General features: G+C 65.3%; 57 protein-coding genes, 1 tRNA gene and 3 pseudogenes (2 of these 61 running past the window's edge). 26 read left to right on the forward strand and 35 right to left on the reverse strand.

Annotated elements, in window-relative coordinates:
- The 4 genes from AB0L63_RS09630 to lysX form a co-directional block, all read right to left on the reverse strand.
- Window positions 1-113, reverse strand: the 5' portion of a protein-coding gene (locus AB0L63_RS09630) for a hypothetical protein (RefSeq protein WP_364497190.1). It extends 193 nt beyond the left edge of the window; the window shows 113 of its 306 coding nt (coding positions 1-113); its start codon is at window positions 111-113; its stop codon lies beyond the left edge, outside the window.
- Window positions 114-283: 170 nt separating this feature from the next.
- A complete protein-coding gene (locus tag AB0L63_RS09635; protein ID WP_364497193.1) occupies window positions 284-901 on the reverse strand; it encodes a histidine phosphatase family protein in 618 nt (205 codons plus the stop codon).
- Window positions 902-980: 79 nt separating this feature from the next.
- Window positions 981-1,217: a hypothetical protein gene (locus AB0L63_RS09640; RefSeq protein WP_364497196.1), complete on the reverse strand. Its 237-nt coding sequence runs from the start codon at window positions 1,215-1,217 to the stop codon at window positions 981-983.
- A gap of 99 nt (window positions 1,218-1,316) precedes the next feature.
- The gene (gene lysX / locus AB0L63_RS09645) at window positions 1,317-4,613 is read right to left on the reverse strand and encodes a bifunctional lysylphosphatidylglycerol synthetase/lysine--tRNA ligase LysX (protein WP_364498145.1); all 3,297 of its coding nucleotides are present in this window, start codon (window positions 4,611-4,613) and stop codon (window positions 1,317-1,319) included.
- A gap of 316 nt (window positions 4,614-4,929) precedes the next feature.
- Between lysX and AB0L63_RS09650 the strand changes: the two genes are divergently transcribed.
- Window positions 4,930-5,151, forward strand: a complete 222-nt coding sequence (locus AB0L63_RS09650) for an RNA-binding S4 domain-containing protein (RefSeq protein ID WP_364497199.1) — start codon at window positions 4,930-4,932, stop codon at window positions 5,149-5,151.
- 4 nt (window positions 5,152-5,155) lie between these two features.
- Here AB0L63_RS09650 and rraA read toward each other — a convergent pair whose 3' ends face one another.
- From rraA to AB0L63_RS09685, 7 genes are all read right to left on the reverse strand, one after another.
- Window positions 5,156-5,644: a ribonuclease E activity regulator RraA gene (gene rraA, locus AB0L63_RS09655; protein WP_364497202.1), complete on the reverse strand. Its 489-nt coding sequence runs from the start codon at window positions 5,642-5,644 to the stop codon at window positions 5,156-5,158.
- A 78-nt stretch (window positions 5,645-5,722) separates the two neighbouring features.
- Window positions 5,723-6,088 carry a DUF5313 family protein gene (locus AB0L63_RS09660; RefSeq protein ID WP_364497204.1) on the reverse strand — a complete coding sequence of 122 codons (366 nt, stop codon included), beginning with the start codon at window positions 6,086-6,088 and terminating at the stop codon, window positions 5,723-5,725.
- A gap of 259 nt (window positions 6,089-6,347) precedes the next feature.
- Entirely contained in the window at window positions 6,348-7,277 is a 930-nt protein-coding gene (locus AB0L63_RS09665; RefSeq protein ID WP_364498148.1) for a CopD family protein, read from the reverse strand.
- A gap of 22 nt (window positions 7,278-7,299) precedes the next feature.
- The gene (locus AB0L63_RS09670; protein ID WP_364497207.1) at window positions 7,300-7,854 is read right to left on the reverse strand and encodes a copper resistance CopC family protein; all 555 of its coding nucleotides are present in this window, start codon (window positions 7,852-7,854) and stop codon (window positions 7,300-7,302) included.
- Entirely contained in the window at window positions 7,851-8,510 is a 660-nt protein-coding gene (locus AB0L63_RS09675) for a YcnI family protein (RefSeq protein ID WP_364497210.1), read from the reverse strand. The genes AB0L63_RS09670 and AB0L63_RS09675 overlap by 4 nt, the downstream gene beginning before the upstream one ends.
- A 42-nt stretch (window positions 8,511-8,552) precedes the next feature.
- Window positions 8,553-9,095 carry a hypothetical protein gene (locus AB0L63_RS09680; protein WP_364497213.1) on the reverse strand — a complete coding sequence of 181 codons (543 nt, stop codon included), beginning with the start codon at window positions 9,093-9,095 and terminating at the stop codon, window positions 8,553-8,555.
- An 8-nt stretch (window positions 9,096-9,103) separates the two neighbouring features.
- Entirely contained in the window at window positions 9,104-9,754 is a 651-nt protein-coding gene (locus AB0L63_RS09685; RefSeq protein WP_364497215.1) for a DUF6474 family protein, read from the reverse strand.
- Between the two features lie 466 nt (window positions 9,755-10,220).
- Here AB0L63_RS09685 and AB0L63_RS09690 point away from each other — a divergent pair, with 466 nt between their 5' ends.
- From AB0L63_RS09690 to AB0L63_RS09705, 4 genes are all read left to right on the forward strand, one after another.
- Complete coding sequence (locus AB0L63_RS09690) at window positions 10,221-11,894, forward strand: TM0106 family RecB-like putative nuclease (RefSeq protein WP_364498151.1); 1,674 nt, start codon at window positions 10,221-10,223, stop codon at window positions 11,892-11,894.
- A 21-nt stretch (window positions 11,895-11,915) separates the two neighbouring features.
- Entirely contained in the window at window positions 11,916-13,871 is a 1,956-nt protein-coding gene (htpG, locus tag AB0L63_RS09695) for a molecular chaperone HtpG (RefSeq protein ID WP_364497219.1), read from the forward strand.
- A 108-nt stretch (window positions 13,872-13,979) separates the two neighbouring features.
- The gene (locus AB0L63_RS09700) at window positions 13,980-14,462 is read left to right on the forward strand and encodes a GNAT family N-acetyltransferase (protein ID WP_364497222.1); all 483 of its coding nucleotides are present in this window, start codon (window positions 13,980-13,982) and stop codon (window positions 14,460-14,462) included.
- A 92-nt stretch (window positions 14,463-14,554) separates the two neighbouring features.
- A complete protein-coding gene (locus tag AB0L63_RS09705; RefSeq protein WP_364497225.1) occupies window positions 14,555-15,373 on the forward strand; it encodes a class I SAM-dependent methyltransferase in 819 nt (272 codons plus the stop codon).
- A 176-nt stretch (window positions 15,374-15,549) separates the two neighbouring features.
- On the opposite strand, the gene AB0L63_RS09710 is transcribed toward AB0L63_RS09705, so the two are convergent.
- Window positions 15,550-16,317, reverse strand: coding sequence for an SDR family NAD(P)-dependent oxidoreductase (locus tag AB0L63_RS09710; protein ID WP_364497228.1), 768 nt, complete (start codon window positions 16,315-16,317; stop codon window positions 15,550-15,552).
- Between the two features lie 176 nt (window positions 16,318-16,493).
- Here AB0L63_RS09710 and AB0L63_RS09715 point away from each other — a divergent pair, with 176 nt between their 5' ends.
- The gene (locus AB0L63_RS09715; protein WP_364497231.1) at window positions 16,494-17,372 is read left to right on the forward strand and encodes an SDR family NAD(P)-dependent oxidoreductase; all 879 of its coding nucleotides are present in this window, start codon (window positions 16,494-16,496) and stop codon (window positions 17,370-17,372) included.
- A gap of 34 nt (window positions 17,373-17,406) precedes the next feature.
- Window positions 17,407-18,081, forward strand: coding sequence for a TetR/AcrR family transcriptional regulator (locus AB0L63_RS09720; RefSeq protein WP_364497234.1), 675 nt, complete (start codon window positions 17,407-17,409; stop codon window positions 18,079-18,081).
- 349 nt (window positions 18,082-18,430) lie between these two features.
- On the opposite strand, the gene AB0L63_RS09725 is transcribed toward AB0L63_RS09720, so the two are convergent.
- From AB0L63_RS09725 to AB0L63_RS09740, 4 genes are all read right to left on the reverse strand, one after another.
- The gene (locus tag AB0L63_RS09725; protein ID WP_364497237.1) at window positions 18,431-19,153 is read right to left on the reverse strand and encodes a TMEM165/GDT1 family protein; all 723 of its coding nucleotides are present in this window, start codon (window positions 19,151-19,153) and stop codon (window positions 18,431-18,433) included.
- Between the two features lie 589 nt (window positions 19,154-19,742).
- Window positions 19,743-20,270 (reverse strand): peptidase, encoded by a 528-nt coding sequence (locus tag AB0L63_RS09730; protein ID WP_364497240.1) that lies wholly within the window; start codon window positions 20,268-20,270, stop codon window positions 19,743-19,745.
- Window positions 20,271-20,635: 365 nt separating this feature from the next.
- Window positions 20,636-21,259 carry a superoxide dismutase gene (locus AB0L63_RS09735; protein WP_364497242.1) on the reverse strand — a complete coding sequence of 208 codons (624 nt, stop codon included), beginning with the start codon at window positions 21,257-21,259 and terminating at the stop codon, window positions 20,636-20,638.
- A 200-nt stretch (window positions 21,260-21,459) separates the two neighbouring features.
- Complete coding sequence (locus AB0L63_RS09740; protein ID WP_364497244.1) at window positions 21,460-22,071, reverse strand: hypothetical protein; 612 nt, start codon at window positions 22,069-22,071, stop codon at window positions 21,460-21,462.
- 528 nt (window positions 22,072-22,599) lie between these two features.
- Between AB0L63_RS09740 and AB0L63_RS09745 the strand changes: the two genes are divergently transcribed.
- From AB0L63_RS09745 to AB0L63_RS09760, 4 genes are all read left to right on the forward strand, one after another.
- A complete protein-coding gene (locus AB0L63_RS09745; RefSeq protein ID WP_364497246.1) occupies window positions 22,600-22,971 on the forward strand; it encodes a rhodanese-like domain-containing protein in 372 nt (123 codons plus the stop codon).
- A gap of 94 nt (window positions 22,972-23,065) precedes the next feature.
- Window positions 23,066-24,094 (forward strand): DUF4328 domain-containing protein, encoded by a 1,029-nt coding sequence (locus tag AB0L63_RS09750; protein ID WP_364497249.1) that lies wholly within the window; start codon window positions 23,066-23,068, stop codon window positions 24,092-24,094.
- Window positions 24,091-24,858, forward strand: coding sequence for a glycerophosphodiester phosphodiesterase (locus tag AB0L63_RS09755; protein ID WP_364497252.1), 768 nt, complete (start codon window positions 24,091-24,093; stop codon window positions 24,856-24,858). The genes AB0L63_RS09750 and AB0L63_RS09755 overlap by 4 nt, the downstream gene beginning before the upstream one ends.
- Before the next feature lie 283 nt (window positions 24,859-25,141).
- Window positions 25,142-26,065: a DUF5926 family protein gene (locus AB0L63_RS09760; RefSeq protein WP_364497254.1), complete on the forward strand. Its 924-nt coding sequence runs from the start codon at window positions 25,142-25,144 to the stop codon at window positions 26,063-26,065.
- 284 nt (window positions 26,066-26,349) lie between these two features.
- Here AB0L63_RS09760 and AB0L63_RS09765 read toward each other — a convergent pair whose 3' ends face one another.
- From AB0L63_RS09765 to AB0L63_RS09780, 4 genes and pseudogenes are all read right to left on the reverse strand, one after another.
- Window positions 26,350-26,898 carry a ferritin gene (locus AB0L63_RS09765; protein ID WP_364498154.1) on the reverse strand — a complete coding sequence of 183 codons (549 nt, stop codon included), beginning with the start codon at window positions 26,896-26,898 and terminating at the stop codon, window positions 26,350-26,352.
- 71 nt (window positions 26,899-26,969) lie between these two features.
- Window positions 26,970-27,514 (reverse strand): annotated as a pseudogene (locus AB0L63_RS09770) (ferritin).
- A gap of 10 nt (window positions 27,515-27,524) precedes the next feature.
- On the reverse strand, window positions 27,525-28,907 hold the full coding sequence (locus AB0L63_RS09775) for an LCP family protein (RefSeq protein ID WP_364497257.1): 1,383 nt from the start codon (window positions 28,905-28,907) through the stop codon (window positions 27,525-27,527).
- A 108-nt stretch (window positions 28,908-29,015) separates the two neighbouring features.
- Entirely contained in the window at window positions 29,016-29,807 is a 792-nt protein-coding gene (locus tag AB0L63_RS09780; RefSeq protein WP_364497260.1) for a CPBP family intramembrane glutamic endopeptidase, read from the reverse strand.
- Window positions 29,808-30,171: 364 nt separating this feature from the next.
- Between AB0L63_RS09780 and AB0L63_RS09785 the strand changes: the two genes are divergently transcribed.
- Genes AB0L63_RS09785 through AB0L63_RS09795 form a run of 3 tightly spaced genes read left to right on the forward strand, consistent with a single transcriptional unit; the run spans window position 30,172 to window position 32,196 of the window.
- Window positions 30,172-30,612, forward strand: coding sequence for a hypothetical protein (locus AB0L63_RS09785; protein ID WP_364497263.1), 441 nt, complete (start codon window positions 30,172-30,174; stop codon window positions 30,610-30,612).
- A gap of 10 nt (window positions 30,613-30,622) precedes the next feature.
- Window positions 30,623-31,537: a prephenate dehydratase gene (pheA, locus tag AB0L63_RS09790; RefSeq protein WP_364497266.1), complete on the forward strand. Its 915-nt coding sequence runs from the start codon at window positions 30,623-30,625 to the stop codon at window positions 31,535-31,537.
- A complete protein-coding gene (locus AB0L63_RS09795) occupies window positions 31,534-32,196 on the forward strand; it encodes a histidine phosphatase family protein (protein ID WP_364497268.1) in 663 nt (220 codons plus the stop codon). The genes pheA and AB0L63_RS09795 overlap by 4 nt, the downstream gene beginning before the upstream one ends.
- A 34-nt stretch (window positions 32,197-32,230) precedes the next feature.
- Here the strand turns inward: AB0L63_RS09795 and AB0L63_RS09800 are convergent, their stop codons facing one another.
- The 6 genes and pseudogenes from AB0L63_RS09800 to AB0L63_RS09825 all read right to left on the reverse strand — a co-directional run.
- Window positions 32,231-33,061, reverse strand: coding sequence for an ESX secretion-associated protein EspG (locus AB0L63_RS09800; protein WP_364497270.1), 831 nt, complete (start codon window positions 33,059-33,061; stop codon window positions 32,231-32,233).
- Window positions 33,058-34,218: a PPE domain-containing protein gene (locus AB0L63_RS09805; RefSeq protein WP_364497273.1), complete on the reverse strand. Its 1,161-nt coding sequence runs from the start codon at window positions 34,216-34,218 to the stop codon at window positions 33,058-33,060. The genes AB0L63_RS09800 and AB0L63_RS09805 overlap by 4 nt, the downstream gene beginning before the upstream one ends.
- Before the next feature lie 51 nt (window positions 34,219-34,269).
- On the reverse strand, window positions 34,270-34,581 hold the full coding sequence (locus AB0L63_RS09810) for a PE family protein (protein ID WP_364497276.1): 312 nt from the start codon (window positions 34,579-34,581) through the stop codon (window positions 34,270-34,272).
- Between the two features lie 168 nt (window positions 34,582-34,749).
- Entirely contained in the window at window positions 34,750-35,100 is a 351-nt protein-coding gene (locus AB0L63_RS09815) for a metallopeptidase family protein (RefSeq protein WP_364497279.1), read from the reverse strand.
- On the reverse strand, window positions 35,100-36,239 hold the full coding sequence (locus AB0L63_RS09820; RefSeq protein ID WP_364497281.1) for a septum formation family protein: 1,140 nt from the start codon (window positions 36,237-36,239) through the stop codon (window positions 35,100-35,102). Before AB0L63_RS09820 ends, AB0L63_RS09815 begins: the two co-directional genes overlap by 1 nt.
- Before the next feature lie 89 nt (window positions 36,240-36,328).
- Window positions 36,329-36,568: pseudogene (locus AB0L63_RS09825) on the reverse strand (aldehyde dehydrogenase); the annotation flags it as partial.
- Between the two features lie 330 nt (window positions 36,569-36,898).
- Between AB0L63_RS09825 and serS the strand changes: the two are divergent.
- The 3 genes from serS (at window position 36,899) to AB0L63_RS09840 (ending at window position 41,276) form a co-directional block, all read left to right on the forward strand.
- On the forward strand, window positions 36,899-38,161 hold the full coding sequence (serS, locus tag AB0L63_RS09830; protein ID WP_364497284.1) for a serine--tRNA ligase: 1,263 nt from the start codon (window positions 36,899-36,901) through the stop codon (window positions 38,159-38,161).
- A 188-nt stretch (window positions 38,162-38,349) separates the two neighbouring features.
- Window positions 38,350-40,137, forward strand: coding sequence for a bifunctional diguanylate cyclase/phosphodiesterase (locus AB0L63_RS09835; RefSeq protein WP_364497287.1), 1,788 nt, complete (start codon window positions 38,350-38,352; stop codon window positions 40,135-40,137).
- 125 nt (window positions 40,138-40,262) lie between these two features.
- Window positions 40,263-41,276, forward strand: coding sequence for a DMT family transporter (locus AB0L63_RS09840; protein WP_364497289.1), 1,014 nt, complete (start codon window positions 40,263-40,265; stop codon window positions 41,274-41,276).
- Between the two features lie 193 nt (window positions 41,277-41,469).
- On the opposite strand, the gene AB0L63_RS09845 is transcribed toward AB0L63_RS09840, so the two are convergent.
- From AB0L63_RS09845 to AB0L63_RS09855, 3 genes are all read right to left on the reverse strand, one after another.
- Complete coding sequence (locus AB0L63_RS09845) at window positions 41,470-41,832, reverse strand: hypothetical protein (RefSeq protein WP_364497291.1); 363 nt, start codon at window positions 41,830-41,832, stop codon at window positions 41,470-41,472.
- A gap of 170 nt (window positions 41,833-42,002) precedes the next feature.
- The gene (locus AB0L63_RS09850; protein ID WP_364497294.1) at window positions 42,003-43,571 is read right to left on the reverse strand and encodes a Rieske 2Fe-2S domain-containing protein; all 1,569 of its coding nucleotides are present in this window, start codon (window positions 43,569-43,571) and stop codon (window positions 42,003-42,005) included.
- A gap of 42 nt (window positions 43,572-43,613) precedes the next feature.
- Window positions 43,614-44,531, reverse strand: coding sequence for a hypothetical protein (locus AB0L63_RS09855; protein ID WP_364497297.1), 918 nt, complete (start codon window positions 44,529-44,531; stop codon window positions 43,614-43,616).
- A 100-nt stretch (window positions 44,532-44,631) separates the two neighbouring features.
- On the opposite strand from AB0L63_RS09855, the gene AB0L63_RS09860 reads away from it, so the two are divergent.
- Window positions 44,632-45,384 carry a lysophospholipid acyltransferase family protein gene (locus AB0L63_RS09860; RefSeq protein WP_364498156.1) on the forward strand — a complete coding sequence of 251 codons (753 nt, stop codon included), beginning with the start codon at window positions 44,632-44,634 and terminating at the stop codon, window positions 45,382-45,384.
- Between the two features lie 8 nt (window positions 45,385-45,392).
- A complete protein-coding gene (locus AB0L63_RS09865; protein WP_364497299.1) occupies window positions 45,393-46,139 on the forward strand; it encodes a lysophospholipid acyltransferase family protein in 747 nt (248 codons plus the stop codon).
- On the opposite strand, the gene AB0L63_RS09870 is transcribed toward AB0L63_RS09865, so the two are convergent.
- Window positions 46,133-46,909 carry a helix-turn-helix domain-containing protein gene (locus tag AB0L63_RS09870; RefSeq protein ID WP_364498159.1) on the reverse strand — a complete coding sequence of 259 codons (777 nt, stop codon included), beginning with the start codon at window positions 46,907-46,909 and terminating at the stop codon, window positions 46,133-46,135. The two genes, AB0L63_RS09865 and AB0L63_RS09870, sit on opposite strands and share 7 nt — an antisense overlap.
- Before the next feature lie 102 nt (window positions 46,910-47,011).
- Between AB0L63_RS09870 and AB0L63_RS09875 the strand changes: the two genes are divergently transcribed.
- The 3 genes from AB0L63_RS09875 (at window position 47,012) to AB0L63_RS09885 (ending at window position 49,593) form a co-directional block, all read left to right on the forward strand.
- Window positions 47,012-47,887, forward strand: coding sequence for an NAD(P)H-binding protein (locus tag AB0L63_RS09875; RefSeq protein WP_364497301.1), 876 nt, complete (start codon window positions 47,012-47,014; stop codon window positions 47,885-47,887).
- A gap of 99 nt (window positions 47,888-47,986) precedes the next feature.
- A tRNA-Gly gene (locus tag AB0L63_RS09880) sits at window positions 47,987-48,062 on the forward strand.
- Window positions 48,063-48,759: 697 nt separating this feature from the next.
- Window positions 48,760-49,593, forward strand: coding sequence for a tyrosine-type recombinase/integrase (locus AB0L63_RS09885; protein ID WP_364498162.1), 834 nt, complete (start codon window positions 48,760-48,762; stop codon window positions 49,591-49,593).
- Here AB0L63_RS09885 and AB0L63_RS09890 read toward each other — a convergent pair.
- Window positions 49,545-49,698, reverse strand: a pseudogene (locus tag AB0L63_RS09890) (IS256 family transposase); the annotation flags it as partial. The gene AB0L63_RS09885 and the pseudogene AB0L63_RS09890 sit on opposite strands and share 49 nt — an antisense overlap.
- A gap of 73 nt (window positions 49,699-49,771) precedes the next feature.
- Window positions 49,772-50,587 (reverse strand): class I SAM-dependent methyltransferase, encoded by an 816-nt coding sequence (locus AB0L63_RS09895; protein WP_364497304.1) that lies wholly within the window; start codon window positions 50,585-50,587, stop codon window positions 49,772-49,774.
- Between the two features lie 209 nt (window positions 50,588-50,796).
- On the opposite strand from AB0L63_RS09895, the gene AB0L63_RS09900 reads away from it, so the two are divergent.
- Entirely contained in the window at window positions 50,797-51,381 is a 585-nt protein-coding gene (locus AB0L63_RS09900) for a GNAT family protein (protein ID WP_364497307.1), read from the forward strand.
- Between the two features lie 220 nt (window positions 51,382-51,601).
- Window positions 51,602-52,780, forward strand: coding sequence for a cytochrome P450 (locus AB0L63_RS09905; RefSeq protein ID WP_364497310.1), 1,179 nt, complete (start codon window positions 51,602-51,604; stop codon window positions 52,778-52,780).
- A 159-nt stretch (window positions 52,781-52,939) separates the two neighbouring features.
- Here AB0L63_RS09905 and AB0L63_RS09910 read toward each other — a convergent pair whose 3' ends face one another.
- A complete protein-coding gene (locus AB0L63_RS09910) occupies window positions 52,940-53,893 on the reverse strand; it encodes an AAA family ATPase (RefSeq protein WP_364497312.1) in 954 nt (317 codons plus the stop codon).
- 147 nt (window positions 53,894-54,040) lie between these two features.
- On the opposite strand from AB0L63_RS09910, the gene AB0L63_RS09915 reads away from it, so the two are divergent.
- Both AB0L63_RS09915 and AB0L63_RS09920 read left to right on the forward strand, forming a co-directional pair.
- Window positions 54,041-54,277, forward strand: coding sequence for a hypothetical protein (locus AB0L63_RS09915; RefSeq protein WP_364497315.1), 237 nt, complete (start codon window positions 54,041-54,043; stop codon window positions 54,275-54,277).
- On the forward strand, window positions 54,274-54,678 hold the full coding sequence (locus tag AB0L63_RS09920) for a type II toxin-antitoxin system VapC family toxin (protein ID WP_364497318.1): 405 nt from the start codon (window positions 54,274-54,276) through the stop codon (window positions 54,676-54,678). Before AB0L63_RS09915 ends, AB0L63_RS09920 begins: the two co-directional genes overlap by 4 nt.
- Window positions 54,679-54,791: 113 nt before the next feature.
- On the opposite strand, the gene AB0L63_RS09925 is transcribed toward AB0L63_RS09920, so the two are convergent.
- On the reverse strand, window positions 54,792-55,259 hold the full coding sequence (locus AB0L63_RS09925; RefSeq protein ID WP_364497320.1) for a hypothetical protein: 468 nt from the start codon (window positions 55,257-55,259) through the stop codon (window positions 54,792-54,794).
- A gap of 372 nt (window positions 55,260-55,631) precedes the next feature.
- Window positions 55,632-55,890, reverse strand: the 3' portion of a protein-coding gene (locus tag AB0L63_RS09930; RefSeq protein ID WP_364497323.1) for a hypothetical protein. It continues 215 nt past the right edge of the window; the window shows 259 of its 474 coding nt (coding positions 216-474); its start codon lies beyond the right edge, outside the window; it ends in the stop codon at window positions 55,632-55,634.

The following is a 55,890-nucleotide window of genomic DNA, read 5'->3' on the forward strand; positions in this document are numbered from 1 at the left end:
GAGGAATCGGGTTCGGCCGCGGAGGCCGTGACGGCGAGTGCGCCGAGTGGCACGACGATCAATGCGCCGGCGACCGCGATTCGGGCTACGTTGCGCGTTGTCTTGGCGAGCAAAACGGGGTTCCTTTCTCTCGGATCGTGAGTCGCTGGTGCCGCGGCTCGCCGCTAGCGACGCACTTGCAGGTCGCTCGAAATGACCTGCTCCCATCGAAGGCTCCGTCACTGGGATTGTGGTGCGATCAGTCTGGCAGTCGACTGTGAATGGTCGAGTTTGCGAACAACGGTCAAGGTTGCTGTGAAATATTGCGCGGCAACAGATCCCACACATGGCCGTTTTCGTTGATGGTTGCCGCGGTCCGGCGGCCGCTGCGGGAGAACAGGATCCGGGTGATCGAGCAGTAGTCGATCGGGAAGGTCAGCGGCCGGACCAGGCCGAGCACGTCCTGCAGGAGCACATTGATCACCCCGCCGTGCGCAAAGATGACCACCGTATCCGCGGGATCGGTGTGTGCGGCGATCAAGGTGATGGCATCACGCACCCGGGTGCTGAAGGCGGGCGCGTCGATCTGTTCGGGCAGATGGCCGGACTTGATCCGCTCGTAGACGGCCGCGAATTCGACCTTGGCATCCTCGATCGGAATGTAGGAAGGCAGGTCGCGATCGTATTCGGCGAGATCGTCGATCACATCCACCGGCAGCCCCAACTTCGCCGCGGTCGGCTCGGCCGTCTCGCGGGCCCGTCGCTGCGGACTGCTCACGATCCGACTGATCCGATGATGCCCCAACGCCGCAGGCACTCGTTCGGCCTGCTCGACACCAACCGGCGCCAACTCGGGATCGGCTGGTCCGTCGGAGGTCGGCACCCGAACCGGCTGAGCATGACGAACGAGTATCAACTGCACTCCGCCCACTCTGCCGTACGATGGGCGTTCAGTCGCAGCAGGGGCGTCGTGAGGTGCGAGCCGGGCCGTTTCCGCGAGCTTACTGCTGCTTCTTGCGCCGGGTCAGCAGGTAGATGCCGCCGACGATCAGAGCGACGATGACCAGGCAGCAGATGCCACCGATGAGAAGCCCGCTGCTGCTCTTCTTTTTCTTGGCCGCGAACTCCACTGCCGAGGCAACGGTGTCGGAGTTGGTCCAGGTATCCGCGCTCGCCCATACCTGTGGATCCAGCAGAGCGGTGTTGGTCAGTAGATCAAGGTACATATGCATCCCCATGATTGATCGTATCGGCCTCCTCCGGGGCCGAATTACCAAGATTAGCGGGCGAATACGGTTTCGCGCCGGCAATCTTTCATGATCCCTGGCGGGAGATTCTCAGCGCGGCTTCACCAGGGGGAACGGCAGCGTCTCGCGGATGCTGCGGCCGGTGATCAACATGACGATGCGATCGACACCCATCCCCAATCCGCCGGTCGGCGGCATCGCATGCTCGAGCGCCTGTAGGAAGTCCTCGTCGAGCTCCATGGCCTCCGAATCGCCGTTGGCCGCCAACATCGATTGTTCGGTGAGCCTGCGGCGCTGTTCGATCGGGTCGGTGAGTTCGCTGTAGGCCGTACCCAATTCGACGCCCCAGGCGACCAGGTCCCAGCGCTCGGTTACCCCGGGAATGCTGCGGTGCGCGCGGGTCAGCGGGGAGACCGAAGTCGGGAAGTCGATGTAGAAAGTCGGCTTCTCCGTATGGGATTCGACCAGGTGCTCATACATTTCCTGCACGACCTGTCCGACATCCCAGCCGTGCTGATAAGGAACCTGCGCCTCATCGCAGAGTTCGCGCAGCTCTGCGAGTGTGGTCTGCGGGGTGATCGTGGTGCCGAGCGCCTCCGATACCGCGCCGTGCACGGTCTTCACCGCCCACTCCCCGGAGATGTCCACCTCCTCGAAGGAGCCGTCCGGGTTGGGGCGCAGCGCCACCATCGATCCATTGGCGGCCTGTGCGGCATTCTGGATGAGCTGGCGGGCCAGCCGCATCATGCGCTCGTAATCGGCATGTGCCTCATAGGCTTCCAGGCTGGTGAACTCCGGATTATGGCTGAAGTCCACCCCCTCGTTGCGGAAGTTGCGGCCGATTTCGAAGACCTTCTCCATGCCGCCGACGCACAGCCGCTTGAGATACAGCTCGGGCGCGATCCGCAGATACAGGTCCAGATCGTAGGCATTGATATGGGTGTGGAACGGTGTCGCGTTGGCCCCGCCGTGCACCTTCTGCAGGATCGGGGTCTCCACCTCGAGATATCCCCAGGCGTTCAACGAATCCCGCAGCGAGCGCACCACCGCGGTGCGCTTGCTCAGCACCTCGCGGACCTCTGGATTGATCGCCATATCGACGTAGCGCTGGCGGACCCTGGCCTCGGGATCGGACAGGCCCTTCCACTTGTCCGGCAGCGGATGCAGGCATTTGCCGATCATCCGCCAGTCCGCGGCCAGCAGTGAAAGTTCGCCGCGGCGGCTGTGTCCGATCCGGCCGCTGACCTCGATGAGGTCACCGAGGTCGAAGAAATCACCGAATTCGGCGCTGCGTTCGGCACCGACCCGATCGCGGTCGATGACCAGCTGGATATCGTCGGTCCAGTCCCGGACCACTGCGAAGATCACACCGCCGTAATCGCGGATGCGCAACAGTCGGCCGCAGACCCGCACCGTGGTGCCGCGCGGTGAACGGCGTGCCGCCGCAACGGTATGCGTCGGGGGATAGGCGACCGGATAGGCATCGATACCGGCGGCCGCGAGCCGATCGAGCTTGTCCATGCGCACCCGCACCTGCTCCGGGCGGCGCGGAAGCTGTTCCACCCCAACGTTATCCGGCAGATCCGGCGGACTACCGTCGGCGTGCAGTCCGGTAACGCCCGTGGGTACCGCACTGTGCAGACCGGTATGGGTGATGGTTTCGGGTTCCTTGCCGAAGCGCGGCAGGAAGCCCTCGGCGAGCGCACTGGCGATGGCGACTCGAGGGAGTTGCCTGCGTTCCTCGAACAGGAAGAATCGGGGCACCCAGTGCGGCTGATACTTCACATTCGACCGGTACAGCGCCTCCAACTGCCACCAGCGCGAAAAGAACAGCAGCACACCGCGCCACAGCCGCAGCACGGGTCCGGCGCCGATGCGTCCGCCCTCTTCGAATACCGAGCGGAACACCGCGAAGTTCAGCGAAACCTTGGTAATGCCATGCTGTTCGGAAGTCAGCGCGAGCTGGGAGATCATCAGCTCCATGACACCGTTGGGGCCGTGTGGATCTCGGCGCATCAGCTCGAGTGACGCGCCGGTTCGTCCCCACGGCACCAGCGACAGCATGCCGAGTACCCGCCCCTGCGGATTCACCGCCTCCACCAGCAGGCAGTCGCCGTCCAGTGGATCGCCCAGGCGTCCGAGCGCCATGGAAAAGCCGCGCTCGGTTTCGGTATCGCGCCAGGCATCCGCACGCGCGATCACCTGCCGGAATTCCTCGGTCGGGATATCGCGATGGCGGCGGATGCCCACCGTGATCCCGTGCTTGCGCAACCGGTTCCCGGCTTGGCGGACCTGCTTCATCTCCGGCCCCGCGAGCGAGAAGGACCTGGTGTCGAGAATTGCCTCGTCGCCGAGGCGCAATGCTGAAAGTCCGGCCCGTCGATACGCCGTTGCACCGAGTTCGCTGGCGCCCATGACCGCCGGAGCCCAACCGAATTGGTCGGCGAGCCGCAGCCAGGCATCGATGGCCTGCGGCCAGGCCTCGCGAATGCCGATCGGATCACCACTGGCGAGGCAGACGCCCGATTCGACGCGATAGGTGAGCGCCGCTTTGCCGCTCGGCGCAAACACCACCGCCTTATCGCGTCGGGTCGCGAAGTAGCCCAGCGAATCCTCGACATCGGAGCGTTCCAGCAGGCCGCGGATCGCGGATTCGTCGGTGCCGGTCATCGCATTGCCCGCGCGTTGTGAACGCAGCAGGATGATCACCGCGGCCAGCAGGGCGATGGCGCCGAAGAGGCCGAGCAGGAAGTTGATGAACGGCCGCGGATGGCCGTCGAAATGTTCGTTGTCCACCAGCACCGCGGCCGTCACCCGGTAGATCGACCACAGCGGCCGCTGCACGCCGCGTGGCAGCGATCCGGGAAACAGCTCCACCAGACCCCAGCCGAGCAGACAACCGATAGCGAGGCCGCCGACCAATACGCCCAACGCCTTCCAGCCGGCGCCTCGGCGCACCTTGGTGTAGAACTCCCGCCAGGACGCGAGCAGTATGCCTATCGCGGCGAACTGCACCACCGCCGCCACCAGCGCGTGCATATTGCCCTCGTCGGCGAATTCGAGCACATTCGCCAGGGCGTAGAGCGCGATATAGCCGACCAGCAACCACCAGGCGATCCGCTTGCGGCTGGCCGTGGCTCCCGCGAGTAGACCGACCACCAATGCCCACACGAGGCTGGTGTCCGGTGCGTCGAAGTAGTACAGGTCGATGTAGCGACGCGGCACATGCGTCAGATATCGCAGTCCGGGCGAGAGGCTCCACAGGAAACAGAGCACGGCGAACACACCCAGGATCAGGCCCGCGATATGCGGGACTTCGCGCAGCCGTCCGTGCCCGCGGTGCGGGACCGGTGGTGCCGATCTTTCCGAGAGTGGTTCGGTGGCGATGTGTTGCCGGGCGTGCGTGGTTGTCACAGCACCAGTGTGTACGGTACCGCGGTGGTGGTGCTCGAAGACCACCCGGGCATGTCGGTGTTTGATTCGCGACACTCCCGGGGCCCTCCGTGGTTACGCTGCGCTACCGCCTCCGGGCCCGTCGCTCGCGTCGCTGGTCTCAGCAAATCATTCATGTGTGTCGACCGTCTGTATCTGATTTGTGGTGTTCACGAGTCCCTGGCGTGGTTACGCTGCGCTACCGCCTCCGGGACACCGCGCGCGAGGGTTGGATTTCTGGTTCGAGGGCAACGGAGTAAGGATGTATCCCATGTCCGATGCAGTCGATGTGCCGATCGATGACGACGTCATTCGACTCGGTCAGTTCCTCAAGCTGGCCAATCTGATCGATTCCGGATCGGAGGCCAAGACCGTGATCGCCGCGGGTCTGGTACGAGTGAACGAGGAGGTGGAACTGCGTCGCGGACGGCAACTGCATGTCGGCGACATCGTTGTCCTCGCCGGTCACAAGGTCAGGGTGGCGACGGCTTAGTCGCTCAACCTTCGGCACGGACGACTATGCCGTCGTGGTCGCTGTAGAGCATGTCGCCGGGTACGAAGGTGATACCGCCGAATTCGACCGGAATATCGCGGTCGCCGGTGCCGGTCTGGGTGCTCTTGCGCGGGTTGGTGCCCAGCGCCTTGATGCCGATATCGAGCGTGCGCAGAATGGCCGAGTCGCGCACCGCGCCGTTGACGATGACGCCGGACCAGCCATTGGCCACACCGCGTCCGGCAATGATGTCGCCGACCAGTGCGGTGTGCACACTGGCGCCGCCGTCGACGACCAGCACGCCGCCATTGCCCGGCTCGCTCAGCGTTTGCTTGACCAGCAGGTTGTCCTGGAAGCAACGGATCGTGGTGATCCATCCGGAGAATGCCGCGCGCCCGCCGAACTGGATGAACTGCGTATCGCAGCTACGGATTTCGGGGCCGATCTCGTCGGCGAGGTCCGCAGTGGCTAAGGGGTTGTGCGATTCGGTCACAGGTGCCAGCTTAGATTTCGGGCCGCAGCCGACTGCGAACGGACCATCCGGTCTGTCCATTCCATTGGTGCGACACCGCTAGCGGTGCCCGTAATGCATCTCGTATTTGATCCGCTCGGTTTCGCGCATCTTGTTGTGGTTGATCCACTGCTGATCGATGCCGTGCTGGGCCAGCCGGAACCGGCGCCAGACGTAACTGAGCGACACCGTGAACAGGATCAGCGGCACGATCATCATGACGATCATGCCGATCTTCAACCCCATCGGGCCGGGGAACAGCAACCACAGCGCGAAGAACGGGATGAACGGTACGAGGAAGCGGACGAGATAGCGTTCCATGGCCCCGTGCCCGACGAGGTCGTGGATGACCCACTCGTGCAGCTCCTCGGGGAGCTCGCGGCCGAGATCGTAAGCGATCCGTTGGCCTATCGTGGGGCGCTTCATATGTTCAGGCTATGCCCGTGAGATACATCACGGCCAGGTTCGGCGAATATTCGGCAGGCGAATTCCGCACCAGGGCTGGTGAGATGCATCGGTGGCGTGCGGTCAGTCGTAGCGCACGGGATTCTCCGGCCGGACCGGACAAGTTCGCCGATCGGTGGCTAGCTCTGCCTGCTGAATCGACTTCACCGCGATCGCGAAGTTCTGCTCCCACCGCACCACCTGCAGACGCGAATGGGGCGGGCGCTTGCATTTGCAAGCGTCAGCCGGTGACCGCCAGGGTCGCCGCCATCCCGAAGGCAACGGCCATCACCGCCACCTCGATAACCGCCCGCCGCAGCGAGGATTCGGCAGGCATTCGATGCCCCGTCGCCTGCGGTACCCAGGTCCGTCGCCACCACCAGCCCAGTGCCAGCAACGCGACCAGCACAAGGGTTTTCGCGAGCAGAATACGGCCGTAGCCCGTCGTCACGAACGGGGCGATCCCGCCCACCCGCACCAACCCGTTGACGAGGCCGGTGACCGCGACGATGCCGACCAGCGGCAGTGCCACCGCCGAATACCGGGGCAGTGTCACCGCCCACTCGCCTCGGGTGCGCACCACCAGCGCCAGCGCGACCAAGAGGCCGAACCAGGACGCCGCCGCCAGCGCGTGCAGCGCCGCGAACACCGAGCCCAACGGCTGCTGCGACATATGTCCGGTAATCGGCCGCAGCGCGAGCGCCACCGCGGCGAAGACCAGCACCAGATCAGCCGATGCGGTATCGGGTCGCCGGAACGCCAGCGTCGAATAGCACGCGACCGCACCGCTGCCGATCAGCACCGCGATGCCGACCTGACCACCGCTGATCTCGACCAGGAAATTGCTGAACTGCCTACCGCTGAGCTTGCCGATCGGCACCCCGACAACGGCGACAGCCTCGAAGGCCAGCACCGTGAATTCGGTGACACACCAGATCCCGGCCAGTACCGCCAGTGCCCGCCACGGCGGCCGCTGCCGATCGTGTAGGCGGGGCAGCGCGGCCAGCCCGAGCACGGTCGCTCCGGTGCAGTCGGCCAGCACCCGAACGACGCTCTCGGTCTGTACGGGGGCCGGGATGGCCAGGATCAGTGCGAGCGCCACCCCGAGCAACCCGGCCGGGATGACCAGCAGCAACGCTTGCGCATTTCCGCCGCTGGTCGTCGGCTGCACCTTGTTCACCCGTGTGCTCTTCTCACCGCTGCGCTTTGCGGCTCCTGCCGCCGAACAGGGCGAAGGCCAGACCGCCGCCGAACAGTACGACAGCGCCGAGGATGAAGACCCACAGCGGAATGCCACCGGAATCGTCGCCACCGCCGGAGTTGTTCTGGCTGTTGGCCTTCGGGCCCGGGGTGCCGTTGCCCGCCTTGGTCAGGGTGAAACTCAGTTCGCCCTTGACCGGATGACCGTCGGCGGAGGTGACCCGGTACCCGATCTTGTAGACACCGGTCGGGCCGAGTTCGCCGACCGCGACGCTGACCGTCGGGCCGTCCACCTTCGGATCGCCTTTGGACCACAGATTCCCGTCCGGCCCCACCACGGTGAGCGCCGGAAAGCTTTCCTGCAGTGGCTCGTTGAAGGTGATGCTTACCCGATCCGGACCGGTTTCGATGCTCGCGCCGTCGGCGGGCACGCTGCTGACCGGCGCCGAATGGGCTGCCGCCGTTCCGGCCGCGAGCGCGCTCATGCTCAGCAAGAGCAGGCCCGCGGCCAGTCCGGCGAGCATGCGTCGTATGGCGGTGCCACTCATGCCCGGCCTCCGCGGATCACATTGCCGAGGCCGAGTGCGACGCCGAGCAGGCCGAGTGCGAGCCCGATGCCGCCGAGCCAACGCGCGGTGTTGTCGGCGTCCTTCGACTTCTCTTCAGCGGCGGCCGAACTGCCGACGTGGTGGCCGTCATGGCCGTCGCCGGTGGCCGCGGCGAGGGTGAGCGTCGGTGTCGGATGTTCGGGTTCGGAACCGTCAGCGCCCATCGGCTGATCCCATTTGACGACCTTACCGTCGCTGTAGGTCTGGGTGGTCGTGAAGCTGACCTCGTTCTGCGTCGGCAGCGGGCCGACCGAGACGACGAAGCGCTGGAACTGGCCGGGACGGACGCCGGGCGTGCCGGGATCGGCGGTCCAGGTGACCGAAGTGGCCTCGGCCTTGTCATTGCGGTCGACCTTGGAGTTCCAGCCCGGAATGGGTTCGGTGCGGGCGCTCTTGAGGTTGGGCAGGGCGACGGTGAGCGCTGTGGTGTTCGCGGTCTCAGATTCGGTCGGGACCTTGAAGGTGATCACCGAATAACCGCCCTGCGTCGCGCCGGGTGCGTCGGCGGTGACGTGTGCGGCGGCGGTGCCGCTCGCGAGGAGAACAAAGCCTGCGGCGGCGACCGCCGTGCAGGTGCGCGTGATCTGCGTGCGCATGGATGAAGTGCTTTCTGTCCGAAGGGGTTCGGGTGCGGCGGGTCAGGCCGACACCGGTGGCGCGCGCGGCCCGATCGCGCCGTTCGGATGAAAGCGGTAGTGCCGGAGAATGGGGCCGGACCAGCGGACCGGGCGGGTGAGCGCTAACGGTGATCCGGTGACGGAAATCGCGCGAATGACGCTGGACGCCATCGCGTGGAGCCGCTCGGCCAACAGGATCAGTGCGACACAGCCGAGTGTTGCGATCAAGTGCGCCGCCAACATCCAGCCGGTGGGCAGATAGGGGTCGAGTCGCGGTGCGCCGACGGCGGTATGGGTGTGGGCGTGGTCGACCAGTCCCGATAAGACGGCATGTCCGGCGAACTGGCCGAGCACGAGCGGACCGAGTACGGCCGAACGGCCGATGCCCAGACGCAGCCGTCCCGCGGCCCAACCCGTCAACGCCGAAATAAGCAGCAGCAGTGCGAATTCGGCGGAATCCGGAGATCCACCGCCCGCCGCACCGTGTGCGGCGATGGCGAGCGTACCGACCATGCCGCCGACCAGACAGCCACGGGGGCTGGCGGAAAGCTGGCCGGGAGACATCGGATCGATCAGCTGACGCCGAGGCGCGCCAGTACGTCCGCCTCGATACCGGACAGCTCGCTCGAGATCGATGTGTGCACGGCGCGACGACGCGGTGCCGGCATCTGCTCCGCGGTCCGAATCGCGGCGGTCAGATTGCCGAGTCGATCCTGGATGGCGGCGACGAATTCCTGGGTCTCACCCTTGCTCGCCTTGTCGCCGGACTGCGCGCCGATCTTGTCGAGGGCGGCTTCGGTATTGCTGATCCGCGCCCGCAGCCGGCCGCCGTGGCCGCTGAAATCACCGAGCTGTTCGACGCCGATGCCGAGCTGATGCGCCCGACGAGTATCGATCCGGCCGCGGATGTAGGTCGCAGCGCGATAGGCCAGCGGTGCGAGTACGGGCACCAGCACCCGGGCAACCCCCAGGTACTTGCGGACCTGACTCGCCGTGAACGGATCCCGCTCGGCCTTTGCGGCTACCTTGAGTGCGGCCTTCTCCTCAGCATGCAATGTGGTGATCTGCGCCTTGGCGACCTTGCGCTGGGTGCGGGCCTCCGCGCGGCGGGCCTTGCGGTCGTTCCTGGCGCCGAGCTTCGCCTCCATGGCGGCCTTGTGCTTGAGGGCCTTCGCCTCGGCCCTGCGGCTCGGTCGCCGCTTGCGCTTCGTGAACAACCCCATCGAGGCCCTCCTGTGTCCAATTTGCCGCGCCTGCGGCGCGACGTGTTCGCGGCCCCCCGGTGACTCGGCTGAGTCGATGGCCGCGCCTTCGCGCGGATGCGAGACGGGCCGCGAACATCGCTCGTAAGACTGGCTCCGAACGGGCTGCTTTGCTATTGAATCATCTCGCTGCTCGTCTACCAGGCACAGGTCTACCACGCCGCGCACGGCTGCGCCTCGCTAGCGAACGGCTCCGCCGTGCGCGGGGCGCGCTGTGTCTTCGGTTCACTCGCTGACACTCGCTCACCGGTGTACCACGCGATTCCATGGCTACTTGTGCCTTGTGCGCGGACTGTGTCATGCGGTTCACAGAGTTGTCAGGGGTCTGGACCATACTGCGTATGTGTATTCGGGCAGCGGTGACCGCGACGGTCGCAATGACGAAGGCGTAGCCGACGAGCGACAGGTCGAGGCCAGTTCTGCGCCGATGCCCGCCGAGCCGACCGCATTCGTCGATGCCAGGGCGTTGATCGGGTGTCGGCACCGATTGCATTTGAATTCGGCCCATCCGGAACAGCTGACGGGGGTGATCGAGGATGCCGGGGTCCGTCAGCGCCGGGAGGCCGCGACCGCCCATCGCACCCGGGTGCGCGAGGCACTGATCGCCGCGGATCCGGACAACTGGGTGGTGATCGATCCGACGCTGCGCGCGGGGGAGCGGGCCGCGGCCACGATGCGCGCGTGTGCCGAAGGCGCCCAACACATTTGGGGCGGGCTGCTGCCGCAGGAACCGGATACTGGTCGGCGGGGCGGTTCGGAGATCCTGCTGCGCGATCGCGATCGCGGCGGCTATATCCCGGTGATCGTGGTCAACCACAAGGTCACCGATCTACGCCAGCCCGAACCGGCCGATTTCCACCCGACCACCTCGGATCCCTATCACTGGGATCCGCAACCGGATCCGCATCGCAAACTGCGCCAGCAGCCCCGCGATCAACAGCGGCTTGCCCATCTGTACCGCATGCTGCAACGACACGGCCTGGCAAGTCCAGCGCTGGTCGGCGGCGTGATCGGCTATAACTTCGACCGCATTCTGGTGCACGATCTCGGCCCGCTGCTCGCCGATTACGACCGTCGCTATGCCGATCGAATCGCGGTGGTGCGCGGGGAATTGCCAACGGTGCCGTCGAAGGTGCCCGAATGCCGTCAGTGCCCGTGGTGGACCCGCGCAGCGCCCGCCGATCAGGCGCCGGTCGCCGGTCACAGCTGCGAGGGCTGGTTGACCGAACATCGGGACGTGAGCCTGGTCGCGCCCGGTTCCCGCGCGGAGGTGCTGCGCGGATACGGTGTCGAGACCATCGATGATCTGGCCGCCTGGGTCGGCGACGATCCGGAGGACTGGCAGCACGGCCCGTTCGACGAGGCCGTGGTGACCGCCCGCGCCTGGCTCGCTGGTGCGCCGCTGGTGCGTCGGGTCGAGCGAGTCCGGGTGCGTCGAGCCGATGTCGAGGTGGATGTCGATCTGGAGAGCTTCCAGGAGTACGGCGCATATCTGTGGGGCACGCTGCTCGACGGCGTGTACCGCCCGTTCGTCACCTGGGATCCGCTGCCCACCGAGGATGAGGGCCGCTCCTTCGGCGAATTCTGGACCTGGCTTATGACGGTGCGCGCCGAGGCCGTCGCGGCCGGGAAGACCTTTGCTGCCTACTGCTATTCGCGGACCGCCGAGGACAAATGGCTCTACGAATCGGCGCGCCGGTTCGCGGGTCGTCCCGGGGTGCCGACGGTCGAGCAGGTGCGCGCCTTCGTCGACGGACCGCAGTGGGTGGATATGTTCCAGGCCGTCTCCGACCAGTTCATCTGCCCGAATGGCAAGGGGCTCAAGAAGATCGCGCCGGTTGCGGGCTTCGCTTGGCGCGATCCCGAGGCGGGTGGCGAGGCGTCGATGAGCTGGTATCGGCTGGCCGTCGGCTACGAGGGCGAACCCGATCCGGGTCAGCGCACCCGACTGCTGGAGTACAACGAGGACGATGTGCGGGCCACCATGGTGCTGCGCGAATGGATGCAGCCACGGCCCGCACGGGCCGATGATCCCCACCGTGCCGATATCGAGGTGCCCGGCTTGGCCGACTTCGGGCAGATGTCCGCGGATGTCGGATAGGTGCAGCGGTACCATCGCGACGTGACAGAGCATGTCGAACAACTCGAGTTCCAGGCAGAAACCCATCAGCTGCTCGAGCTGATGATCCATTCGGTCTATTCCAACAAGGACACGTTCCTGCGGGAGCTGATCTCGAACGCTTCCGATGCACTGGACAAGCTGCGGCTGGAGTCCTTCCGCGATAAGGATCTGCACGTCGACACCGCCGATCTGCATATCGAGCTGGAGGTCGACAAGGACAACCGGATCCTGACCGTCAGGGATAACGGCATCGGCATGTCCCGCGCCGAGGTGGTCGATCTGATCGGCACCCTGGCCAAATCCGGTACCGCGGAGCTGCGCAAGAAGCTGAACGAGGCCAAATCCGAGGCGGCCGCCGAGGAACTGATCGGTCAGTTCGGCATCGGCTTCTATTCGACCTTCATGGTCGCCGACAAGGTCACGGTGACCACCCGCAAGGCGGGCGAGACCGAGGGCACCCGCTGGGAGTCGGCCGCGGGCAGCTCGACCTACACCATCGAAACCCTCGACCAGGCCCCGCAGGGCTTCGCCGTCTCGCTGCAGCTCAAGACCCCGGACGAGGACGATCACCTCTTCGACTACACCCTGGAGTGGAAGCTCCGCGAGATCGTCAAGAAGTACTCGGACTTCATCGCCTGGCCGATCCGCATGCAGGTCGAGCGGACCGTCACCGAGGGTGAGGGCGAGGAGAAGACCGAGAAGACGATTCTCGAGGAGCAGACCCTCAACTCCATGAAGGCGCTGTGGACCCGCCCGAAGAGCGAGGTCAGCGACGAGGAGTACAAGGAGTTCTACAAGCACGTCAGCCACGGCTGGGACGATCCGCTGGAGATTATCCCGATGAAGGCCGAGGGCGCCTTCGAATATCAAGCGCTGCTGTTCATTCCGTCGCAGGCGCCGTTCGACCTGTTCACCCGCGAGCACAAGCGTGGCGTGCAGCTCTACGTCAAGCGGGTGTTCATCATGGACAACTGCGAAGAGTTGATGCCGGAATACCTGCGCTTCGTCAAGGGTGTGGTGGACGCCCAGGACCTGTCGCTCAATGTCTCCCGCGAGATCTTGCAGCAGGACCGGCAGATCCAGATGATCCGCAAGCGCCTGGTGAAGAAGGTGCTCTCGACGGTCAAGGACCTGCAGGGCGCCGAGGATCAGGAGAAGTACCAGACCTTCTGGAAGGAGTTCGGCCGCGTCCTCAAGGAGGGCCTGCTCTCGGACTTCGACAACCGCGAGACGCTGCTACAGGTTTCCTCGTTCGCCTCGACCAACTCCGAGGAAGAGCTGACTTCTCTCGCCGCCTACGTCGAGCGGATGAAGGACGGCCAGGACGCCATCTACTACATGACCGGCGAAACCCGTCAGCAGGTCGAAAGCTCCCCGCATATGGAGGCATTCAAGGCCAAGGGCCGCGAGGTGCTGATCCTGACCGATCCGGTCGACGAAATGTGGGTCGGTTCGGTCACCGAATTCGACGGTAAGCCGTTGCAGTCCATCGCCAAGGGCGAGGTCGATCTGGAGACCGAGGAGGAGAAGAAGGCCACCGAATCGCTGCGCGAACAGCAGGACAAGGACTTCGCCGAATTGCTCGGCTGGCTCGGCAAGACCCTGGACAAGGTCAAGGAGGTGCGCCTGACCAACCGGCTCACCACCTCGCCCGCCTGCCTCGTCGGTGATGTCTTCGACTTCACCCCGATGCTGGAGCGCATGTACCGCGCCTCCGGTCAGCTGGTGCCCGAGTCCAAGCGGATCCTCGAGCTCAACCCGACCCACCCGCTGGTCACCGGTCTGCGCGATGCCTACGACACCCGCAGGGACGACGCCGACGCGGGGAAGGTTCCCGAACTCACCGAAACTGCCGAATTGCTCTATGGCACCGCGGTTCTCGCCGAGGGTGGTGAACTCGCGGATCCGGCCCGCTTCGCCCAGATCCTCACCGAGCGCCTGACCCGCACGCTCTGACGAAGCTCCCGCATAACCAGTGGCCGTCTCGCACGGCCACTGGTTATGCGCTCCGCGCGTGATCAGGACAACTACCCGCAATGCGGCGCGCGCAGGACAATGGATAACGTGCCGAATGCGAACGGTCCGATCATCCGGGCCGCACGTGCCGATGACTACGACGCCATCACCACCGTTATCGACGACTGGTGGGGGCGCTCGGCGTTAACGCACCTGCCCAGGTTGTTCCTCGATCATTTCTACCGGACCAGCCTGGTCGCTGAGGTGCCCGGCGCCGGACGGCGGGAACCGACCGACTGGCTGGCCGGATTCCTGATCGGCTTCCTCTCGCCGTCGGAATCCGATGAGGCCTATATCCACTTCGTCGGCATCGACCCGCAGTCCCGCAAGAGCGGCCTCGCGCGCGAGCTCTACGAGCGATTCTTTGCGATCGCCAGGGCGAATGATCGGCATATCGTGAAGGCGATCACCTCGCCGGGCAATGACGCGTCCATCGGCTTCCACCGGCATCTCGGTTTCACGGTCGCTGGACCGGTGCGCGACTACAACGGACCGGGCCATCACCTGATCACCTTCGAACGCAAGATCTGATCTGCTTCGCGTACAGTGAGATTGGTCTGAGTTGGTAGGTCCCGGGGGGGATCACCCGGTTAGCCTTTGACGGTCGAAAGGATCGTCAGCTGATGTCTGGTAACCCGCTTGCCGCGGCCGAACCGTGGGATCTCGTCGCCGACGGATATGCCGAATTCGGACCCTCGATCATGGCCCCCTTCTCCGCACACGCACTTGAACTCGCCGATCTTTCGGCCGAATCACACGTTGTCGATGTCGCTGCGGGGCCGGGCACGCTGAGTCTGCCCGCCGCCGAACGGGTGGCGCGGGTATCGGCCATCGACTTGTCGGAGCCCATGATCGAGCGACTCGCCGAGGACGCCCGCACCGCCGGGCTGACCAATATCGAAACGCAGGTGGGGGACGGGCAGGCACTGCCGTTCGACGACGAGAGCTTCGATGCCGGTTTCTCGATGTTCGGGCTGATGTTCTTCCCGGATCGGGCCAAGGGTTTCGCCGAATTGTTCCGCGTGCTGCGTCCCGGTGCCACCGCCGTGGTGTCGAGTTGGGCGCCGGTGGCCGAATCGCCACTCATGCGGATGATGTTCGGCGCCTTCGTGGCCGCCGATCCGTCCATTTCCGAACCCCAACCCAACTTGCTCAACCTGGAAAATCCGGAGGTCTTCGCGACCGAGATGCGCACCGCGGGCTTCGCCGGGGTGAGTATCCAACGCCACACCAGCGCACTCGATTTCGCCGACTCCGACGAGATGTTTGAGACCATGGTGCGCAGCAGCGCCCCACTGGTGCTGATGCGCCGCACCGTTGGCGAGCAGGTGTGGGCCGAACGTGTCGTGCTCATGCGCGCCTACCTTGCCGCCAACTACCGCCCGCACCGACCCCTCTCGACCACGGCATTTCTCGGGATCGGCCACAAACCGACCCCCTGAGCCCAGTCACGAAAACGCTGGGCTCCGCAGGAGCCCAGCGCGACAACTGATTTCGTCAGTACACCGGGTACGCCCAAAAGCCGAATGGGTGCCCGACCGCCGGCCCTACGGCCAACGATCGTGGCACCCAACTGCTATGGCTTGAATATCCGGGGAGGCGGACGAGCGCAGGCTCTTTAGCGAGGGGCCATGCGCAGCGCGCCGTCCATGCGGATGGTCTCGCCGTTGAGGTAGTCGTGCTCGACGATGTACTGCGACAGCTGCGCGTACTCGTCCGGGCGGCCCAGGCGCGACGGGAACGGCACACCGGCCTCGAGGCCCTTGCGGTACTCCTCGGTGACACCGGCGAGCATCGGGGTGTCGATGATGCCGGGGGCGATGGTATTCACGCGGATGCCGAACTGGGCCAGGTCACGCGCGGCCGGAACGGTCATGCCGTGCACGCCGCCCTTGGAGGCCGAGTACGCGATCTGGCCGATCTGGCCCTCGAATGCGGCGACCGAGGCAGTGTTGATGATGACACCGCGCTGGCCGTACTCGTCGACGGCGTCGGTCTTGGCGATGGCGTCGGCGGCCAAGCGCATGACATTGAAGGTGCCGAGCAGGTTGACGGTGATGACGGTGCGGAACAGCTCGAGATCGTGCGGGCCGTTCTTGGACAGGATGCGTCCGGCCCAGCCGACACCGGCGCAGTTGACCACGATGCGCAGCGGCGCACCCGATTCGACGACCTGCGCGACCGCAGCGGAAACCTCGTCGTTGCTGGTGACGTCGGCGGGGATCAAGGTGACGCCGTCGGGCACATTGTCCCCGGCGCGCTCGATGGATTGGGGTACGTCGAGTCCGAAGACGGTTGCGCCCAGATCGGCGAAACGCTTGGCAGTGGCGGCGCCGAGGCCGGATGCGCCTCCGGTGATGATGGCGGCGGAACCCGAAATCTCCACGATGGTCCTCTCGTTCGTGACAGCCGGTTGGCCCTTCGTCAATTGCACCCTAACCGGTCCGCTGTGCGAGGCCCATCATGGCTCCCTCGCGCTCGGCGCCCGCATGTCATAGCACCCATCGATAAGCGGGACATTGTTTGCGAACATATATGTTCATAGCTGGTATCGTCGCTGGTATGAACCTGTTTTCCGGTGCGTCCGTGGCCGGGCGTCGGATTCTGATCACCGGCGCGGCGCGCGGCATCGGCGCCGCGTTAGCGCGGCAGTTGCACGCGAAAGGGGCGAAGGTAGCGCTGCTCGGGCTGGAGGCGGATCTGCTCGCGGAGGTGGCGCGCGAATGCGGGGACGCACCGTGGCGCTACTGCGATATCGCCGATCACCGGCAGGTGGAGCGGGTGGTGAACACGCTGGTCACCGAACTCGGCGGGTTGGACGTGGTGGTGGCCAACGCCGGGGTGGCCAAACAGCTGGCGCTGCTCGGCGGGGATCCGGCGGCCATGGAGGAGACGCTGGCGGTCAATGTGCTCGGCGTTTACTACACCCTGCGTGCCGCCGGACCGCACATCTGCCATCCGAACGGCTACGCGCTGGTCTTCTCGTCATTGGCGGCCGCGGTAAATCTGCCGTTGGTCGGGGCCTACAGCGCGTCGAAGGCCGGGGTGGAGGCGCTCGGCAATACGTTGCGGCACGAGGTCAGGCATACCGGTGCGAGGGTCGGGGTCGCGTATTTCGCCGAGCTCGATACCGATATGACCGCGCGAGGCTTCGGTACCGCCGCTGCGCGGGCCATCCTCGGCCGGTCCACGGTCTCGGGCGTCGCACCGCTCGGTCCCGCGATCGATGCGGTCGAACGGGCCATCGCTCGGCGCAAACGTCAGGTGGTATCGCCGTGGTGGGTGGCGGTGGTGTTGCCGTTCCGGCCGATCGCCCAGCGGGTCATCGATATCGCGCTGCGGCGCGGGGTGGCGCGGGCATTGGAAATCGCGCGTACCGAAGAGGCACCCTTCACCACCGATCAACCGGTCAGACCCCGCAAAATGGAGCGACCGGCGTAGCCGGGATCGCCCGCCCGACCCTCGGAGCCACTGAATGACCGAATCCGTAAGCAGCGCACGCCAACTCCCACGGGGGCGACACGGCCTGCCGAGGGAGGAGGTGATCGCCTCGCAGCGCGAGCGGATCCTGAGCGCGATGGCCGAGGCCATGGTCGAGAACGGATATGTCGGGACCTCGGTCGCGGCCATCCTGAAGCGGGCCGGGGTGTCGCGGGAGACCTTCTACGAGCAATTCCGTTCCAAGGAGGATTGTTTCGAGGCCGCCTACGAGCGGGCCGTCGAGCTGCTGATCGCGAATATCGTGGATGCGACCAACGGCGATGCGCGGGATGCGGCCGGCCCATCCGATCCCGATCGGATGGGCCGCATCCTCGAGGCCTACTTCGACGGGCTGATCGCCGAGCCCGCATACGCCCGCCTCTACCTCGTCGAGGTCTACGCGGTGGGTTCGAAAGCGGTCGCCCGCCGCGCCCAGTTGCAGGAAGCATTCGTCGATATGATCGCCGACGTCCTCGACGCCCGCACCGACGAGCAGCGCTTCGCCTGCCAAACCCTCGCCGCCGCCGTCAGCGCCATGGTCACCGCCCGCATAGCCGTAGACGACCTCGTCGGCCTCAAAGCCCTCCACGAACCCCTACTAGACATGGTGCGCCGCAGCGGTGACCTCTACGGCGAAGCGATGCCGCGCCAGTCCGAGGTAGGGGCCTGAGCGAGCGGACCGGCGCGCACGTGCAATTGCTGTTGGCGCTGGCTGGCGGCTGAGTATAGGTCCGCTGGCTGGTACTTGACCTGGTGCGCCGCAATGGTGATCTGCGGCGACGCGATGTTGCGTCAGTCCGATGTGCGGGCCTGGGCGGCAGCGAGCAGACCAGCTTGCGGACCGTCGACCTGGACGTCGGCGCGAACCAGGATTGGGACTCCGGACAATCTGCGGACCGGCCCGCCCACCGCCACCAGGCACTGACGGCCAGCCCTTTGAGCTCAGGTCTGGGCCTTCGCCTTGACGGCTGAGGCAATAGCCGGTGGCCGAATAGCGGCAGGCGGGCCGGTGCGACCGGTCAGCGCACCCTGTCGACTTCGGATGCTGGGTCGTTCGGGACGCGTTCCGAATTGCGCCGCACGCGCCGTGATCGGATCCGCAGGGCGATGCCCGCGGCGGCGGGCGCGAGGATGGCGAGTGCGCCGCCGGTGCGGATGCCGAGGTCGGGGCGGGCCGCGGCGAGCAGGCTTGCGGTGCCGAAGTAGAGGAACAGCAGGCCGGAGCAGATGCCGATGATGTGTTCCGGGAGATGTTTGCCGACCATAATGCCTGCCGCGATGGCGAGTGCGTCGGCGGCGACCATGCCGATGGTTGAGCCGATCCAGACGCCGACCCAGCTGTTGTCGGTGGCCAGAGCGGCGGTGGCGAACATGGTTCGGTCGCCCAGTTCGGCGAGCAGAAAGGCCGAGAGGACCACGAAGAACGGCGCGGTTGTCGACCGCGGCGGCTTGGGTTCGGCCGCCTCGTCATCGCCGCCGAAATGTTCGCGCAGGGTCCACAGGCCGACGGCCAGGAAGGTGAGTGCGGCGATCAGCGCGATGGCCCGGGTGGGCAGGGCAGCACCGAGGAAATAGCCGATGCCGACCGAGATCAGATGCACCGCCGCGCTGGCTGCCGCAATGCCGCCGAGCACCACCCACCAGCGGTAGCGCAGCGCGAACGTCAACGCCATCAGCTGGGACTTATCACCCAACTCGGCGAGAAAGACGATTCCGACGCTGAGCAAAATCGTCGTGATCATGTGGTCTGCACTCCCGGGCTCCGGCCTGCCAGCCGGGAGATCGGGTCACTCCTCCGGCCGACAACGCAAGGGTTGTCTCGGCCGAAGGTCTCGCCCACCGGATCCACACCGGTTCACGCGGCCGGGTCCGCATCCTCGTGAGACGGCGAACCAGTATGTCGACAGCGCAATTGCGGGCTACTCCCCTTCGCTGCCATCGACTGTACCCCGCGTCCAGTCTCGAGCCAAGTCGCTATTATCGAAATAGCAATGCGCACAATAAGTTTGGAGATCCAACCGCCGATCTTCGGTTCCCCTCACAGATCCAGCAGCAAACGCTGATTCAGAAGTGAGCTAGCCCTTGGCAATCCGCACGGTGTCACCGCATACCGATTGACTGCCTCGCGCAAGGGTGCAGAGGCTGTTGCCGAATCGACACGATTTTTGGATGTGACGTAGGTCATATACCTATGTGGCCGGCTGGGGGCGCAATCATGCTCGCCGCTAGATGATTTGGTCCCGCCGCTGTGACGGCGGCGTGACCGCCCGTTCGGCGTATTCGGCAACAGCCTCTGAGCTTGTGCGAGGCAGCCACTGGCAGTGCGACGGTTCAGGCAGCCAGGAGCATGGCCAGGACGGCGGTGTCGGGGTCGCTGATGGGGTCGAGGCCGACCCGGCTGACCAACGAGGTGACGGTGCCGTCGGATTCGGCTTCGGCCCAGGCTGCTCGATGTTCCAGTCCCAGATGTGGGACGCCGGGCAGGAGTACGCAACCCGATGCGACACCGACGCATTCCGGTAGTGAGGGCCGGGTCTCGGAGGGCGGATGCAGCATCAACAGTGCCGGTGGCACGTGGTCGGCGAATCGGCCGGGTTCGAGCGCCTGGTCACCGAGCACCGGTCCCTCGGCGAGGACCAGCCCGACGGTGCCGGGTTCCGGATCATCCGGTAGCTCCTCGCGCACACCGAAGACGGTCGAGGTGGTCAGCAAGCCCGGAAACGAGGCCACCCGCACAGCGAGCACCAATACCTGCGCCCATTCCTTGGTGGTGTCGGGCCAACGTCCGGAGATGATGAACCCGCGCAGCGATCCGCGGGCATGGAACGGCGTGATGCCGATGGGGCCATTCGTAGGCATGATTGCCTCCCGTCGTGGAACCGGGGGCGGTGTTGCCCGTCCTCGAACTGTGGATTCGGAGAGAATGCGCCACAACTCAGTTGGCACACAAGTACCAAAGAGTGCTAAGTGGACAAACCGAAACAAGCTCGTGGGCAGCGGTAATGCCCACGAGCTTGTGGATGCTCGGTGGTGAGCGTAGCCAGGGGTCGTTCGATACCCCGGCACGCGACCGCATCAGCGTCACACTATGTTTCGAGCGAAGCGCGGCCCAGTTGGGGGCCGAGTCCTCGAAGCACATGCGCCACAGGCGCGAGTCTCGACGGCTCGGACCCAAGCAACAAAGAGGCCGCGAACACGCAGCGCCGGAGGCGCTGCTATCGAACTCAGCCGAAGATGAGGCCCTTGGCCTGGCCGATGGCGCGGGCGAAGCGCTCCTGCACGTCCTCCCAGTTGACGACGTTCCAGAACGCGGTCACGTAGTCCGCCTTGACGTTCTTGTACTGCAGGTAGAAGGCGTGCTCCCACATGTCGACCTGCAGCAGCGGGATGATGCCCAGCGGCACATTGGCCTGCTGGTCGTAGAGCTGGAAGGTCAGCAGCTTCTGGCCGAGGGTGTCATAGCCGAGCACCGCCCAGCCCGAGCCCTGCAGACCGTTGGCCGCAGCGGTGAACTGCGCACGGAACTTGTCGAACGAACCGAACTGGTCGTCGATCGCGGCGGCCAGCTCGCCGACCGGCTTGTCACCGCCATTGGGGGAAAGGTTCTTCCACCAGATCGAGTGGTTGACGTGGCCACCCAGGTGGAAGGCCAGGTTCTTCTCGTTCAGGAAGATCGCGCCGTGGTCGCCCGCCTCGCGTGCGGCCTCGAGCTTCTCCAGTGCGGAGTTGGCGCCAGCGACATAGGCAGCGTGGTGCTTGGAATGATGAATCTCGTTGATCTGCCCGGAGATGTGGGGCTCCAGGGCGCTGTAGTCGTAATCCAGATCTGGCAACGTGTACTGAGCCACGATGTCCCTTTCCTGATGTCGGGCCGTGTGTGCCCGCTGTCTCGAGCACACTCAACCATCATTCGTACACCCGCTCGTTTGCAACCGCGCCTCTTGCCCCTACATTCCGTCGCATGCGGCAGGGCGGCTGTCCGGCCGGACCGGGTGCCTGAAATACGACCACACACCCGGGGTGACCGAATGTGCGGCTACGAGTGGCGCTACAGCTGTGGCACGATTCCTGCGCGCATTGTTCGCGGGTCGCCCGCGTCGTGCGCCGCCCACCAGCGCACCCCACCTGCGATGAATTGCTGCAGCGGGATTTCGGCGCCGTTGGTGTCGTGAATCATGATGTCGTCGAACCACACCCGCACATCGAGTTCACGCGGATCGATGCCCTCCTCCTGGGAGAACTCGAGTACGTGCGCGGAGACGCGCGAGTCGATCTGGGTGTCGAAGCTGAGTAGTTCACTCCAGTGCACCCAGCCACTGTCGTCTACATCGATGAATTCCCAGCCGTGCAGTCGACCGCCGCCGAAGCTACGGATGGCCGCGTCGAGCTTGTCCAGTTGTAGTGGCAGCACGCTGGCCTTCAGATCGTCCCACTCCTGCATGCGCAGTGAGGCTGCGACTCGACTGACACCAGTGCAAGTCAGCTGCACGCGATAGTCCTCGGGCGCGGCTTCCTCGGCCGGAAGCGTCAGAACTTCCAGGTCGAGGCTCAGTTGTGCGTTCGCTGTATCGACGTCCACGCCTAGGCATGTGGCCTCGGAGAGTGCTGTGTTGAGTGCTGCCGTATCCATTCCGTCGAGTAGCCCCCTGCTCACGTTCATGCATTCAGGCTACCGACAGCACCTGTAGGAACCCGGTATTTCAGCTATCGGCCGGTGTTGTCGTTTTTCGGGGGAACCGATCGGCCATCAGCGGCGTCCAAGTAGATATCGGGAGCTGCACAGCCGCAGATCCCGAAGTGGCGGCGAATGACCGCTCCGGGATGGCAAGGAGGGGAGTCTCGGATCGGTCGTTCGTGCCGCGACCGTTTCAGCAATCTGCTTGGCTCGCCCGACTGATGCGGGGTCCAGTGCATCGTCCCTCGTAGATCGGCAGCTGCTCGACAACCTCAGCGTGTGATCAGTGTGCTGTTCAATAGCTGGACCCTGTGGATCAAGTTGTGGATTATGTGGATAACTACGATCGAGATATGCACAAGCGACCCCGGAGCGGGGCATCGGACAGGATCCAGAGGCACAGAACATACCCGAGGTAGCGTGCCGATGTCGAGGCCGTGAAGTGCCCGTGGGGCAACCGCATCGTGGGGCCGGAACTCCCCGGTGGTGCGCCACCCATGGCAGGATCGAGGCGTGACGAGCCCCGAAGTGTCGTCGGTGCCGGTGGAAGCCGTACCGGACGAATTCGATAAGACCGAGCGTGTCGCGGCGGACGCCCCGGCGGCGATTCTGCTCGATGTGCGCGAGTACGACGAATGGCAGCTCGGACACGCACCGGCGGCGATCCACATTCCGATGGTCGACGTGCCCGCCCGCGTCGACGAGCTGGATTACGACGCCCAGCTGTACGTGATCTGCCGCCAGGGTGGCCGGTCCATCGAGGTGGTCAAGTACCTGGCGCACATCGGCTACGACGCGGTAAATGTCAGCGGTGGCATGGTGGCGTGGCAGCGGGTGGGGCGACCATTGGTTGCGGACGGCGATCATCAGGCGAAGATCTACTGAGGCTAGAGAGAGGGGTACGCGGCATGAACGTCAGGCCCGGAGGCGGCCGCCTGCGTAACCACGTGCTGCCCGGGCATGCCGCAGGGGAGACACCGTGAGTACGGTGGTGCAACCTTGTGCGCGCTGTGGCGCGCGCTGGGCCGTGCAGACGACGCCGATGCATTGGTGTCCGCGGTGCCGTGGTGTGCTGTTGTCACCGGCGCCCATCGATGCCCCCGCCGAGCGGCGCAATTACCGGTGGGTGGCACGCCGCCCCGATCGGCGCACGCGCAAGCTGAGCTCGGGTCGGCCGCGGCCATCCGTGGAAACACCCCGCTACCAGCAGATTCCGCGCTGGGGCCTGCTGGATCCGCCGGTCGAGTCCGCGCCGGCACCGCAACGGCCGCTGGACCGGCTGACCAATAGGGCCGGTGCGCTACTGATCGCGACCGCGGCGGTTTTCGCGGTCGCCGCTTGCGCCGAACTCGGGCGATATCTGATTCTGCTCCGCAATCGCACCCGGCTGATTCCGCCGTGGTTGCTGCATATCTCCGATGCCATGGTGTGGCTTTCCGCATTGGTCGGCCTCGGTCTGGGGTTGATCACCGCGATCGCGATGCTCGGCTGGTTGATCGAAACGCGGCGGGCCGCCTTCGCCACGGTCGGCCGCCGCGACCCGCGGTTGGTCCGGACGCTCGTGCTCGGCTGTCTGACACCGGTGGTGAATCTGTTGTGGCCCGGCGTCTTTCTCACCGAGGCGGTCGCCGTGCGTCCGGATTCCCGGACACTGCGGGCCGTGCGCATCTGGTGGGTCGGCTGGGTGCTCGGCGCTGGCTGCACGGTCGCGGCACTGCTGTGGCGGACTGCGGATACCTTGCAGGCCAAGGCGGATGGGGTGCTGTTCACCGCGTTCACCGATCTGGTCGCGGCCGGGGTCGCGGTGCTGAGCCTCTGGGTGCAGCGGTCGATGACGGGTCGTGACCTGTTCGGCCGCACCAGGTTCGCGCGCCGGTGGGTGATCGCCGTCGATCCGGCGGTACCGGTTATCGAACCGGTGCAGCCGGGTGGCGGCGCGTCGACGCAGCCGGTCGCGCCCGAAACAAATACACCGCACCGCGAGCATGAGGAGGTTTTGGCCAAGTGAGCCAGGGCAGTCGCGCACCATTCGTCGTCGCGCACCGGGGTGCCTCCGCGGCACGCCCGGAACATACGCTCGGCGCGTATGAGCTAGCGCTACAGGAGGGCGCCGATGGTGTGGAGTGTGATGTCCGGCTGACCAAGGACGGGCACTTGGTCTGCGTGCACGACCGCACCGTCGACCGGACCTCGTCGGGCACCGGACTGGTCAGCGAAATGACCCTGGACGAACTCAAGGGACTCGACTTCGGGGCCGACGGCGCACCCGCATCGGTGCTCACCCTCAGTGAATTGATCGGGCTGGTACTCGATTGGCGCAGTAGGCCGACCAAGCTGTTCATCGAGACCAAGCATCCGGTGCGCTACGGCGCGCTGGTGGAGAGCAAGCTGCTCGCCGAACTCCAGCGCTTCAGCATCGCCACCCCCGCTTCAGCCGATCATTCCCGCGCGGTCGTCATGTCCTTCGCGGCCACCGCGGTCTGGCGGATCCGTCGCTCCGCACCGTTGTTGCCGACGGTCCTGCTCGGTGAATCATCGCGCTACCTGGGCGGCGGTGCCGCGACCACGGTCGGCGCAACCGCCGTCGGTCCGTCGGTGAAAACCCTGCGCGACCATCCCGACCTCGTCGACAAGGCCGCCGCCGCAGGCCGCGCCACCTACTGCTGGACCGTCGACGACCCCGACGATGTGCGCCTATGCGCCGACCTCGGCGTCAGCTGGGTCGCCACCAATCACCCCGCCCGCACCAAGGCCCTGCTCACGCCCGCCTGAGTCGACGCGGCTCGGCCCACGCCGTTTCGCAGCGGTGCGGTGTGATCGGTCAGCCCGCAGCCCGCAGCCCACGACCGCCGAGCGATGTTCGAGCCGTCGGGACGTGCGCGCGGGACTCGCTCCGGGGTCGAACTCCCTCCCCGCTCCGGCGGGTCTCGACGGCTCGGTAACGGAACGTCAGGGGCCGTGGACATACCGCGCACGCGGGGCCGAGAACAGGGCTGCGAACACGCAGCGCCGCGGGCTGCGAGTCCAACACCGTGACACTGTAGTTTGACCTGCCGTGAGTAAAAGCAAGCGCAATAGTCCGAAGCCCGGAGGGAACCGGGCCCAGCGTCTCGCCGAGCGGCGGGCGGCCTTGGAATTGCAGGCGGCGCAGGCCGGTGCGCGTCCGTTCGAAGGACTGGCCGCGGAGTGTGATCTGGTCGCGCTGCGCGAATTCGTGCCGTCGGCGACCGCGACACTGCGGCTATCGCCCGAGATCGCGGCGGAGCGTTCCGTCGTGCTGGCCACGGTGTTGCCGGGCGCGGTCGCCGGGTTGGTGCGGGCGGGCGAGCGGCCGACCGGATACGTCGCCACACAGGTGCAATTCCAGGGTCCGGATCCGGCCGCCGATATCGCGGCGGCGATCCTGTGGACGCAGTCCGCGGAACCCGGCGAATCGCTGACCACGGCCGAAAGTGCCGCAGGCGGACCACGATTGGCGGATGTGATCGATGCGGACGCACAGCTGGAACTGACCGTGCACCAGGACTTCGACTGGTGGGTGCCCGAGGGTGTGCAGCCCGATCCGCAGATCGCCGCGACCATCGAACAGGCCAAACAGGCGATCATGCCGTCCGCGCGACTGGAACTCGGCCCCGATTCGATTGGTGCGGGCTGGTGGGTCGATGCCGGTGATAAGGCGCATCTGCGCTGGGTGCGCCCGGAGGACGAGGACGATCTGATGCTGGCGCTGGCGCGCTTGCATGCGTCGGGCGGACTGCATCTCGGCGATGGCTCCCGTTTCGCGGGTTCGTTCCGCACGCATGGCCTGCTGGTGCCGGTCTTCGACCTGGATCCGGAATCGCATGCCAGCGAGTGGACCAAACCGGCGATCGAATTCGGGGAACGCCTGGCGGCGGTGCTGGCCGATGATGCTCCGCTGTCGGCCGACGAGCGCCGCTCGCGAGACGGGCTGCGGTCGCGTCAGGTCACCCTGCGGTGATTTCAAAAAAATCACGAAGAATTTTGTGAAACACCCTCCTTTCTGATCATTGCTCGGTTAGGTTCTCTGCATCACCGAAAGCTGGTGGTGGTGAGCGAAAGTCTCACCGAAGATGAGGAAAGTAGGACCATCATGGACATCATTCTGACGCTGCTCAGGACGCTGCTCAGCTCGTTGAGTGCCGCATAATCCGATATGCGGACTGCGGGGTCGCGGCCCCGTCTGTCTCACAGCGACAGGGCCGGCTCGTCGCGACGAGCCGGCCCTGATTCGCCAGTCCTGAATTAAATGATGCCGCCCGCGGCGGACGGAGCACCGGCAGTATCGCGCGGAGCATTCATTTCACGAGCGATAAAATTCTCCAGGTCGAACAGGTTCGACCCGGCGCGATCGGCGATGGTGAGCAGGGTCGTCATATTGGCGACCTCTTCCACCTGCTCCTTCAGGAACCACTGCATGAACTGTTCACCCAGGTAATCACCCTCTTCGCGGGCGGTGCTCGCCAGCTGGATGATCTGGTCGGTGACATTCTTTTCCTGCGCGAGGGCCAGCGCGATCGGTTCGCGCGCATTCTCGAATTGCGATTTCGCGGGGGCGATACCAGAAATCTCGACGCTGATATCCCGGTCCAGGAAGTACTGCACGATCATCATCGCGTGATTACGCTCTTCGACCGCCTGTGCATAGAAACGCTTGGCCAGCTGCGGCAGATCCGCATTGTCGAACCACACCGCGATCGCGATGTATTGATGCTCGGCAGTGAATTCGTGCCGGATCTGATCGTGGAGCAGACCATGAAATTTGCTGTGCGATGTGTCCGGATGGCTGGCCATACTTGCGACATTAGCGCTGGTCATGGTGCGTGTCATCCAAGTGCAGCCTTATTGAGGCTAGTGTTGCCTAATTAATTCTTACTCGCGCCCGCCATTTTCGGAGCGGAAATGGCGGCGCGCGGTGTGGTGCGCAGCTCGCGCGAGATGAACTCCTCGACGTCGAACAGATCGCCCGCGGCACGGTCGATGACGGTCAGCAGGGTGGTCATGCCAGCGACATCCTCCACCTGTTCCTCGAGGAACCACTGGATGAACTGCTCGCCGAGGTAGTCGCCGCTGGCCCGCGCGCTGCCGGCCAATTCGGTGATCTGCGCATTGCGGGCGCGCTCGGATTCCAGCAGGAAAACGACTGCGCCGCGCGGTGATTCGAAGGTGGACCGCACGTCGTCGAGGCCGCCGATCCGTACCTCCAGATTGCGGTCCAGCAGGTACTGCACCATAGGGCGTGCGAGCGGTGCTCGGCGGATTTGCCGTAGCTGTGCCTGGCCAACTGCGGCAGGCGATTCGAATCGAAGTACACCGCCGCCGCCAGATACTGCTGCGAGGCGGTGAAGCCACGACGAATCTGGTCGCGCAGCAGGTCCGGGAACCGCTCGTCGGATTCGGTATCGGGCATAGGCCCGACGCTACCGCGTCAGTAGATCGTCCGGGATCGGTTGGTCCTTCGCGAGATCGTCGAAGAATTGACTCGCACGTTGCTTATCCCACAGCAATACATTTCCGCTATCGGTATCGGTGAAGCCGCCGATCGGGACGGTGGTCGCCACGGTATCGCCGCGCATCGCCCAGCCGAGCTGGCCGAGATTCCAGATGTGATCGCCCTTATCGACCTTCAGCGATTTCGCGGTATCGCTCGCCAGCGGCCACAGCGTGAACGGATTTGCCAGCGTGCCCCCGCTGGTCGCCTTCTTCAGCAGGGCGGCCATGAACAGGCGCTGGTTGTTCATCCGGTCGATATCCGCGAGGGCGGTTGCCCGGCTGCGGACGAAACCCAATGCCTGCGGACCGTTCAGGGTCTGGCAGCCGGCAGGCAGATTGATGCCCGCGAGCGGATCGTCGATGGCCTTGGGCACGCAGACTTCTATGCCACCGAGGGTATCGACGATCCCGGCGAAGCCACCGAAACCGATCTGCGCGTAGTGATCGATATGCACGCCCGTGGCGGTTTCGACGGTTTGCACCAGCAACGGTGCGCCGCCGAAGGCGAAAGCGGCGTTGAGCTTGTTCTTGCCGTGGCCCGGAATGCTCACGTACGAGTCGCGCGGCAGGCTGACCAGCGTGGTCTTACCCGATTTCGGAATGTGCACCAGCATGATCGTGTCGGTGCGCTCGGGTCCGACCTCACCACCGGTGGCGAGTTCCTGTTCCTGATCGGGCGTGAGGCCGGCCCGGCCATCGGAGCCGACGAGCAGCCAGTTCGCCCCCGGGGTGTCGCCGACGCGGTCGGAGTATTTGGTCAGTGCGTCGATCCGATTGAGCGAACCGTCGAGTTTGATGACGGCGCCGACCACCGCGAGAACCAAAACCACCAACAGCACTAGGAACCACCGGAACGGGTGCAGTTTGCGACGGCGGCGCGGCGGGCGAGGTTCGCGTTCGCGGCGCGACGGCGGTAAGGAGGGCGGCGGCGGGGGTACTGCGCGGCGCCGGTTCCGCGGTTCGTGATAGGGAACCGGCTGCTGGGGCGGCGCATAGCCGGGGACGCCGCGCGGCTGGGCCGTGTGGTGCCGCTGCGGCTGCTGAGTCGGCGCATGGGCCGGTCGGGAGTTGCTCGGCGGCCTTCGCGTTTCGGGCGGTACCTGCGAATACGCAAGTGGCGGTGGGTAATCCGACCCGTCGCGCCGGATGACCTTGGTGGGGTCGATATGCCTCGGGTTCGGACCGGGTCGGCGCCGCCCCGGCGGATGGGGCTCGCGCCGCTGCGGCGGCATGGACGGCGCACCGGGATTTCCGAAGGGGTGCTGCACCCGGCGCGTCCGCTCGTAGCGCTGGGGGTCGTCGCCGTTCATCACACAGACTCTACTGTTCGAGGGCCGTCAGGAGGCTTGACGAGCGGCCCGAAGTTGGCGCGCTCGGGTAAGCGCTTGCCAATAAATTCGCCCTGCGGACCCGCGGGGTTACGGCAACCACGAAACGTGACCGCGTAGCAATGTATAGCCGATATAGGCGACCGCATCGATCGTCGCGTGGGCCAGCACCAGCGGCCAGAGTCGGTTGGTGCGCTGCCAGAACCGGCCGAAAATCACCCCCATGACCAGATTGCCGAGCCCACCGCCCAAGCCCTGATACAGGTGATAGCTCCCGCGCAGCAGTGCCGAGGCCAGCAGCGACCGGTTCTCCGACCAGCCGAGCCTGCGCAGTCGGGTTATGAGATAGGCCACTACCAGGATTTCCTCGGCCGCCGCATTCGCACACGCGGACAGGATGAGTGCGGGCAACCGCCACCAGTGGTCACGGAGGGAACTCGGCACGATCGTCACGCTGAATCCCAGCGCATGCGCGGTCAAGTACAGCCCGAGCCCAGGTAGCCCGATGACCGCCGCGAGGATCAGTCCCGGCAGCACATCCGAACGCCAACGGACCCTGGCCAATCCGATCAACCGCGGCCCGATCCCGCTGCGCCACAACAGGTACAGCCCGAGCGCCGCCCATCCGACCAGTCGCAACGCGCTGAGCAGCTGAAACAACAGGTCGATAGTGGATTGCGCCGCCCGCGTCGGATTCAGTGCGACGGTCTGCCCGCCCACCCCGCCGGGCGACAGCGCGCTCTCGAGCAACGCCAGCGCCGCATTCAACCCACTCAGCCCGAATGTCACCATCAGCACGACCAGGATTTCGAGCCGAATCCCCAGCCGCTCCCGATCGGTCAGCTCGGGCTCGTCCCACCCGGGACCGGTCTCAGCACGCATGCGTCCGAATCTATTGCCCACGCCGAACCGGCGGGTGCGGTGCGTGTCGCGTCGTACTGATCGGCGGTTCGAGGCGGAGCCCCGCCGTCTATTCAGGTCCGGTCGCTCTGACCGTTTGCGGAGTGAAATTAGGTAAACCTAAGCCAGGTGGCACCTCTGCTTTCGGCAACCGCTCCCCGACAATCCTCAACTTTCGACCCCCTCCCGACGGCAGCACGTCACCGGCGCACGTCCCGGCCACCCCGTGCTTCGCAGGTAGGCGTGTCGGACCGGCGTGAGTAGGTGGATGCGTGTGAGCGGGCGGGTGGGGTGAACAGGTGGGTTCGGGAAGTAGGTGGTGGACAGGCATGGTTACGGTGGGGGTATGGCGGATGGCGTGCAGGCGGCGCATGGGGTGGCGGGGGAGCCGGTGTTGCTTTCGTTGGCGGCGCCATCGGCGGCGCGGCGGAGTTTGGACGAGGGGCTGGTTCGAGCGGTGGGGACTGCGGCGGCGGGCGTTCGGGTGCTGGACGCCGATGTGACCGATCGGGAGGTCGCCGATTTTCTGGTTGAGCTCGCACACTCGGATGGCGGCTTCATTGCGCGCACGTCCGATGGGGAGCGAGCGCTGGCTATCGTTGCGGGAACGGTTGCGGCGTTGTGCGGTGAGGATGTTCGGGCGGCGCTGGCCCGGCCCGATATCGCGTTCCTGACCTCATTGAAGCCACCTGCGGTCGAGGCGGCGCGCAGCGTGTTGCTGGCGATCGAAACCGATGCGCCGGACGATCTGGCTGGAACTCTGAGCATCCTCCGCGCACGCAAGTAATGTCGTAACCGTGCCGCGAATCGCGTACTTCGGGCCGTCCGGAACTTTTACCGAGATGGCCCTCGCCGAACTCGAGTCCTTGCAAGCCTTCGACGGACCGGTCGAGCGAATTGCCGCGCCCAGTCAAGGTGCGGCCCTGGACCTGATTCGGTCCGGTGATGTCGAGGGTGCCGTCGTGCCGATCGAAAGTTCGGTCGAGGGCTCCATTTCGGCGACCCTGGATTCGCTGGCCATCGGTCCGCGGTTGCAGATCATCGCCGAAACCGAACTCGAGGTGAGCTTCGCGATTCTGGCGAAGCCGGGGACGGAACTCGCGGATGTTCGTACCTTGGCCGCCTATCCGGTCGCCGGGGCGCAAGTGCGGCTCTGGATATCGCGCACGCTGCCGGATGTCGAGCTGTACACCTCGGCCTCGAATGCGGCTGCCGCCGAGGATGTCCTGGCCGGTCGCGCGGATGTCGCGGTCTCCACCGCGCTGGCCGGTGAACGCCTCGGTCTGACGGCGCTGGCGTCGGGTGTCGCCGATCATGACCAGGCGGTCACCCGCTTCGTGCTGGTAACCCGCCCGCGCGTCGCGCCGCCCGCAACCGGTGCGGATCGCACCTCGATCGTGCTCGAGCTGCCCAACGAACCGGGTTCCCTCATGCGTGCGTTCGCCGAATTCGCTACGCGCGGTATCGATCTCACCAGAATCGAATCCCGGCCCACCCGAACCGGTATGGGCACCTACCGCTTCTACCTCGACTGCGTCGGGCATATCGACGACACGGCGGTCGCCGAGGCACTCAAGGCACTGCATCGCACGGCGCGGATCCGTTTCCTCGGCTCCTGGCCCGCGACCTCGGCTACCGGAACCCCGCCGCCGTCAGATGAACCGGCCGCTGAGTGGCTGACCCAGTTGCGTAAGGGGGAGGCCGACCTATGACCGGCAGATTGATACTCGTCCGGCACGGCGAGACCGAAGGCAACGTCGCCAAGATCCTGGATACCCGTATCCCGGGGCTACCGCTCACCGAACGTGGTGCGGCCCAAGCGAAAACATTCGGTTCGAGTCTGCTGAGGCCGCCGAAGGCGTTGTTCTGCTCGGCCGCGCTGCGGGCCCGACAGACCGCCGGATACGTCGAGGCGGTGACCGGCGTACCGGTCGAGGTGCTCGATAACATCCACGAAGTTCAGGTCGGCGAACTGGAAGGCCTGAACACCGAAGCAGCCCATTCGTGTTTCCAGCGGATCTACCGCGCGTGGCACGAAGGTGACCTCGCCGAGCGTGTCCCCGGCGGCGAATCCGGATACGACGTGCTGGCCCGCTTCCTGCCGGTCATCGAGGACCTGCGCACCAAATACCTGACCGACGGCAGCGACGGCGACATCCTGGTGGTCAACCACGGTGCCGCCATGCGCCTGGTATCCCGCAACCTCAGCGGCGTGGCACCGCCGTTCACCACGAACAACCACCTCGACAACACCGAAACCATCGAACTCGTCCCGCGCCCCGTCGGCGGCTGGGAATGCATCCGCTGGGGCCGCTTCACCCCACCCTTCGCCTACAAGGCATCGCCGACTGCCGACGACCCCATGGGCTGAATTCCCTTGGGGCACAGTGCGTCCCGCCCGATCCTCAGGACAATGTCGGATGCCTCGGAAACTCTTCCCGCTCCGGCAAGGAATGGATCAGATCCTCCACGGCGGTGCGTAGGCGGGCCGGAGTACCGCTGGCCAGCGACGACCACTTGGTGCCGTCGTCGGCCACGCTCGCCGTCGAGATGAATCGCCCGTTGCGGGTGTTGAACACAGCGATGTGGTTGTCGACAATGTCGCGGGTGCCGTCCCCGTACCGCACGGCGGTGATCTGAGCATGCGAATGGATTTCGACCACGGCCGAGGCGAGGGTTTGCGCGTCCTGCGCGGGTTTGCCGACCTTTGCGAGTCGGTCGGCGGTGGCAGTGGTATCGCCGACGTCCTCGAAGATCGTGGCAAGCTCCTCGGTCGGTGCGTTCATGCCGTAGAGCTCGAGTGGCTTGGCGGTGCCGAGCGCCGCTATCACGGTGCCGGCCAGGTCAATTCCCACTTCGTCGATCACATAAGAGTCCTGCCCGCGAAGGGCGACGACGGAAAGGTCATCGCCCTTGGCCAGACAGAAACGACTCACGTACCCGTTGACGATCAGCCGCATGGCGACGATCCAGTGCGGTCGGTTCAGCACCCGGAGTCGGTCCTCCAAGTCGGGCTGAACCCCGCCGTCGATCAGCAGGTCTCGTTGTTCGAGCGACTCGGCCGCGGTGGCCATGGCCGCCTGATGCGCGGGCACGCTATCGAAGCGGGCGTATGCGTTCAGCACAACCGGTAGGTCATCGAGGTCCAGTTTCTCGCGGAGAAACTGGACCTCGTCGAGCGACAGCACAACCGCCTCGAGTGCGGACGGCCCACCATTGGTACCGAGGACGGTCACTCAACCGTCCCGGCGTGGGCACCGATCACGCCATCGGCGGCGTAGCGGCCATCAGCGAAGTGATCGGATCGCAGGTCCACCTTGCTGTCGTGCTCATCCTCGTCGTCCTCGTCGTCGCGGGCTTGGTTTCCCAGCAGCGGGTTGCCCGCGCTGTTGCTGATCGACCGGGCCGGTGTGGCGTCGACAGATGCGACTGTCTCGGGTCCCGCAGTCGCGGTGTTGCCGCCGGTCACGCTGCCCGTCCCCCAGCCCTCCGGCAGTTTGAGCTGGACGTTACCGACACCGGCCGAGGTGCCCGAGAACGAGACCGCACGGGTCGCGGTAGCACCGCCCGCCGCGGCCATCGTGCCACCCATCGCGCCACCCATCGCCATCGGAGCCATGGTCGCCATCGGCGCGCTCGCCACCGTGGCGACCGCATTGCTCGCCACACTGCCGACCGTCGACACACCGGTGCTGACAACCGACCCCACTGCCTGCGCGGCCTGCGTGGCGGCACTGGCCACACCCGGGTTGGACACGAAAGCCTGCACGGCGGCGACCGCCGTCGAGATCGGGTCGGTGGGCGCTTCGAACGCGGCATCGGCGGTCCCGTTCGGATCGGCCTGGCCCGCACCCGCGGCGATGGGCGGCGGCATCATGAACTCGGCGGGTGTCGCCACCATCGCCGAGGTCGCCGCCTCATAGGTATCCATAACCATGGCCGCGCGGATATCCATTGCGTGCCTGGCGACCTCGGCGGCCTCATAGGCGCCGCTGAGCGCGCCGGGCGGGTTCGCCGCGGCGACCAATGCGGTATTGACGGCCGCGATTTCGGGCGGGCTCGGCATCGCGAGCGCGGCAACGCCGTAAGCGATGACGTTCGCCGCGGCCTTGCCGCTCATCGCCGCCGCCTGCACGCCCTGCTGTTCGGACCAGCCGAGGAATCCGGTCAGTTTGCCGAGCGCGGCGAGACCGTTGACACCCTGCATGCCGACGCCCAGTTCGGCCATGACGCGTGCAACGGTGGTCGTCGCGTCCACCCAGGCGGTGGTGAGTCCGCCCCAAGCGGTAGCGGCGGCCGAAATCGGGACCGCGTGTGCGCCCGCATGAAGTGTGGCCGAGTTGATTTCGGATGGCCGGGCGATCCACAGGACCCCGGTTACTCCTGCAACCATGCTTGTAACTCCCCTGAATGTCTGAATGGTGGTTGAGGACGGCGGTGCGGGCTAGATCTGAATGGCGTTGACTCCGGCGGCGCGCACGACGTCGCCGGCGATGTGCTGAGCCAACTGCATTCGCAGTGTCTGAGCAGCATGGTGCAGTTCGAGAATGCCCTGGGCGACGGCATGATCGTGGCTAGCCGCGCCCTGGTTGAAGTGGCTGGCGGCCACGAGCGACACCTCTTCGGTACCGGATGGAATCACGTGCGTCGCCGGCGCGGTGATCATGGACGCCGCGGACAGCCGCTCGGCGACCAGATCGAGTTCGGCCGCTGCGGCGAGAACGGCCTCGGGCGAGATCAGTACATGTCCAACCATGACTCGACTCCTTCTAGTGGCTGTGGGGCGGAACCACGAGAATTCCCCCTTCGAGTGATAGGACGCGACGGCAACGCGATCGGTTCCATCGAATCCCCCAATTTTGTTCCGGCTGTCCGTGCTGGTTTCACGCTCGTCGAGCCGAGCACGATCACAGCTTGGATAAGACTAGCCCCATCCCAGCTCATGCAACCGGTCTTCGTCAATGCCGAAATAGTGTGCAATCTCATGGATCACAGTGATCGCGACCTCCTCGACGACCTCGCGCTCATCGCCGCAGATGTCGAGAATCGCCTGGCGATAGATGGTTACGGTATCGGGTAGGGAACCGCCGTAGTGACTGTCGCGCTCGGTCAACGCGATTCCGTGATACAGCCCGAGCAGATGTGGATCCTCCGTATTGCGCGGTTCGATCAGCACGACCACATTGTCGATGGCACGGGTCAATTCCGGCGGAATGAGATCGAGCGCATCGCCGACCAGTTCCTCGAACCGATCCGCGGACATGGTCACCGCCATCAGCGCGGTTGCGGCTGCGGTGGCAGCGGCGCGGCGCCGGGCAGCGGGGCGGGCGTCGAGCGACCGGAGTTCGGCGGCGGCACCGGAGCCTGGCCGTTGATCAGGATGTCGCCCTTCGCCGTTCCGGTGATCGGCGCGAAACCCTCACGGTCGGTGCCCTTGCCGATCATGCAGTCCAATTTGCGGCTGCCCGCCAGCCAGCTCCGCGCGTCGAGATAGTCGAAGAACACCGTGAGCGTCTTATTGCGCACCGCGTCGGGTGAGCCGAGATAGTCGTTGGTCGCTCGGGCGCACTCGTCCTCCATGAACTTGTCCTGGTCGTCTTTTGCGGGCGGGGCGCCGGAAAAGTGCGGGCCGAGGTCGACGGTGGACACGATCTCGACCGCGTGCGCCTGCGCGCAATCCACCGGATCGGAAGGCAGATTCTGATTGATGCCGAGGCAGGTTCCGGGTTCGAAGACCTTGGACTGATCGTGTTCGGCGGCGGCGCCGTTGGTCGGCAGCGGGGTGCCGGTACTGCCGGAGAACTGGAGTCCGCAGCGCAGTGTTCGGTCGCCGTGCTTCCACCCGTCCGGACTCGGGTACATCAGGCCGACCACATACCGGCCGCGCGGATCGAACTTGCTGTTCAGATACTGCTCGACCGCGGGCGTGCAGTGCTCTTCCTTGAGTTCGGTCAGCCGCAACGAGTCCGGAAAGCGTGAGCCGGGACCGAATTCCACGCCGGGGTATTTCGACATATCGATATCGGCCGCGACCTCGAACAGATGCTTGTTGGAGCAGGCGACCTTCACCAGATCGCCGCGGTCCTGTTTGCTCCAGCTGAGGCAATCGCCCTTGGCCGCGGTGCCGAACTCCTTGTCCAGAGCGGTCTGTCCGGGCGAAGCCGGATTGTGCGCCTCGAGGCCCTTGTTGTTGTCGTAGCCGGTGATGAACAGGCCGACCAACGAGATGATGACGGCGCCGGCCGCCGCGGCGAGTAGTACCCAGCGCAGCTTCGGCGCGGACAGATGCAGCTTGCCGTCAGCGACGACGTCGCGGTCGATGATCACCGACCGCGGGAACGATTCCGCGCGCGACCACTCGCCCGAGGGCGACTCGGATTCGTGCGGGTCCATGGTCACATCTTCAACAGACATCGCGACCCATCATGTCAGCGTCCGATCGCTGGTGCCACGACCTGGCCGAATCGATCCGAAGCGCCCCGGTCGAACCCATGCGAGGCGCGTCATCCGCGGAACGCGGACAGGAACAGGCCGGGCAGGCGCACCGGATTGGCGGTCGCGAAGAACTCGGTCAGCTTAGGTCCGGTCGCGGCCGCGGTCGCGTTGTCGACGAACCACGGCGGGTTCGGCGACAGCGTCAGCTCGCCGCGCAGCAGCGACCGGGCAACGGCCGGAACGGTCCGCGCACCACCGTGCGCTCCACATCGTCGAGCAGGAAGGCGTCCGTTGTGCACCACGCCGACTGCGGGGTGCAACATAGCGCGGGCGGACTCCGGCTTGGTGTTCCGGTGTACCGGTTGCGGGCACAGTGAGAACGCGGATGTGAACGCCGCCAAGAATATTTTGGCCGCCGGGCTGGCGGTCACAGTTTGTGGAGCCCTCGTCGTTCGGCGGTCTGTGAAGCAGGAACCAGCGGGAATCCGTGAGGTATTACCGCACCAACCCGTGTGACGGGTCGCAATCCCCGCCTTCGAACGCAGGGAGGAAGTCGAATTGCGGTTTCACGCCCAATCCGGGCACCTACCCTATTGCGGCGTCGCCGCTCGATGACGCGACCATTAGGCTGGTCACCCATGATCGACCTCCGATTCCTGCGGGACAACCCCGACGCGGTTCGCGCCTCGCAGCGTGCCCGCGGCGAAGACCCCGCCCTCGTCGACGCGCTGCTCGAGGCGGACGCGGCACGTCGTGCGGCGGTGGCCACCGCCGATAACCTGCGTGCCGAGCACAAGGCGATGGGCAAGCGGATCGGCAGGGCGACCCCGGAGGAACGGCCCGTCCTGTTGGAACAGGCGCAGGAGATGTCGGCGAAGGTCAAGGAGGCCGAGGCCGCGCAGCACGCCGCCGACGCCGATATGGCCGCCGCGCATCGTGCCATCTCGAATGTCGTCCAGGAGGGTGCCCCCGCGGGCGGCGAGGACGATTACATCGTGCTCGAAACCATCGGCACGCCAAGGGAATTCGACTTCGAGCCCAAGGACCATGTGGAGCTCGGCGAATCGCTCGGTCTCTTCGATATGGAGCGCGGGGCGAAGGTTTCGGGCGCGCGCTTCTACTTCATGACCGGTTACGGCGCGTTGCTGCAGCTCGGTCTGTTGCAACTCGCCGCGCAGCAGGCGGTGGCCAATGGGTTCACCATGATGATTCCGCCGGTGTTGGTGCGTCCGGAGATCATGGCCGGTACCGGATTCCTCGGCCAGCACAGCGCCGAGGTCTACCACCTCGAGGAGGACGAGCTGTATCTGGTCGGCACCTCGGAGGTGCCGCTGGCGGGCTACCACTCGGACGAGATCCTGGACCTGAGCGCCGGCCCGAAGCGCTATGCGGGCTGGTCGTCGTGTTTCCGGCGCGAAGCGGGCAGCTACGGCAAGGACACCCGCGGCATCATTCGGGTGCACCAATTCGACAAGGTCGAAATGTTCGTGTTCACCACACCCGAGGAGGCCGCGGCCGAACACAAGCGCCTCCTCGCCTGGGAGCAGGACATGCTCGCGGCTATCGAGGTGCCTTATCGGATCATCGATGTCGCCGCGGGCGATCTCGGCAGTTCGGCCGCCCGCAAATTCGACTGCGAGGCGTGGGTGCCCACCCAGCAGACCTACCGCGAGCTCACCTCGACCTCGAACTGCACCACTTTCCAGGCCCGCCGCCTCGCCGTGCGGTATCGCGACGAGAACGGAAAGCCGCAGATCGCAGCCACTTTGAACGGTACGCTCGCGACCACCCGCTGGATTGTGGCGATTCTGGAGAATCATCAGCAGGCCGACGGTTCGGTGCGGGTGCCCGCCGCGCTCGTGCCGTTCGTCGGGACCGAGGTGCTTACACCATCGCGATAGGACATCGAAATGGCCCGGCCCACATTACCTACAGGTAAATAGCTAGAGGTTCGCCATGCCGGATTCGCGGGATGTGACAACTGCAGGTAATCGTTATGTCTAGGCTATTCCCCGTGCGAGAAATCGGGTCTCGCGGCGATACCCGAACGCGGGTGCGGGCCGCGTCTGCGTTGGCGACAGCAATGGTCATGTCCCGGACAACCGGGGCCTTCTATGTCATGGGGGGCGCGCTCGGACTGCTGATCACGGCAGTTGCCTCGGGCAGCGAAGGTAATCGAACGCTGGTGGGTATCGCCGCCGCGGTGGCGCTGCTGCTCGGACTCAGCCTGCTCGGCTGGGGTCCGCAGTTGCCGCATGGGATTCATCATGGTTATGTCGCGATCGCGACGGTATTGGTGACCATCGCGGTATACGCGTTTCCGAATACCGTCGGCGCGATCGGTCTCGCCTCCTTCTTTGTCTTCGTGGCCTGTGACGCGGCATTGTTCTTCGCGTGGCCACAGGCATTCGCCCATATCGCCTTCGCGATGGCCATGTGCCTGTGGGTGATGCCGATGCGGCCGGTACATCCCGCATTACCGTGGTGGTCCGGGTTGATTCCGGCGGGGGTGACCTTCGGCGTCGGTGTGGTGGTCGGCGTTCTGACCCGAATGGCCTCCGAGGCCGATATCGATGTACTCACCGGCCTGCTCAACCGGCGTGGTTTCGACCGGGCATTGAACGGCGCGATCGAAACCGCCGCTCGCAACGGTCAGGGATTGGCGCTGGTGCTGGTCGACCTCGACCGCTTCCGTAAGATCAACGATCACCTCGGCCAGCGTGCGGGCGATGCAGTCCTGCAACGGGTCGCCGACACCTGGTCGAAATTGCTCGCACCCGATCAGCGACTGGCCCGCTACGGCGGTGACGCCTTCGCGCTGCTATTGCCGAATACCACCGAGCAGGCCGCGATTCTGCTGACCGAGCAGTTGCGGGCATCGGTGACCACCGGATGTTCGGCAGGTGTCACCTCCTGGCAGCAGGGTGAGTCGGGTTCGTTGCTGGTGAGTCGGGCCGATGTCGGTCTGTACCGGGCCAAGCAGGCGGGGCGCAACCGGACGGTGCTGGAGTCGTCGCGACAGTTGCCGCTGGCGGTCGAGTTGCGCGAGGCGATCGACCGCGGCGCGCTCGATGTGCACTACCAGCCGATCGTCAGCCTGACCGAGGGCGGCGGCAAAGCGGTCGGTGTCGAGGCGCTGCTGCGCTGGTCGTCGAGTGCGCAGCCCGATGTCACCACCGAGGGGCTGATCCGAGTTGCCGAGGAATACGACCTGATCGCCGATCTGGACGAGCTGGTGTTGCGCCGGGCCTGTGCCGACGCGGCCCGGTTGCAGGAGACCTTCGCGCAACTCGACCTGACGCTGAACGTGAATGTCAGCGGCCTGGAACTGGCCGAGGCCGGTTATGCCGACCGCGTCGCCAGTATCCTGGCCAGCACCGGATGGCCCGCCGACCAACTGGTGCTCGAGGTGACCGAGAGCGAGTTGGCGGCCGAATCCCAAACAGCCATTGGCAATCTGCACATCCTGCGCGAGCGCGGGGTGCGCATCGCGATCGACGACTTCGGCACCGGCTACTCGTCGCTGAGCCGGCTCGCCACCCTGCCCAGCGACATTATCAAGGTCGACCAGTCCTTCGTCGCCGCGATCCGTTCGGACTCGCCCGCGCCGCCGCTGCTCGGCGTGATCGCCGCACTGAGCAGTGCACTGGACCTGCAGGTGATCGCCGAGGGCGTGGAGACCGAATACCAGGCCGCGGTGCTGACCGAACTCGGTTTCGCACTGGCCCAGGGCTACCACTACAGCGATTCGCACCCGGTTTCGGAACTGATCACCGATCTGAACGAGCATCAGGGGCGAGTCGGCCCCGGGGCCAGTGATCGGGAACTCGGCGACGGTGACCTGCATACCGCCGACGGGTGGTTGCCACTCGGCTGAGCACGGCCGGTCTGTGCGTAGGTGTGGATTCCGGCCGAGGGCGGGCTTGTGTGTTGTGGTGCCGTCCGGGAAACCGCTTGACGGGTTCGGGGCAGGTCGTCAGGCTGACGTAAGCAATGCCTCGAATGGCCGATGTGTCGCGGGTCGGTCGGGAGTTGCGGGGGTGGCGGTACCGTGCGGGGATGGTGGCGCGGGCGAAGGTGGGGTTGGCCTTCGGGTTCTGCATCGGGGGCGGGGTGGCGGTGCAGGGCCGGATCAATGGGGCGTTGGGGGTGCGGTTGCAGGATGGGATCGCGGCTGCCTGTATCAGTTTCGGCCTCGGTCTGGTGGTGTTGCTGATCGCATTCGCGGTCAGTCGGCGGCTGCGGGACGGGTTGGTGCGGGTGCGGCGGGCGGTGGCCAGTGCTGAGCTGCGGCCGGTTCAGTTGTTGGGTGGGCTCTGTGGTGCGTTCTTCGTTGCGTGCCAGGGGCTTACTGTTGCCGCGATCGGCGTCACGGCCTTCACCGTTGCCACGGTAGGCGGCCAACTGCTGAGCAGTCTGGTGGTGGATCGGCTCGGGCTGGCGCCGAACGGCCGCACTCCGGTCACGGTTTCGCGTGTCGGCGGCGCGGCGCTGGCCATGGTCGCGGTGGGTCTCGCCGCGGCCGGACGGTCCGGCGCGCCGGTCGGATCCGCGGCGGTGCCCGAATGGCTGCGCACCGGTCCCACCGCTGTGCTGATCCTCCTGCCCGCGCTGGCCGGAATCGGACTGGCTTGGCAGCAGGCGGTCAACGGTTGCGTAGGCGCGGTCGGCGGCCCGTTCTCCGCCGCCTTGGTGAACTTCGGCATTGGTACCGCGGCGCTGTTCGCGATCGAGGCCGGCATCCTGGTCGGCACGGGCTGGCCGACCGAATTCCCCAGGGAGCCATGGCTTTACCTGGGCGGACTAATCGGCGTCGCCTTCATTGCGTTGGCTGCCATCACCGTCCGCTGGATCGGTGTCCTGCTGCTCGGCCTGACCTCGGTCGCAGGCCAACTCCTCGCCTCGATCGCCTTGGACCTCCTCACCCCAACCCGCGCCGGCCTTTCCCCAACCGCGGCACTCGGCTGCACCCTGACCTTCATCGCCGTCATAATCGCCACCCACTCACGAACCTGACCCACCGACACTTCAGTTCCGACAGGCCCGTCGGCTATTCGGCGCTGGTCTCCCGGCACAATGGCCAGGTTGTCGCACTTGTGGGGTTTGCGGCCTCGTTCGACGACATGTGTCCGGATATGGAGCCCAGCGCGGTGACCGTAGTGGTCGACAACGCCGAGAGCTCTAGCTCGCGGTGCTCGTATTCGTTGGGTTAGCTGCTGCCGAACCAGCCCGGAGGGAAGAACCACCCAAAGTTGCCCCAGCCCTTCCACGGGTTGCCGTGCCATGGGTTGCCAAAGCCATGCCATGGATTGCCGTGCCACGGATTGCCGTGCCATGGCTTGGCAGAGTCGGTCCACTGGTTGTCGTAGCTGTCCCACTCGTTGCCGGAGCCGAAGCTGCCGGAGCCGAAGCTGCCGTTGTCATCGGTCTGTACTACACCGGGTCCAGGCGTCGGTATTGCCATGGCGGGAGCTCCCGCTGCCGTCATCGGAACCACCGTCGCCACCCCGATCAGTGCGAATTCTGCAAGTAGTCGGCGCGTGGTGTTGCCGCGCGCTTTGTTGGTGATCATGGTGCCTTCTTCCGGCGAGTCGTCGCGCGGATCGACCCGTCGATCGTCGAACTCGTTGCTATTCCCCGACGCTCCTGATTCTAGGAGCGCACGGCAGGTCGCAACACACGTCAGCGGCCGGATTGCCTCGAATTTCAGAAACGACCGAGAGCCGGCTGAAGCCCCCGGGGTCAGACGAGTTTGCGCGAGCGCAGCTCATGCCCCTTGGAGGTTTTGCACCGCCCGGATTCCAGATCCCACTGCCACCCGTGCAAATTGCAGGTGAGGGTATTTCCGTCGACCACGCCGAATTTCGACAGATCCGCCTTCAGGTGTGGGCAGCGGCGCTGGACTTCCCAGCCGGCCAATTCGGTTGAGGAGGAATCATCGTGCGCCTCGGCGAACCAACCGTCCGCGTAGGCGATCCGCTCATCGGTGAGGCATTTGAAGAAGGTGTACAGGAATTCGTTGTAGCCGCCGATGCGCCAGGCCTGGAATCGAGTGGACAAAAAGATGGTATTCACCCAGTCCGGCTCATTATCGCGCAGCACGGTACGCACCAGCTCCGGCGCTATCCGGAAGCCGTAACGGTACTTGCCTTCACCCGCGATCGGCTCGCGTACCGCGCGCATGGGGAAGTCCAGCACCACGGTTTCGGCACCGATAACCAGTCCGACCGGGTAGCCGATCCCGTCGCAGATCAGCTCGCTCTGCTTCATGATCGGCTCGAACAGCGCCCGCAGCGGCTCCAGCAACGACTCGTCACCCGTTGCCCACGAAGCCTTCTCGGCCGCCAGCACCGGCGCGAGCCGCTGCGCCATCAGCTCGATGTATTCGGCCTTGTTGTCATAGATCAGGCCCGGCTCGAACGGATGGGTCAGCGACAGTTCCGCACCGCGCACATCGGCGACCGAACCCGGAATCATCAGGATTCCGCCCTCGTTGCCGTGGATTTTCATTTGTTCCAGGAATACGGTCTGATCCGGGAAGATATTGCCTTCGCCGGCGTCGAATCCCCCATCGCTTCCCGCGCCTCGGCGATCGTCATTGAGGTAGCGCAACTCGTCGTCGAGGAATACCGGCGGACCGGCCGACGGCACGACCCAGGTGGCGCCGACCTGCTCGATATAGCTGCGTGCCCGGTCCATTCCGCGCTGACGTTTCTGCTTGCCGAAATTCGACTTGGTCCGTGCCGGAATGTCGTAGACCATCGGATACCAGATCGCGCCCGAGTACTGCACCAGATGGACATCGATCTGTCCGAATGCGTCGTGCAGCACATCCATATCCACCGGACGGGCATCGTTCATATTGAAACAGGTGGTCTCGCCGTCGGAGACGACCAGCCCGGAGTCACCGATCGGACCGTCGGCGGGTGCGCGCATCGCGATGATCATGATGTCGATCTCGCCGTCGGGTCCGCTCACCCGATGTTTGACCGAATCCTCGGTTTCGAAGAACTTGTGGAAGCCGAGCTTCTCCAGTTCGCGCTTCAGATCCGGCACCGGATAGTCCGGCAGCAGCACGGTCGCGTCCTTATTGACGTGCTGCGCCAGATGCGCCGCGTCGAAGTGGTCGCGGTGCAGATGCGAGACGTACAGGAAATCGCAATCGCCTAGCTCGTCCCAGTCCAACTGGGTGTTGTCCGGAAACGGGAACCACGAACCGAAATACGCGGGATTGACCCAGGGATCGCAAAGGATCGATCCGGCCGCGGTGCGGATGTGGAATCCGGCGTGTCCGACGCTGGTGATCTGCACGAGCTGCTCCTCCTGACCGTTACCAGCCACCTAGGGTAGTGGTTAGGGTGAAACGTCGCCGATGCAGTAGCCCTCGGTGCCCTCGGTGAGGGTGAAGGTGCGCGTCTGCGTCACACCCGAGGAGTTCGTGACCGGAACCTGAACTGTGACGTAACCCGCGCGCAGCCACTCCGAGCCGATCTCCTGATCGGCGAATTTGGCGGTTCCGGTCAGTCTGCCCGGGTTGTCGGCCAGTGGCGGAGCTGTCGGACTGCCGGTCCCGTTGGGATCCCAGTTCGCCGAACTCGCCTTGCAGACCAGCGGGTATGTGCCCTCTTTATCCGATGCATCGAGCGGGGTGCCGACCAAGCGAGCCAGATAGCGCCGCACGGTATGCCTGGCATCGGCCTCATCGGGTCCGGCTTCGGCGCCGTCCTGCGCCACCCATGGGCAGACGATCTGGGACGAATTCTTCGTGGCCGCCATGACTTCGTCTCGATCGAAGGTGACCGTCGTTCCCGCGTTCTGCCAGGTGACGGTTTTCTGTGTGGTGGTCGCGGGCCGTGCCAGTGCGTTGAGGATCGCCTTCTGCTCGCTGGCCATATCGGCCACATTGCCCGGAGCCAGCATCCAGCATGTGGATCGCAGTTCGGTGGGTGTCGAGCCCGCCAAGACAGCGCCGAAGCGGGCCGCGACATCCGCCGCGCCGGACAGGCCGGGAACCTCACCGACCGGCACCGTGTATGCCTCCGCCAAGACCTTGGTGGATGTGGTCGGCATCGTCGCGGACGATGTGGTGGTGGTCGGCGCCGACGCTTGCTTCGGCTCATCGCCGGGAATACCGGATACGGAATCACAGCCGGCAAGCAGGATGGCGCCTGTCATCGCCAGACCACCCATGATGGCCACCAGCCCTCTCCGGTCGCGTTCGCGCGGGTCCTTCCAGTCGCGTTCACGCGGTATCGGGCGGGCGCGTTCCACTTCGAGGGTCCTCTTTCGTAGACGTTGAGCGATGGGTCAGAGGCGCGCAGTCGCGGCGGCTCTGCCGGATGAGAAAGTCAGCGACTACGCTAGCGGAATTGTGGAACCCGTCTACCGGACGATAATCGGGCTCGCCCGTACCGTCTTCTTCGTCGAAGGTTTGAAGTTCAGCGTCAAGGGCGATGAACATATTCCGGTGCGCGGTGGTGCCGTCCTCGCGGTGAACCACACCGGCTATATGGACTTCACCTACGCGGGTCTGCCGGTGCGCACTCCCAAGCGGTACATCCGCTTCATGGCCAAAAAGGAGGTGTTCGACAACAACATCTCCGGCCCGATCATGCGGGCGCTCAAGCACATTCCGGTCGATCGGTCCGCGGGGGCCGAGTCGTATCTGGCGGCGGTCGAATACCTCCGCAAGGGTGAGTTGGTCGGCGTCTATCCGGAGGCGACGATCAGCCGCAGCTTCGAGATCAAGGAATTCAAATCCGGTGCCGCGCGCATGGCGATCGAGGCGGACGTGCCGATCATCCCGATCGTCATCTGGGGCGCCCAGCGCGTATGGACCAAGGGCTTCCCGAAGCGTCTGGGCCGCACCAACACTCCGATCTCCATTGCCGTCGGCGCTCCGATCCAGCCCTATGAGCCCGCCGCTGATCTCACCGCACAACTCCGCAGCACCATGCAGGCCATGCTGCTGGATCTGCAGCAGAACTATGTGCACGAACCCGGTGCGTATTGGGTACCGGCACGTTTGGGCGGCACTGCGCCTACCCTCGAAGAGGCCGATGCCATGGATGCCGCCGAAGCCGAGGAGAAGGCGGCGCGCCAAGCGCCCAAGGATTCGTTGTAGGGGAAGCTATGTCGCGGGAACCGGTCTATGACATTCTCACCGGTTTGGTTCGCACGCTGTTCGCGGTGCAGGGTCTGCGCATCGACATCACCGGCCAGGACCGAATCCCGCGCACCGGCGGTGCCGTACTCGCCGTGAATCACACCGCCTATCTGGACTTCATGCAGGTCGGGCTGGTCGGGCGCAATTCGCGGCGCAATGTTCGTTACATGATGAAGGCCGAACTCGAGCACGGCATCGTCGGCTTTCTCATGAAGCACTGCAAGGCAATCGGGGTCGATCGCGAGGCCGGAGCGGCCTCATATCGGCGCGCCGTCGAGGCGTTGCGGGAAGGCGAACTGGTTGTGGTCTATCCGGAAGCGACGATCAGCCGCAGCTTCGAACTCAAGGAATTCAAATCCGGTGCCGCGCGCATGGCGATCGACGCGGACGTGCCGGTCATTCCCATCGTCATCTGGGGCGCGCACCGCATCTGGACCAAAGGTTTCCCGAAACAACTCGGCCGCCATCGGTTTCCGATCAATATCCGCATCGGCGATCCGACCCCGCCCGCCGACTCGACCGACGACCTGACCGCCGAAATCCGTACGCGGATGGGCGAATTGCTCGCGCAGGCGCAAACCGGCTACCCGATGCCCCAAGGCGCGCCATGGGTTCCGGTCCGCCTCGGCGGCAGCGCGCCCACCCTTGCCGAGGCCGCGATTCTCGAGCGGGAGGAGATGGCCCGCCGTCGCGCACAGCGGCGAACTCACTGAGCTGACTTGCACGGGGTTGGCGCCGGTACCTGTCCCTGGAAAAACTTGGCCGGTGGCACACCCATCAGAGCTTTGAAGTCCGCCGCCATGTGGGATTGGTCGTAGTAGCCGTGGATGGCTGCGACGTGGGCCAATGGCACCGCCACATTGCTCGCATCGACGAGTATCCGGCGGACGCGCCCGATCCGGGCGAAATGCTTTGGCGAGATGCCGATTCCGCTGGTGAACAGGTTGCGTAGTTGGCGTTCGCTGACGCCGAGGCCGGTAGCGAGTTCGTGGACCGTTGGTGTCGCGGAAATCGCGGCCACCGCGGCACCGAGCAGTTCGCGGTGCATGCGTCGGGTCGGGTCTTCGGAGATGCGTTGCGGGAGGACCTCTTCCAGGAATGGCAGTACCTCTTCCGTTGGCAGCGTGACGAGTTCGTTCGCCAATTCGGCGGCGACACCGGGGAGGTCGGCGAGGCGGACGACGCGATCGGCGAGGTCGGCGGCGGCGACGCCGAGCAGTTGGCGTGTGGTGCCAGGTGCCAAGCGCAGGCGGGCGCAGCCAGCGGGTTTATCGGATTTGGAGTAGGCGGCGCGAGTCCGCGGGCCGAGCACGAGTGCTTCGGGGCGATCGGCGGCGCGTAACACGATCGTGGTCTCGGCGTACGGCACATGCGTGAACGGCAGGGACGCATCGGCGATAGCGGGAAAGCGTCCCAGCTCGGTGATCCACGGACGCAGCGACTCCGGTGCGGGCACCGCGGATTCGATCAGGTCTACCTGCATGGTCACTCGACCCACTGTAAGCAGCGCACCGCCGGATACCGCGGCCGAAGCCGTGCCGAAATTTCCTATCGAACCGGGTGGCATCGGCGGCACGCTCTCCCCATGATCGTCATCACCGGTGCCACGGGCACCATCGGCAGTGAAATCGTCCGCCAGTTGGCCGCCCGCGATGTGCGGGTCCGCGCGATGACGCGGAATCCGGAGCGGGCGCGGGTGCCCGCCGAGGTCGAGGTGGTCCGGGGCGATTACCACGACCTCGACTCGATCGCCGCCGCGATGACCGGTGCCGACGCGGCCTTCCTCGTCGGTGTCCTCGGCCCCGACGACGCCGAAACCGATCGCGCGCTGGTGCGCACGGCTCGCGACGTGGGCGTCCGCCGGATTGTCAAACTTTCCGCCATCGGCACCGGCGACCCGGAAGTGGGCCGCGTCGGCACCTGGCATATGCCTGGTGAGCAGGCGGTCAGCCAAAGTGGCCTCGAATGGACGATCCTGCGACCGTCGAGCTTCGCCTCCAACACGCTGAGCTGGGCCGATGCCATCCGATCCGGCCAGCCCGTGCCGAATCTCACCGGGACCGGCAGCCAGGGCGTCATCGATCCGCGCGACATCGCCGCGGTTGCCGTCGAGGCGTTGGTGACACCCGACCACTCCGGACGCATCTACACCCTGACCGGCCCCGCACTGCTCACCTGCGCTGATCAGGTCACCACATTGGCGACGGTCCTCGGTTACCAGCTGGACGTGGTCGATGTGCCGGAAGACGTCGCGCGCGAGCACATGATCGCATCCGGCATGTCACCGGGATTCGCCGACGGGGCGCTGGCGGGCCAGGCCTATGTCCGTGCCGGAGGTAACGCCACGCTCACCGACGATGTCCGCCGAGTACTCGGCCGCGCACCACGCAGCTACGCCGAATGGGTCGCCGACCACGCCGCAGCCTTCACCCAGACGCTCGCAGACCAGAGCACGACCTGATGCGCTACGCCCAATATCCGATTTTCATTTGGAGGTGGTGACGGACTACAGTTTTGGACGCACGACGTTGCGGCCCTCCCGGACCACAACGAAGCGCACGCGGATGTAGCGCAGCTGGTAGCGCATCACCTTGCCAAGGTGAGGGTCGCGGGTTCGAATCCCGTCATCCGCTCCACAGAAACACCAGGTCAGTAGCGTGAGCTACCGTGTAGGTCACCACTTGTGTCACCACGTCACCATCTGCGGTCTCAACGGCTTCTCAGGGCAACTACCGGCTCTGGAGGCTTCATGCTCACACCCGCCCGCGACCTCGTATTAACGGGTCGATCGCCTGGCAGGTTCCGTTCCACTACTACGACGAGACCGGGCGTCGACGCTCGACGTCGGAGACTTTCGACGATTTCGAGGCCGCGGTGCGCTGGTGTGAGCTGGCCGAGGTGGTCGGGGTCGTCGAGGCACGCCGGATCCGGGAGATCCAGCTCGGCAGTGCGGTCGGCACCATGACGCTGGTCGAGTGGTTGCGCAAGTACACCGCGCGCCTGACCGGTATCGAGGAACGCACGCGCTGCGGCTACATCCGCTACATCGACGTCGACATCGAACCGTTCTTCGGCTCCTCGCTGCCGATCACGGCGTTCAACCAGGATCTGGACGCGGCCTGGATCGTGCATCTAGAACAGGACAAGGGCAACGGCGCGAAAACCATTCACAACAAACACGGATTCCTCTCCGCCGGTTTGAACGCCACTGTCGCCAAACGACCTTCCCCGTTGATCCCCTACAACCCGTGCCTGGGCATCCGGCTGCCACGGCACGACACGCCGGAGCTGGACATCTTCGACAACGACGAATGGGAGCTCTTCGAGCAGTTGATGCCGCCGCGGTGGCGCCCGCACGCCGAGTTCAACCTGGTCTCGATGGCACGGCCCAGCGAGGTCACCGCCATCCAGATCCGCGACTTCGATAAGCGGAACGGCGATGTGCGGATCAACAAGGCGGGGAAACACGTCGGCGGTGAGATGAAGCTGGGAAAGCCGAAGTCCTCGCGCGGTATTCGCACCGTCACGGTTCCGCTGGAAACCCTCGAACGCTTCGACCTCGACCGCCCCGGTGAGGAACTGCTGGTCCACACCAGCAACGACACCCCGATCAGCGCGGGCTACTTCTACGCCAAAGCGTGGGTGCCCGGCATACGCCGTCTTCGTGCGCTCGCCGACGGCAACCTCGAACCGTTCGGCCCCAACGCGCAATGGAAGAGGGCGGACCCGGACTACCTGCTCGAGCGCTTCGCCGACGCGATCGCCTCGATGCGCCACAAACGCCTCACCCCCTACACGCTGCGCCACACTGGCATCTCCTGGAAGCTCCAGGTCGGCGTCCCCCTGCTCGTCGTGTCCCGCGACGCTGGGCACAAATCGGTCAACACCACCGACGCCCGCTACGGCCACAACGACCGCCGCGCCAGCGCCGCAGCCGCCCAAGTCATCGCCAACAGGCTGCCCCGCGCCCGCGCCGCGATGCTGCGCGCCCCGTCGACATCACCCCGGCCGCCGAATCAACAGGACATCGACGACGGCTTGGTTCTGCCCCGGTGTCGGATCGGGCATCTCCTGGAATTCCACGAGATCCGCTGTGCCGGGGGCATTGATAGTTCGGCAGCATTGACCTTGCGCCAGCGCGCCTGTGCGGCCTCGATCAGCTTGTAGGCCATGGCAATTCCCGCCGCCCGCGAGCCCGGCCCCTTGGTGACCTTGGTCCGCAAGCGCACAGAGGCGAAGGTCGACTCGATGGGGTTTTGTCGTTTTGGTGTGGGTGGGGTGGTTCAGAAGCAACGAGATTTCCGCGTTCACCCTTGCTGCCCAGCCTGTACTGACCGTCGGTGGCTTAGAACCGGAACCGCACGATGCGGGTGGACCGTTTCATGCCCGGTAGCAGGTTCAGGAGGCGGAACATGCGGCGTACGTTCGCGGGTGCCTTGGCCATCAGCACCGGTGAGTCGTTCATCTGTGCCTCGTCGACGTATTCGAGGCGCGGGTGCCAATCGGCAAGCGCGGCCGGATCGTTGAAGCCGCAGTGGAACTGGGTGTCGTATTTGCGCAGGGTGGGGTCCCATTTCGAGGTGCGCCACGCCCAGACCGGCACCGTGTCGAACTGTATTCGGCCGGTGGGGAAGGCGTCGACGACGCTGGTCAGCAGCTGCTGGACGTCGGTCTCGGTCAGGTAGGGCACCAGTCCCTCGGCGATCATCAGCACGGGCCGGCCGCGGGGGATGCGGTCCAGCCAGGTCAGGTCGGTGACGCTGGAGCCGATCAGGGTGTAGTGCTCTCGCGGCGGCAGGAATTGTTGCCGCAGTTCGATGATGGAGGGGTAGTCCAGGTCGTACCAGTCGACGGTGGCGGGCGGGTCGATCCGGTACACGCGGGCGTCGAGGCCGCAGCCCAGATGCAGCACCACCGCGTCGGGGTGATCGGCGAGGAAGCTTCGGGCCCAGTCGTCGTGGGCCTTGGCGCGTACGACGGCGGCGAGGCCCATCTGGCTGGTGCCGAATCTGCGTTTGTCGTAATCGGGGTCGAGGCGGCGCATTGCCTGCTCGGCGTATTTGTCGCCGAGAATTGGGTCCGACAGCCGGTTGTCGAGTGCTTTGGCCCTGAGGACGGGACTGAGGGTCTTCTGCACTCCGACGAGTCCGGTGTCTTTCACGCCAGCGACACTACTCACATTCTCGGCCCCGCCCATCGAGGCCACGCCCGGCCGCCACAGCCCGATGCCGGATCGTTTCGACGGGTGTTCGCGGGTGTGGACGAACCGACGACCGTATTGGGGTCGGCGTGCGCCTGCGGTACTCGGAAATGGAAGTGGTAGTGGTGACAGCGGGCCGATATCCTGTGCATATTGTGGGGAGGCTGACCATGGACGATGCTCTGCAAATACCGCATCTGAGAGCCACCGCAGACTTGGAACTGCGCCCGTGGTCGTTGTCTGCGGCAGACCTCGAGCTTGTTAGGGAAGCCTCTGCCGACGACCTGATTCCTATAACCACGGTGCCGGCGACCTTCTCGCGCGAGGCCGCAACGCGGTTTGTCGAACGCCAGTTGCAACGAGCGACCGATCGAACCGGATACCCGATGGTGATCGTCCGGCGACGGGACAACACACCACTGGGAAGTATCGACCTGTGGTTGAAGGACATCGAAGAAGGCCGCGCATCGCTCGGCTACTGGGTGGTCCGCTCTGCCCGCGGCCATGGCGTCGCCGCGCATGCTCTGGCGGCAATGGCTACCTGGGCGCTGGATGAGCTGCATATCCCACGGCTCCAGCTCTATGTGGAACCTTGGAACCGCGCTTCGATCCGCACTGCGGAGAGAGCCGGTTTCGAATGCGAAGGGCTCCTGAGATCGTGGCAGAGGGTCGGCAATCGACGCCGCGACATGTTCATGTACGCGCGCGTGGCAACGGGAACCCTCGCCGAGGCGGATCGGGTCTGCACCGGTTAGACCTCAATGACAGGTCGCGGGTGATCGTGAACCGATATCACTGCTGGCACAGTGTTCGATAGGCCCCCGCCGGGGTACTCGCCTTGTGGTCGACCTCCACGGCCTCGCTTGTAAAATTGGTTGCGACTACGCGTGATCTGCGTTTGTACGCACAGCCAGTGGATAAATCCGCTCGAAACATCTGATGAATCGCTCACCCTCTCTATGAGAGGACCGTCCGATGGGTTTTGCAGAGATGCGCCGGTTCCGGCGTGATCCGTTGGGTTTCCTCGAGAATCTGCGCCGGACCAGCCCGGTAGAGGTGTTCGGGCTGCCGTGGGGTGGGTGGTGTGTCGGCGATACGGGTCTGGCGCTGAGGGTGTTGAGTGACCGCGCTTTCAATGCGGGGAAGTCCGGGTTCTTCGGTTCTATGCTGCCTTCGCGGTCTGCTCAGGTCGATTTCGGCCGCGCGGTGCGCGCGTTTCTGCGGACGCATACGCCGGAGTATCGCGAGTCCCTGGCGGCGGCGGTGCTCGAAATGCCCTCTGTCACCCGCTGGCCCGCAGCGGGGGTCGAGCTGGTTTATCGGTGCACCGCGGACGTGTTGCTGCACCCCGATGGTTCTCCCGAATTGCGGCAGTTACTGGAGCGAAATGCACGCGTGGGCGCGCTTCGCCCGGCCCGAATGGCGCAGCGGGCGCGGGCGCAGCTGCTGCGCACCAAGCTGTCCACCGCGCTGAACGAGCAGATCCGGGACCGGCGCAGCGCCACCGGCCGCACTGCGGAAGCCGAACCACGGGATCTGCTCGATGCCGTGATCGGTGCCTGTCCCGACGGCGTCGCCGATACAACGGTGGCGCAGCTGTATGTGCTGATGTTCCGGTCCATTGTGGGACCGCTGGGCTACTCGCTCGCGTGGTCGGTGCTGCTGGGCAGTCTCCACTCTCCCGGCTCACCATGGCCTTGGCCCGTCGACTGGGTGGTACGTGAGGCCCTGCGGCACCGGCCGGTCTCCTGGATGGTCAGCCGTCCCGTCCCCTATCCCGCCGAGTTCGGGGGGATCGCCTTCCAGACCGGCGACCTGCTATCCGTCAGCCCCTATCTGCTCCATCACGACAACAAACACTGGACCAGACCAGGGGCATTCCAACCCGACCGCTGGATTCGACCGAGCGAACACGGCCCATTTGTGCCCTTCAGTTCCGGCCCCTTCACCTGCGCCGGCGCCGCGGTCGCCCACGATCTGGTCACCGATGCAGCCACCACCCTCATCGAGAACACCTCTCTGCGCGTCATCGGCGGCGGTGATACCCGCCCGATCGTGACCAATGCCGCGACCCCCAGGCCGTTCACCCTGCGGCGGACCCCACAAAGCCCTGTCCACGCTCGACCGAGCCCCAGGAAGGAGGTGACATCATGATCAAGGCATTGCGGTTCATAATCACCAACAAGCCGACCCGTACCTGGGACCCCGCTCAATACGGATGATTCTGCTATCGGCTGGATGGCTCGACCAACGCCAACCAGCTCTCGGTCATCGGTGGCGCCCCCGGTGACATTCGCGTTTCCACCGGGGTCTTCAGAGCGGATGAAACGTCCACTGTATGACGGGGATTCGGGGACACCATCGTGGTGGGACAAGATCGTCGACTACGCCGAGGGCGAGGTGTGGCCCAACGCCGAAACCGACACCGCGTATCGAGCGGTTTTCAGCTGCTCGCAGCCGGTGAAGGCGTTTGAGGTTCCCGACTTTGACGTGTTCGTCGATGATCACCAACGTGTTTTGGTCGATCTGCAATACCCATTGCGGCAGTGACCGGTTCGCGTCGCTGTCCCGGGTTTCGGGGGTGTGGTGTGTGAGGACGTCGAGGAGTTTGTCGATGGTCTCGACGCGTGCTCCGATCGATTCGCCCAGCACGGATGCGGCTGCGGCGGTGGGAGCGAGTCCGAGGACGGTGCCACCGTTGGTGTGCCATGCGTCGGTGAGCACGCGCATGGCTGTTGTCTTCCCGGAACCGGCGGGTGCGTCGACGGTGCGTATGCGCAGATCTGAGGTGGCGAAGCCCTCGACGACCGCGATCTGACCGACGTTGAGTGGCCTGTCGGGGTTCGCGCTGTTATAGGCATGGACCGCTTGCGTGACGATAGGTTTCGGTAATTGGCGGCCACCGGGCTGCACCGCCAGGTCGATCAACTGCTGTTCGGCGCTCAATACTTGCGCTGAGGTGTAGATCTGGGAGCCTGCGATGGTGTACACGCTGGAGCCGTCGCGACGGGCGAACATCACCGGCACCGCGCCCAGTCGCGGTTGATCGGTGATGTCGGGATCACCGTGAGCGATGGCCGATGTCGGTGACAATGCCTGCGCCACTACCGCTTCAGCGACGCGTTCGCAGTCCTCGAGGCGTATCTGGCCGCGGAGTTGGCGTTCGGTTTCGCTGCGGATGTGGTGGCGTTGCCAGGTCGATCGCTGTGCTGAGATCGTTTCGAGGACGTAGTTGGCGGTGCGTGCGATCCATGCGGCATCGGCCACAAACCTCGGTGAGACTGTTCGCTCCAGCGACGCCTCGACTGAATCCGGCGTCGATCCACCGACGCAGTGGACAGCGGCACCGATCCGGTGTCGGCAAAGGGCACCTGATCGGCGCATGCGCATGACATTCGCATGTAGGCTGTAGATATGGTCGTTGCGATTCAAATCAAGGACGTGCCCGAGGAAGTGCGGGACGCTATCGCCGCACGCGCCGCAGCCCGCGGTCAGTCCACTCAGGTGTACCTACGTGCCCTGCTGGAACGAGAGTTGCGTGCCGAGCGGAACAAGCATCTGCTCGAGAGCTTGACAGGGCATCGCAGCCTCGGTCTGGGCGCTGAGGATGTCGTGGAGGAGATTCGTGGCGGCCGCGAGGACGACGAGTGATCGTCGTCGACGCGAACGTCATGGTTATGGCCTTATCGAGCCCTGCGACTCAGGGCAACACCGCGCGAGCGGCGATGCTCGCCGACGACGACTGGATCGCTCCCGCGCACATGCCATTGGAGGTGCTGCGCACCCTCCGCAAAGCCGTGCTCGGCAATCACCTGACCGCCAACGACGCTGACGCCGCGTTCCGAGCGCTCGCCGCTATGCAGATCGTATACGTAGGAACCGATGTCTCTCTGTTGCATACGGTCTGGGCGATGCGGCACAACGTCTCGGTATACGACGCGGCCTACCTGGCCGTTGCTGTCCTACATGACGCTCCGCTCATAACCTTCGATGCCCGGCTCGCCAAAGCCGCCGAACAGACCAAACCAGACATCCGCGTCACGTTGCTCTGATTCGGGGTGCGCACCAATGGCACAAAGCCCCTCGCGTCCTGCGCGACCGCACTTGTTCCCACCGACGAGCACCTATCTCGACCGGCTTCGATTTCGATATTGAGCAACAAGATTCATCTCGCCCTCCAGCCATTGGCAACGAGTTCGATCGGCGGCCGGTAGTCGCGGGCACTCGAGATGACGCGGCGCAGGCGCCGGTTGAGATGCCGGCAGTCGGTATCGCCGAGACCGCCAGAGCTGTCGATAATGTGCCGGCAGGTGAAGGCTAGGTCATTCATGCAGCCGAGCACTTGCCGGTCCGCTGTCGTAGCGAGGACGAGTTCGTGTTTTCCGGTGTCGGCGAATGTCTCGAGGGGTAGTTGCTCGTCGTGGAGTTCCCGTTCGATGAGACGGGTCGCAAGTGAGCCCGTGGCGCGCAGTTCCGCGGTGGTGACATTCGCCTCGAAGACTGTGAACAAGGTCGCGGAGTGGGTCAGCAGGAGACATTTGCGGCGGTTGAACCACAGCAGATTGGCGTACCAGTCATCGGGATCGGCCTCGGGCGTCGGCTTGGTGAGCCGCTGGGCGCCGATGACAGCCAAGAGTCTCTTCGTACACCGTAGGATCATTTAGGGATGGTCGGGTTTATCGGTCGTAGCGTCTCGCGGTGGTGGGAAGCGTTCATCGCGTAAATTCTCCCATCCCATCCCATCCCATCCCATCCCATCCCATCCCATCCCATCCCATCCCATCGCATCACCGACGCAAACCTCCCGAGCGGTCACAACGGCCTCTCAGGCACCCACCGGCTCTGCAGGCCTCATGCTCATACCTCGCGCGCGACCCGGTAGCAACTGTGGCACAGCGGCCCTCGCTGAGCGCTGGCAGAAACGCACTGCGAGCGTGCTCTTGCTGCTCCTGTTCGCCGCCGCGCTGGTGGGGCTGCTGATCCCCGCCCTAGCTGAGGACGCGGATTATGTGTCGAACAGCTGGATGTGGACGAAGCGGCTCGACGGGTCCCGCTCGTCCACGATGACGATCCGGTTGACCGACTTTCCATCAGGACGTCGGTAGAGGTCCTGGGCCTTCAGGATCGACGGTGAAGTCTCCAGGGAAGGCCCCGCGATGGCGGTCTGGGCCACGCCGAAGACCTTGGTCAGCGGCGCGGAGAATTTCGATGTGGTCAGCAGCAGGGTAAGACCCTGGGGGTCGGTCGATAGCGCGAGCTGGTAG

Source organism: Nocardia sp. NPDC051990 (assembly GCF_040680755.1).
GTDB lineage: Bacteria > Actinomycetota > Actinomycetes > Mycobacteriales > Mycobacteriaceae > Nocardia.

Excerpts from the sequence above, each read along its gene's own strand:
- AB0L63_RS09660 (WP_364497204.1), bottom strand. The coding sequence starts at position 6,088 with ATGAAGCGCCCCACGATAGGCCAACGGATCGCTTACGATCTCGGCCGC.
- AB0L63_RS09780 (WP_364497260.1), bottom strand. The coding sequence starts at position 29,807 with ATGCGTGCTGAGACCGGTCCCGGGTGGGACGAGCCCGAGCTGACCGAT.
- AB0L63_RS09670 (WP_364497207.1), bottom strand. The coding sequence starts at position 7,854 with ATGAGTGGCACCGCCATACGACGCATGCTCGCCGGACTGGCCGCGGGC.
- AB0L63_RS09725 (WP_364497237.1), bottom strand. The coding sequence starts at position 19,153 with ATGATCACGACGATTTTGCTCAGCGTCGGAATCGTCTTTCTCGCCGAG.
- AB0L63_RS09690 (WP_364498151.1), top strand. The coding sequence starts at position 10,221 with ATGCCCGCCGAGCCGACCGCATTCGTCGATGCCAGGGCGTTGATCGGG.
- AB0L63_RS09870 (WP_364498159.1), bottom strand. The coding sequence starts at position 46,909 with ATGCAGGTAGACCTGATCGAATCCGCGGTGCCCGCACCGGAGTCGCTG.
- AB0L63_RS09765 (WP_364498154.1), bottom strand. The coding sequence starts at position 26,898 with ATGGCCAGCCATCCGGACACATCGCACAGCAAATTTCATGGTCTGCTC.
- AB0L63_RS09795 (WP_364497268.1), top strand. The coding sequence starts at position 31,534 with ATGACCGGCAGATTGATACTCGTCCGGCACGGCGAGACCGAAGGCAAC.
- AB0L63_RS09810 (WP_364497276.1), bottom strand. The coding sequence starts at position 34,581 with ATGGTTGGACATGTACTGATCTCGCCCGAGGCCGTTCTCGCCGCAGCG.
- AB0L63_RS09785 (WP_364497263.1), top strand. The coding sequence starts at position 30,172 with ATGGCGGATGGCGTGCAGGCGGCGCATGGGGTGGCGGGGGAGCCGGTG.
- AB0L63_RS09675 (WP_364497210.1), bottom strand. The coding sequence starts at position 8,510 with ATGCGCACGCAGATCACGCGCACCTGCACGGCGGTCGCCGCCGCAGGC.
- AB0L63_RS09715 (WP_364497231.1), top strand. The coding sequence starts at position 16,494 with ATGAACCTGTTTTCCGGTGCGTCCGTGGCCGGGCGTCGGATTCTGATC.
- AB0L63_RS09865 (WP_364497299.1), top strand. The coding sequence starts at position 45,393 with ATGTCGCGGGAACCGGTCTATGACATTCTCACCGGTTTGGTTCGCACG.
- AB0L63_RS09820 (WP_364497281.1), bottom strand. The coding sequence starts at position 36,239 with ATGTCTGTTGAAGATGTGACCATGGACCCGCACGAATCCGAGTCGCCC.
- AB0L63_RS09730 (WP_364497240.1), bottom strand. The coding sequence starts at position 20,270 with ATGCCTACGAATGGCCCCATCGGCATCACGCCGTTCCATGCCCGCGGA.
- AB0L63_RS09900 (WP_364497307.1), top strand. The coding sequence starts at position 50,797 with ATGGACGATGCTCTGCAAATACCGCATCTGAGAGCCACCGCAGACTTG.
- AB0L63_RS09905 (WP_364497310.1), top strand. The coding sequence starts at position 51,602 with ATGGGTTTTGCAGAGATGCGCCGGTTCCGGCGTGATCCGTTGGGTTTC.
- AB0L63_RS09705 (WP_364497225.1), top strand. The coding sequence starts at position 14,555 with ATGTCTGGTAACCCGCTTGCCGCGGCCGAACCGTGGGATCTCGTCGCC.
- AB0L63_RS09835 (WP_364497287.1), top strand. The coding sequence starts at position 38,350 with ATGTCCCGGACAACCGGGGCCTTCTATGTCATGGGGGGCGCGCTCGGA.
- serS (WP_364497284.1), top strand. The coding sequence starts at position 36,899 with ATGATCGACCTCCGATTCCTGCGGGACAACCCCGACGCGGTTCGCGCC.
- AB0L63_RS09680 (WP_364497213.1), bottom strand. The coding sequence starts at position 9,095 with ATGTCTCCCGGCCAGCTTTCCGCCAGCCCCCGTGGCTGTCTGGTCGGC.
- AB0L63_RS09840 (WP_364497289.1), top strand. The coding sequence starts at position 40,263 with ATGGCCGATGTGTCGCGGGTCGGTCGGGAGTTGCGGGGGTGGCGGTAC.
- AB0L63_RS09915 (WP_364497315.1), top strand. The coding sequence starts at position 54,041 with ATGGTCGTTGCGATTCAAATCAAGGACGTGCCCGAGGAAGTGCGGGAC.
- AB0L63_RS09740 (WP_364497244.1), bottom strand. The coding sequence starts at position 22,071 with ATGAACGTGAGCAGGGGGCTACTCGACGGAATGGATACGGCAGCACTC.
- AB0L63_RS09805 (WP_364497273.1), bottom strand. The coding sequence starts at position 34,218 with ATGGTTGCAGGAGTAACCGGGGTCCTGTGGATCGCCCGGCCATCCGAA.
- AB0L63_RS09775 (WP_364497257.1), bottom strand. The coding sequence starts at position 28,907 with ATGAACGGCGACGACCCCCAGCGCTACGAGCGGACGCGCCGGGTGCAG.
- AB0L63_RS09845 (WP_364497291.1), bottom strand. The coding sequence starts at position 41,832 with ATGATCACCAACAAAGCGCGCGGCAACACCACGCGCCGACTACTTGCA.
- AB0L63_RS09815 (WP_364497279.1), bottom strand. The coding sequence starts at position 35,100 with ATGGCGGTGACCATGTCCGCGGATCGGTTCGAGGAACTGGTCGGCGAT.
- AB0L63_RS09885 (WP_364498162.1), top strand. The coding sequence starts at position 48,760 with ATGCCGCCGCGGTGGCGCCCGCACGCCGAGTTCAACCTGGTCTCGATG.
- AB0L63_RS09685 (WP_364497215.1), bottom strand. The coding sequence starts at position 9,754 with ATGGGGTTGTTCACGAAGCGCAAGCGGCGACCGAGCCGCAGGGCCGAG.
- AB0L63_RS09650 (WP_364497199.1), top strand. The coding sequence starts at position 4,930 with ATGTCCGATGCAGTCGATGTGCCGATCGATGACGACGTCATTCGACTC.
- AB0L63_RS09720 (WP_364497234.1), top strand. The coding sequence starts at position 17,407 with ATGACCGAATCCGTAAGCAGCGCACGCCAACTCCCACGGGGGCGACAC.
- AB0L63_RS09875 (WP_364497301.1), top strand. The coding sequence starts at position 47,012 with ATGATCGTCATCACCGGTGCCACGGGCACCATCGGCAGTGAAATCGTC.
- AB0L63_RS09640 (WP_364497196.1), bottom strand. The coding sequence starts at position 1,217 with ATGGGGATGCATATGTACCTTGATCTACTGACCAACACCGCTCTGCTG.